Here is a 44499-nt window from a genome sequence, read left to right as displayed (position 1 = left end):
GCGCGGCATATGCTCTCCCCTTGGTGAAGGTGGGGGGCACAGTGGTGCTTTACCGGGGTCAATGGTCAGCGGCGGAAGCGGAGCAGTTAGAACGGGCCAGTGCCCTCTTAGGCGGCAAAGTCAGTGCCACGGTGGCAGTTGTTACCCCCTGGAGCGGTGCCCAACGACACTTCATCTATCTAACCAAGGAAAAGCCTACCCCCAATGATTTTCCCCGGGCGATCGGCGTGCCCCGTCAACATCCCCTCGGCGTCGTGGATTGATATCGGCTTTCCGTTGAACCAAATTATTGTAAATTGTTGACAAAAAACTTTTCCCACAGACAAACACCGTTGGGGCTAAAATTTGCTTTAGCCGTATAAGATATAAATCATCTTACTCAGACGATCCCCCGACCCGTTTTTTGGACTAAAGTTAACGCTTACTAAGTTCGCTGTTTTATTTTAGTCTGTGGGCGGTATGCTAAGGGGATGGCCATCCAAATTTGAGGGTACGACCTTGGATCAGCAGAAAATCCTCGGCTATTTTATCGAAGAAGCTCAGGAACATTTGGAAACCCTGGAACGGGGCATCCTTGACCTGGGTAAGGTGGTGCGGGACTCGGAACAGGTCAACGAGATGTTTCGGGCGGCCCATTCCGTTAAGGGGGGAGCGGCCATGTTGGGCTACACCAGCATCCAAAAGACGGCCCACCGCCTAGAAGATGCATTCAAGGTGTTGAAGGAGCATCAATTACCCGTAGACCAAAAGTTGGAATCCCTATTCCTCAACGGCTACGATGTCTTGCAGGACTTGGTGGAAAAGCTCCAAAGTCCCAGCGGGCTCCAACCAGAGGAGGCAGATTCCATTGTGGATGGGGCTTCCCACCAGTTTGAAGAGTTACAGAATTATCTCAATTATCTCCTCACCCAAGGTAGTGCCACGGCCACCTCAACCCAGACCATGGCGGCTAAGTCTACCAATGCGGGTACGTTCAATGAGAGCGATGTGCCGGAAGAAATTAAAGCCCTGTTGCACAAAATGTTGCAGTTGTTTAAGCAGGAGCCCTCGGCCACTTCCCGGGAGAAGCTGCAAGAATATTGCACCCGTTTGGGTCGCTTAGCCCCCAAGCAGGAAAATTGGCAGCATTTACTCTCCCTCAGTAAACAGGCGATCGCCAATCCGTTGCATTCCTACCGCACTTTGGCCCCGGTGGTGTTGAAGGATCTGAAACAGGGCTATGACTGTTTTACGTTGGCCAAACCAGAAAACATCCGGGTCAGCGATGGTCTTAAACAATTGGCATCTAGTCATGTGGCCCAGGTTCTCATTCCAGCGGAACCGACGGCGGCGGCCAACATTCTGATGAAGGTATTTAACGAAAGTCAACTGCGCCAACTGATTAAAAATCTTTCCGCCTCCCATTAGTCCGGGGCTTTAGACTCGATCAAATAGCCACAGGTGTGTTCCCCGTCATTGAGCCAATGGGTTCTTTCGATGGCACAGTCCGGCAGAATGGCGGCAAACATTTCCAACTCATGACCACAAACAGTGGGATAGGATTCGGCCACGTCGGCGATTGCACAGTGGTGCTCAGACAAAATGAATTTCTCCGACTGTTCCAGCGACAGGGGATGGAGTTCTGCCATATAACCTTCTTGACGCCGTAGTTCCACTAGTTTATGTACCCTTTTGGCCAAGGAACCCTGGCCAATTTGTTGGCGGTAGGCTTCCGCTTTCCGTTGCCATTGTTTTTTCAGCACTGCCCCCAACTGTTCCTCCCCCACTGTTTCTACCAGGGAATCGATGAAAGAAAGGGCAAATTCTCCGTAACGTTGGGGAAACTGTTCCCTGCCCTGTTTGCTCAGTTGGTAGAGAAATTGGGGTCTGCCCATGCCCTGTCTTTCCTGTTGATGCTCAATTAAGCCATCATTTTCCAAATCCTTGAGGTGCTTGCGCATGGCCTGGGGACTAATGCCCAACTCCTCAGCCATGGCGATCGCCGATCCTTGCCCTTCTTTGAGGAGATAGCGCAGAATATCTTCTTTGGTGGAGTGGGAAGAACTGGTGGTCATGGTCAACAACAGGAGAGGGAAATTTTGGAACCGATGCGGTGGCAGTCCAGTAAACTGAAGGGACAACCCCCATGCTAAGCATGATTGCTTAAATTAATTGTCGGGTAATTATCAATTGGTTAACCCTGGCCCATGGGCTAAGGGACTTCCCGCAGGATCACCGACCTTGGTCTTGGTACTTTGACAACAATTGGGTTGCTAATCTATTCTAGAATAGACTAAAACAACAAATAAGTTGTTTAAGGTTCATTCCTTGAGATTTATTCCGTTCCACTGCCAATCTACCTTGCCCTAGGCAGTTACCTATCTGAATTCCCCGGAGAACACTGCATTCGATGAGTTCCACCACCGTTAAAAACCTGGTCAACCAACCCTACAAATATGGCTTTATCACCGACATTGAAGCGGATGCTATCCCCCGTGGTCTGAGTGAAGACGTGGTGCGACTCATTTCTGCTAAAAAGAATGAGCCAGAATTCATGTTAGATTTTCGCCTGCGGGCCTACCGTCATTGGTTGACCATGACGGAACCCACTTGGCCAGCGGTGAGCTATCCCTCCATTGATTACCAAAATATTATTTACTATTCCGCCCCTAAGCAAAGTAAGAAAAAACTAGAAAGCTTAGACGAGGTGGACCCCGCTTTGTTGGAAACTTTCGAGAAGCTGGGCATTCCTCTGTCGGAGCAAAAACGTTTGAGTAATGTGGCGGTGGATGCCATTTTTGACAGTGTTTCCATTGGCACCACTTTTAAGGAAAAGCTGGCGGAGGACGGAGTAATTTTTTGTTCCATTTCTGAAGCTTTACAGGAACATCCCGAGCTGGTGCAAAAATATTTGGGCAGTGTGGTGCCCACCGCTGACAATTTCTTTGCCGCCTTAAATTCCGCCGTATTCAGTGACGGTTCCTTCGTCTTTATTCCCAAAGGGGTGAAATGTCCCATGGAATTGTCCACCTATTTCCGTATTAATAATGGAGATACGGGGCAGTTTGAGCGGACATTAATTATTGCCGAAGAAGGGGCCTCCGTTAGCTATTTGGAAGGTTGTACAGCGCCCATGTACGATAGCAACCAACTCCATGCTGCAGTAGTAGAGTTAGTGGCCCTAGATAATGCTGATATTAAGTATTCCACGGTGCAAAACTGGTATGCCGGCGATGAAAACGGCAAAGGGGGAATTTACAACTTTGTGACTAAGCGGGGTCTATGCAAAGGCGTTAATTCAAAGATTTCCTGGACCCAGGTGGAAACTGGTTCTGCGATCACCTGGAAATATCCCAGTTGTGTACTGGTGGGTGATAATTCAGTGGGAGAATTTTATTCCATTGCTTTAACCAATAATAAACAGCAGGCCGATACGGGAACCAAGATGATTCACATCGGCAAAAATACCCGTAGCACCATTATTTCCAAAGGTATTTCTGCTGGTAACTCTGCCAATAGCTATCGGGGTTTGGTGAAAATGGGACCCAAAGCCCAGGGCGCTCGCAATTACTCCCAATGCGATTCCATGCTCATTGGCGATCGGGCGGCGGCTAACACTTTCCCCTACATTCAGGTGGATAATAATACCGCCAAGGTAGAACACGAAGCCTCCACCTCCAAGATTGGCGAGGATCAACTCTTTTACTTTGCCCAACGGGGAATTTCAGAAGAGGATGCAGTGTCCATGCTAGTCAGCGGCTTTTGTAAGGATGTGCTCAACGAATTGCCGATGGAATTTGCGGCGGAAGCTGACAAATTATTGAGCCTCAAACTAGAAGGTACTGTGGGTTAAGCAAGTCTATTCGTTAGGGGCGGTTAATGCCAAACTGCCCTGGCCAAGACCCCTGATTCTGACCCACTGTTTTATTAAAAAACAAGCTTTCTCTTCACATAATCTATTTTTACCACTCAACTACTTAACTAAATTAATTCATGAGCCAGACTGTTCTATCCATTAAAAATTTGGCCGCCTCCGTTGATGGAAATCAAATTCTCAAGGGGGTTAACTTAGAAATCAAAGCAGGGGAAGTCCATGCCATTATGGGGCGCAACGGTTCCGGCAAAAGTACCCTGTCCAAGGTAATTACTGGGCACCCCGACTATGAAATTACCGACGGTGAAATTATTTACCAGGGGCAAGATTTATCAGCTCTAGAACCGCACGAAAGGGCTTTAGCAGGTATTTTTCTCGCCTTTCAATATCCCTTAGAAATTCCCGGCGTCAGTAATTTAGATTTTCTCCGCATTGCTTATAACGCCAAACGCAAACATTTAGACTTGGAAGAATTAGATACCTTTGACTTTGAAGACTTAATTCAAGAAAAATTGGATGTGGTGAAAATGAATCCTGCTTTTCTGGAACGCAGTTTGAATGAAGGGTTTTCCGGGGGAGAAAAGAAGCGCAACGAAATTTTGCAGATGGCTATCCTAGAGCCGACCCTATCCATTTTGGACGAAATTGATTCCGGTCTAGATATTGACGCACTCCGCATTGTTTCTGAGGGGGTCAATTTTCTAAAAAATCCCGACAATGCCACCTTGGTGATTACCCATTATCAACGCTTGCTAAATTACATTGTTCCCGATCATATCCATGTCATGTATGATGGCAAAATTGTCATGAGCGGTGGTAAGGAATTAGCTCTGGAACTAGAAGAAAAAGGCTATGACTTCTTAGATGAAAAAGCATTGGCTGCTGTCTAATTCTTTTTCAGAGTTCAACTAAAGTTAGCAATAAAATTACTAATTTAATTGCTGACTTAGACTTAATTTAACCGTTAACTAATCCGAACCACCATCGCCAAGGATATTTGCTATGACTGCCGCTGTTCTGACTAATGCTTTAAGAAAAAATATTCACCATGCTGAAGTAGACAAACAGTTGCAGAGTCTTAAGGAGCGGGCAATGTCAGGGGAAGGTGGAGAGCCAACCTTGCTCGCCAAAAGACAACGGGCAGAGAAATTGTTAGACGGACTAAGATTACCCAATAAAAATGATGAAGAATGGCAGTTCACTAATTTAACTGAGCTCAAGGAAATTGACTTTGCCACTGCAAAAAAAATCAGCCTAGATGCTGCTAGTGCAGAAAACTTTTATTTACCGGAAGCAAAGCAAAGCCGTTTGGTTTTTGTTAATGGTTTCTTCTCGGCGGAATTATCCAATACCAGCGATTTGCCTGAAAATATCGTCTGCGGATCTTGGAATCTTTTGCCCCCCAATAAACAGGAAAACTTAGCTGATTATTTAGCTCAACGGGAAGATGGAGAGGATGTTTTTAGCACCCTCAACACGGCGGGGCTAAAGGATAGTGCCATAGTCTGGATTCCCGCCAATATTGAGCTGGCGACCCCCATCCATTGTCTGTTTTTAACGGTGGTTGATCCCACTCCGGTACTGGTTCAACCCCGACTGTTGATTGTAGCCGGAGCTAATGCCAAGGTAACCATTGCCGAGTCCTATGGAGCCATCAGCACCAACTGCACCGATCGCCCGCAGCAACAGCCCTACTTTAACAACATTGTCAGCGAAATTTACCTAGGGGAAAATGCCCAGGTCACCCATATTCGTAACCAGCGGGATTCCGGTGATAGCTTCCACATTGCCACCACGGCGATCGCCCAGGCCAAGCAGAGTCATTACAAACTCATTGATATTAATTTGGGTGCTAAATTATCCCGCCACAATTTGGCCATGACCCAACAGGGGGAAGCAACGGAGACCGAATTTTTGGCCTTGACTACCCTGGCCGGCCGGCAGGTAAGCGACACCCACAGCAGTATTGCCTTAAATCACCCCCATGGGGTGACTAATCAACTCCATAAATGCATTGTGGATGAATATTCCCAGGCAGTTTTTAGCGGCAAAGTTTTAGTGCCCCAGGCGGCCCAACTAACCAATGCCCAACAATTAAATCGGAACTTAGTACTGTCCTCCAAAGCTCGCATCAATACCAAACCAGAGCTACAAATCACCGCCGATAACGTGAAATGCTCCCACGGTGCCACCATCAGTCAGTTAGAAGCCGATGAAGTTTTTTATCTCCGCAGTCGGGGCTTAAATGATTACGATGCCCGCCATTTGTTAATTGATGCCTTTGCCGGAGAAATTTTGGATCAAATTCCCCTACCCTCTTTGCAAGGACGTCTGCGGCAATGTATTTCCTGTCGGACTATTTAGTCAGTCAGAAAATTGATATTTTAGTTGATTTTTAATTAGTCTTAGTATTGTTTGATTGTTAAACCATGCTTGCCCTACAAACCCCCAGCCTTGCCGCCACTGTCCGCCAGGATTTCCCCATTTTAAATCAGGAAATTAATGGTCATCCTCTGGTGTATTTGGACAATGCCGCTACGTCCCAAAAACCCCGGGTAGTGTTGGAAAAATTAAGGCACTATTACGAAAACGATAATGCTAATGTCCACCGGGGAGCCCATCAGCTAAGTGTGCGGGCCACTGATGCCTATGAAGCAGTACGGGGTAAGATCGCTAAATTTATCAATGCCCGATCGCCAAAGGAAATTGTTTATACCCGTAATGCCACGGAAGCGATTAATTTAGTGGCCTATAGTTGGGGCATGAATAATCTTCAGCCAGGGGATGAAATTATCACCACTGTGATGGAACACCACAGCAATTTAGTACCTTGGCAAATGGTGGCGGCCAAGACTGGGGCGGTGCTGAAATTTGTCCAATTAAACGAGCAGGAAAGCTTTAATTTAGAGCAATTTAAAACCCTACTTTCTGAAAAAACCAAGCTAGTCACTGTTGTTCACATTTCTAATACCTTGGGTTGCATTAACCCAGTGGAAGAAATTACCCGATTAGCCCACCAAGTTGGGGCCAAAGTATTAATTGATGCTTGTCAGAGTGCGCCCCATTATCCCCTGGACGTGCAACTGATTGATTGTGATTGGCTAGTGGCCAGTGGCCACAAAATGTGCGCCCCCACCGGCATTGGTTTCCTCTACGGCAAAGAGGAAATTTTAACAGCCATGCCGCCCTTTTTTGGGGGTGGAGAAATGATTGCTGAGGTCTTTTTCGACCATTTCACCACTGGGGAATTACCCCATAAATTTGAAGCGGGTACTCCGGCCATTGCCGAAGCGATCGCCTTGGGGGCTGCAGTGGATTATCTAACTGATTTAGGTATGGAAAATATCCACAACTACGAAGTGGAATTAACCCATTACCTCTGGCAAGGCTTGGCGGAAATTCCCCAACTGCGGCTTTATGGGCCTAGTCCTCAACATGGCGATCGGGCTGCCCTGGCTTCCTTTAACGTGGCTGGACTCCACGCCAGTGATGTGGCCACCATGATGGACCAAGACGGCATTGCTATCCGTTCTGGTCACCATTGCACCCAACCATTGCACCGGCTATTTGACGCTTCTGGCAGTGCCAGGGCCAGTTTGTATTTTTACAACACCAAAGAAGAAATTGATTTATTTTTGCAATCTTTGCAAGCCACCATTCGCTTCTTTAGTGACGATAACTTTAACGTTTAACGGCTTCAGCAAACCTGATTTTGAGGTAATCATCCTCCATTTTTGCTCCAGCAGGGGTCAAGCCAGCCAAGGCCTGGGGCAGCACTAGGTTACGGCGATGGTTGCCAATGCGGACATTTAACTCATCCCCGGTTTTATTGAGTTGGATTTGTTCCTTATGAATGCCAGGTAAGTAAAGCTCTAGACTGTAGTCGTTATTGTCACCCTGGACAATGTTAATGGTGTTTTCTTTGTAATAAACCTGGGAAGGATCCTCATCTTTATACAAAGTTTCTTTCAGTCTTTCCAGAGCAGCTAGACCACACATCTCTTCGGAAAATAAGGGCGCTTCCTTCACCGGCAGAGGATAGAAATTGTCGTAGATTTCCTGTTTATAGACCTGTTGGTTACTTTTCCAACGTTGAAAGAAGGGATCATCAATGGTGTCCGGCAAAATCCGGTTAGCAATGACCAAATCTGTGGCCACATTGTACAAACTCAGATAGGCATGGGCCCGCAATGACTCCTTCAGCACCATTTTTTCTGGATTAGTCACTAGGCGCACGGAAGTTTGAGTATTATCCGTCAGCACTTTTTCCAGAGCCTCAATTTGCTCATAGAATTCGTAGGGGGCATCCATCACTTCTTTATCGGGCAAAGAAAAACCGGCGATCGGTCTAAATAGGGGTTCCACCAACGGTCTGAGGGCCACGGACATCCCTTGCAAAGGCTTATAAAAACGCCGCATATACCAGCCTCCCACTTCCGGCAAACTGAGCAGACGCAAGGCCGTGCCCGTGGGGGCAGAGTCGATAATCAGTACGTCATAATCAGCTTCGTCGTAGTGGCGCTTCATCCGCACCAGACCAAAAATTTCATCCATGCCAGGCAGAATGGCCAGTTCCTCCGCTTGTACCCCGTCTAGCCCCCGGGCCTGTAGCACCTGGGTAATGTAACGCTTCACTGCGCCCCAGTTACCCTCCAACTCCATCAAGGCATCCAATTCCGCTCCCCAGAGATTTTCCTTCACAAGGCGAGGCTCATGACCCAACTCCATATCAAAACTGTCAGCGAGGGAATGGGCCGGGTCGGTACTCAGGACCAGGGTCTTATGGCCTAATTCCGCGCAACGAAGGCCGGTGGCCGCCGCAACGGAGGTTTTGCCAACCCCCCCCTTACCTGTCATCAGAATTACGCGCATGGATGGATCTGCCTAGAAATATGAAAAATCGGAGACGGAATGTTACATATTGTTAACTTCCATGCTTCCATTATGCCGGGAAAGCCAGACTTCTTGCAGGGTTTTAGCGTAATTTTCCAGGCTGTGGTGTTGACGGTAGGCCTGGGCCATGGCGGCTAACCGCTGATGAATGATGGGGTCGGCCAACTTTTGAGCAATTTCTGCCCACCCCTGGGATGGGGTTTGCCAATCCATTACTAAACTATTGAGGTCGTACTGGTTTAGTTCCCTGGCCATCCAGGTACCGGGGGATACTAACGGTATCCTTTCTGCAATGATGGCTTCAGTGAAAATGCCGGAAGTCCTTTCTGCGTAAGCCTCTGGGTCGTAGGGTAAGAGAATGATTTGGGCTTTGTTTAACCAATCAGTGTATTCTTCCCTGGTCAGGCGATCGCCAATTAAATGAACTTCAATGCCTTCACTGTTACTTTTTAACCCGGAAGCGGCCGCCGCAATTATCTTCAGCTTGGGGGAGTTATGCCAAGGTGATGAAACCAAACCTCGCATCACCGACCAACCCTTTTCTTCCCTGGGGGCACCGGGCCACCAACAGAGTATGGGATCAGCTTGTAGGGATAGGGGCACAACTTCAGCAAAATCCGTGTGGGGAATGGGCATCACCATAAAGGGTTGGCGAAAATAATTCTGGAGCGATCGCCCGAGGGGTTCACTATCGGTTAAAAATTGGCACTGGGGCGGGGGCAATAATTTTCCTAAGCGTTGGTGGAGCCCATGGTAAAGAGGGCGGGTTTGGTCTAAATGCACATCTCGGCGGTAGAGAATCCAAAAATGCAATCTTTTGCGGTTTGAAGCAGACAATTGCCGCAGTCCCCACCAGACAGCAAAGAGTTGGAGATGGATAAAGCGTTCTAAAAAGAGGATGACTGGTCTGTTTTCTCCATTGTTCAGCAACGGTTGCAATTGTTGGGCCAAGACATTGCCGCATTCCATGGCCTGGGGAAGACGGGTTAATTTTGCTACCATACTGCCCTCTGCTTCCAAATCCTCCGGCAGAAGAACTCGATGGAGGCGATCGCCAATTTCCTCCAAATTCTGATCTGCATTCTGGGGAACCCAAGCTTGATACTGCCAACCCAAATACTCCACCGATCGCCGCACTGCCCCGTGGTAAGGCAAAATATGGCCTTCCCCTCCCATTAGATGGGGAATGAGAGAAATAAAGAGGGGTTGATCCTTGGAATCGTCAGAGTTCATTCGCTTGAGGGGGAAGCCAGCAGACTAACAGTTTCCCCCAGATTGGCAAAGACGGGAATCGGCTCTGCTAATTGCGCCGCAAATTTATCCAACTTCTGGCAGGTTTCCTGGCCCCGACCTGTTAGTAGCACCACTGGTTGGCAACCAGCGGCAATGGCCGCTCCAACGTCACTGGGGGCATCACCAATAAAGTAGGATTCTTGGAGAGAAATTTGGTACTGCTCTGCCGCCCGCAACAGCATTTCGGGGGCAGGTTTGCGGCAATCACAGCCTTCCTCTGGATGGTGGGGGCAAAGGAAAAAATCGGTGAACTTTACTCCCTCTTTGCCATACTCCCGTTGAATTTTGTCATGCACCGCCGCCACGTCACCATGGTCAAAATAACCCCGGCCAATGCCCGCCTGGTTGGTGATCACAATTAATAAATAACCGGCTTTTTGCCACTGGATTAAAGCTGGTCCGGCACCCCGGGGTAACTGCACTTGTTCTGGCTTACCAAGGTAGGGAATATAGTCAATGATGACGCCGTCACGGTCGAGGAACAGAGCTTTGCGGAGGGCACTCAAGGTTATCGGTGTGGATTTTGGCTAGGTTAAAAAGGGCCTTAGCATTTTACCAGGCAGGGAAATAGTCTGATTCTCGGTGGAACTAATTTTGGTTCCTTTTTCAGCTATACCTTAACGCCAACGGACTTTTGGGCGAAGAGACGGGATTCCACCTGTTCACAGATGTGGTGGTAGGTCATCAAATGCACTTCTTGGATGCAGGGGGTATTTTTATCGGCAATGAAGAGGGGATAGTCGGCAAATTCCTGGAACAAACCGCCGTTATTACCAGCCATGCCAATGGTGTGCAAACCCCTATCCTTGGCACATTTCAGTGCATGGAGCACATTGGTGGATTTGCCAGAGGTGGATAAACCCCAAAGAACGTCCCCCGGTTGCCCTAAAGCTTCCACCTGGCGGGAAAAAACAATGTCGTAGGTATAGTCGTTGCTGACAGAAGTGAGGATGGAACTGTTGGCAGTTAAGGCGATCGCCGGTAGGGCTTGGCGGTTGAAATGAAAACGGCCGACAAACTCAGCGGCCAGATGTTGGGCATCGGCGGCGGATCCCCCGTTACCGCAGATGAGCAATTTGTTGCCTGCCTGGAATCTTTGGCAAATCAGGTCCACCACGGCCTCAATGGCTGTGCAATAGGATTGGTCAAAAGCCTTGGCAAGGGACTGTAATCGCTGTTCAACCCATTCAGACATAGTAAATCCTCATTTTCAAAGCCTGAAGCAACAAGCAAAATCTAGCTTCGACTTTTAGGGACTCCCATTACCGCAAAAAAGTGGCAGGGGCCAAAATATAGTTCCTCATCTTAATCGAGGGAGGCAAAAATTGGCTAATGTTAAAGGGGTTGGCGTTTGGTCACTGGGGACGGTTTTCCCTCATCCTAGGGTGAGCAGACAGTGATTTGAGATTTTTATGTGGATTATTTATAAGGAATTTTCCTTTGAGGCGGCCCACCAATTGCCCCACCATGAAGGAAAATGTCGGCGTTTACATGGCCACAGTTTTCGGGGACGGGTTTACGTGGCCAGCGATCGCCTCAAAACCACTGGTTCAGAAACGGGTATGGTGATGGATTTTAGTGTGCTCAAAGCCCATTTGGACCCCTTGGTGAAAAACTACCTCGACCATTATTACCTCAACGAAAGTCTCGGCTTGGAAAGCCCCACCAGTGAGGCGATCGCCGCTTGGATCTTTGCCAAGTTAGAAGAAGCTGGGGTACCGGGGTTACATTCGGTGGAAGTGCTGGAAACCTGTACCTCCGCCGCCCGTTACTTCTCGCCCCGCCTGTCCACATTTCTCTGATTTTGGTAATCCCTGTCATCGGGGGGGGGACAGCGCCTAGGGCTCTGGATGGCACAACAAAACCCTTACATAGTTGAGCTTTACGAGTGTTTTATGCATATCAAGCCGCTGTAGAGTTCGCTGTAAGTGCCTATTATGCTTGGTTAATCAACACTGGTAAACCCGAGAAAAAGACCAAGCTCCAGCTTGCCGAACTGGAGGGAGCAATTACAAAGAAAAATTTTATACTTTTGGGATATTTCCCCATTTTCTTGGTGGAAGAAAAACCAAATATCTAGGGCAAAAAATTTAGGGTAAAAATAAACTTCATTGTCGATTTGCAGGAAAACTGCCCATGCAATTAGATTGAAATCGATATAAATTGACCCCGGTTAGCCAACCATTGCTTAAACTAGGGGAAAGTACTAAGTTGAGTGAAAAAAATTGTCAGCCTTAGGCATTTAGCGGAATTTTGATAGGATTTCGCTCCTTTGAGGCATGCTGAAACTAGCACTAGTCACCACTGTTGTTGTTTGTTGAACCGTTATCTCCGCCGCCCCCGCCATGGTCTTACCCTCCGATTCCCCCGAATTTAGCCTTTCCCCCTTTGAACAAGCCCTCATTGAAGCGGGTTATCTTTCCCTTTCTCAAATTCATCAGGCTTTAATGGAGGCTCGCCGCACCGGCATTGCTCTGCCGACGTTGGTGGAAACAATGTTGGGGGAATCTTTGCCCGACGAACTACATCGTCAGTACCAAGCTCAACAACAGTTTGCCCTCTCGGTGATCCATGGGGTGAAATTTTTTGACCAACATCAGTTGATGACCCTGGCCAACACCGAGGAGATCGCCAGTTTACTGAACCGTTACTTTCCTTTGCCCGTCTGCCGTCAGTATGGTTTTTTGCCTCTACATTATCGGGAAGATCCCGGTGCATTGTTGGTGGTGATGGTGGACCCTAGCAGTAAGGAAGCAGGTCAATTTTTGCAACGGCAATTGTCCCCCCATAGTCTTACCCTGCGGCGGCGGGGGGTAACTAGGGAAGATTTTGACAATTTAATTGACCAGCTTTACCACGATCCGGAAGTGCAGGCTGCCCTCAGCGCCCACGACCAAACGGCGATCGCCGAAAATCCCTACGATGGCAAGGCAACGGTGGTGGAAGTGACGGAAATAATTGAGGATTTGCCCCAACAAATCGCCGCTCTACAGAATACTCCCCCGGTTGCTCCCCCCACTGCTCCGCCGGTCAGTGCCATAGGGGAGAATGTATCTGTTCCAACCTCAGATACCAAAGCCGAAGGGCCAGAAGTTAAATTAGCCAATAAGATTCTTATTCTGGGCTTACGGGAAGGGGCCAGCGAAATTCACATTGATCCCCAGGATAATCAGGTGCTAGTGCGGATTCGCAAGGGCGGTAATTTGTGTATGTTGCTCGAACCCTTGCCCAGGGAATTAGGACCCAAACTGGTCACTAGGCTGAAAACCATGACCCATTTGGACACCAGCCAGACCAATGTGCCCCAAAAGGCCCGCATCCGCAAAAGTTATAACGGCCAGTCGGTATTTTTCTACGTCAATATTCTCCCCAGTTTTTACGGCGAAAAAGTACTGGTGCGGGTGGTGCCTTCCCTAGAAAAATTGCCCGATTTTACCCAACTTTGTGGCGATCGCCAGGGCCAGGAAAGTTTGCAAAAATTAGCTGAGCAATCCCAGGGTTTAGTGGTGGTGATCGGGGCGGCTTATGGCGGCAAAACCACCACCATGGAAGCTTTTTTGGGAAAACAGTTGGAACAGGATCGTGCCGTCGCCCTGGTGTCCGATCCCCTGGTTCATATCTATAAAGACATTAATCAGTTAGAGATTAACCTCCAAAAGGACTTTACCGGCGAGAAGGCAGTGCAGTCCCTCCAGGAGCAGTTCCCCCCAGTGGTGGCGGTGGACCCCTTGGAAGATCAAGAAACCGCCCAGGCTTTGACCCAGGCCCTCAACCAAGGACGTTTAGTTTTCACCTCCGTTATTGCCAAAGATGTGCCCTCGGCGATCGTCCAGCTGCAGGAATGGTTTGAACCGGCAGTACTCGGACAACACCTCAAGGGCATTGTTTCCCAGCGACTAGTGCGGCGGGTGTGTCCTGCCTGTCGTTTGAAGGGGGAGGTGACACTGGAAGAGCAACAGCGTTTTGGTTTGCCTGCGGGGCCCATTTATCGGGCTAACAGTTTGAGTGTGGAGCTAATGGCCCAACCCATGATCAAAAGTCGCCTCTGTCGTCAGTGCCATGGCCTGGGTTACGCTGGCATGACAGGGGTATTTGAGGTGGTGTCGGTCACTCCTGAACTCCAACAGTTGGTCAGTGGCCCCTGCTCCCATGAAGAAATTATCAACGGTCTTAATCAAGCCGGTATTGCCAGTCCCGCTCGGACGGCGATCGCCTTAGTGAGTCAGGGAGTTACCACCCTCGAAGAAGTAAACCGACTTTTTCCCCAACTGCCCCAGCAACTATCGCCCCAAACCTCCCCCACTGCGGCTAGTATTACGGCTCCCCCTCCAGTTGCCACCCCCGCAAGTCAACCTCACCCAGGAGAAAGTGTGCCCCCCAACGACCAATGGTGGCAACGTCTGCAACAACTGGAAAAATCTGTGCAAGAGCTTAACCGTACCCTGGCGGATTTGAAAAAAATGGCGGGCGATCGCCCTTCTGCCCCCCGACCCCATATCGCTCCCCCCCATCCCCCATCTGCTTCTGGCCCCAACTTAGACCTGATGGCGGAATTGCAAGCCCTAGAGGATTTATCCGCCCACAAAAAGCCCAAGGTGAGGGATAGGCATGACCAGAACATCACCGTCATGGAAGGCTTTGATAAAATTGAAGAATTATTAATCGACGAATTGGAGCCATCGTCCGCCGCTCCCCCCAATGCCGGGGAAGAAACCTTCATTGCGGAAGAAGAAACCAATTCCCCAGAACAGGGTAAACTCAATCCGTTCAAGTCCGTGATTGACCCTTGGTAATCCAGGCACTATTTCTTCGCAGATGGCAAAGGCTGGAAAAAAATTCTGCCCATCCAAAGCAAACACACCAGGAAATAACCGGTGCTGATCAGACCATTCAGGTACATCAGTCTAAATCCTGCCAATTCCCCCGTCCCCTGGCCAGTCCCCCAGAGCAGTAAATACAGACAGAGCCAGCCCAGGGTTAACTGCAATGACCGACGGCTCAAGCGGCGACGTTGACGATGATACTCATGGTCGGCCCAACCAGGTTGGTCTGGTTGGCGCAACTGCCAGAGGGACGGTAATATGCCCACTACGGGAAGCAGATATAAACAAAGTTGTAGGCGCATCAGTTTCGTGTCGGCAAAACGATCTTCGTTCACTCTGATTTTCCATCCTGCTTGCGAGCCCAGCTTGACCGGCGCTGACTTTTCCATTAACCCTAACCTTGCTGAATTTGTCCATGGCCTCCACCCCAAACTCCGTAACCCTCTACACCGATGGCGCTTGTTCCATGAATCCTGGCCCCGGTGGCTATGGCGCAGTAATTCTCTACGATGATGGTCGCCGGGAGGAACTATCCGCCGGTTATAAAATGACCACCAACAACCGCATGGAAATTATGGGGGCGATCGCCGCCTTGAGTCACTTACCGGAACCGTCCCAGGTATTGCTCTACACCGATTCCCGCTATCTGGTCGATGCCATGAGCAAGGGTTGGGCCAAGAAATGGAAGGCCAAGGGATGGCAAAGAAATGCCAAGGAAAAGGCCAAAAATCCCGATCTCTGGGAAACGATGTTAGCGCTGTGCGAAAAACACCAGGTTACGTTTCAGTGGGTCAAAGCCCACGCTGGCAACAAAGAAAATGAGCGGTGCGATCGCCTAGCGGTGGCCGCCTATCAGAATAAGCCAAGCTTAGTCGATGAGGGCTTCGGTAAATTCTAGGGGCCAAAACTAAATCAAGTCCCATTCCACACCTAGGTTTTATAAATCCAATGATTTCCCTTTAATGGCAAAGGAGGGAAATTTCTCCATGGACAATTTTCAGGACTAGGGGAGGTTTGCTTCCTTCCCCATGTCATTATTCTGCCAAAAAAGTTTGCTGTTAACATCAATCTTGTGTGTTATATGTTGGTTAAACAACATCTAGTAGGTTTCCCAATGGCAACGCTAGAAGCCCCCCCCCATAGTCTCCAACACCAGGAAATTCCCCCCAGCCATCGTATTTTGGTTGTTGAAGACGAAGTTTCCATCCGTGAAACCATTGTCCTCTCACTGCAGGAAGAAGGTTATGAAGTCTATGCAGTGGACGATGGCCGCGACGCTTTAGCCCTGTTGCAAGAATTTAGCGAAGACCCAGGCCAGGCCGCCGTTGACCTGATCATTCTCGACATCATGCTTCCCCAGGTAAACGGTTTAGATGTGTGTCGTAGTTTGCGCTTTGGTGGCGATAACACTCCGATTTTAATTGTCAGTGCCAAGGGCAGTGAAATGGAAAAGGTCACTGGCTTAGAAGTGGGGGCTGATGACTACATCACTAAGCCCTTTAGCCTGAAAGAATTGGTTGCCCGTTGCCGGGCCATGATCCGTCGCCAAGGCCTGGCCGGTAACAACATTGCCCCATTCCGTAAATTTCGAGACTTGGTGCTCTATCCCCAGGAATGCCGGGTGTTAATGCGGGGAGAAGAAGTCAATCTAGCCCCGAAGGAATTCCGCCTGTTGGAATTGTTCATGAGCTATCCCCGTCGGGTCTGGTCCAGGGAACAGTTAATTGAACATATTTGGGGCATTGATTTTATGGGAGATAGCAAAACGGTGGATGTCCATATCCGCTGGCTGCGGGAAAAGCTAGAACAAGACCCTAGTCAGCCGGAATACTTAGTTACAGTGCGGGGTTTCGGCTATCGTTTTGGTTGATCTTAGGGCGTAATTTTCCGGTATCTAACACCGTGGCCCCATGGCGATCGCCCTAGTTTTGGGGTCAATGTCAGCAAATGTATAACATTACACCAAACGACTTCAGGTTTTCTGGTGTAAATCTGTTACAATGTCTTTACAAATAAAAAGGGTCTGACCACCGTTCCCCATCTGCAGGCTGTGTTTACAGAATTTGCTGATCATTGCCTGGTTTAGTCCCTACCCTACATCCTTTGGACTCGAACTCAGTCAATAGTCAGTTAATCCCTAGTAATTAATTTATGGGCCAAACGCCAACGATCGCCATTAACCACTTAGGTTGCGAAAAAAACCGGATCGATTCGGAACATATGCTGGGACTGCTGGTGGAAGCCGGCTACCAGGTGGATGCCAACGAAGAATTGGCCGACTACGTCATTGTTAATACTTGTAGTTTTATCCAAGATGCCCGCCAGGAATCGGTGCGGACCTTGGTGGAATTGGCTGAAGCGAAGAAGAAAATTGTTATTTCCGGTTGCCTGGCCCAACATTTCCAAGAGCAACTGTTAGAAGAAATCCCCGAAGCAGTGGCTGTGGTGGGCACAGGGGATTACCAAAACATTGTTGATATTATCCGGCAAACGGAACAGGGCCAAAGGGTCAAAGCAGTTTCTGCTAATCCTAGTTTCATTGCCGACGAACATTTACCCCGTTATCGCACCACCAACGAGGCGATCGCCTATCTACGGGTGGCGGAAGGTTGTGATTATCGCTGTGCCTTTTGCATTATTCCCCAACTGCGGGGTAAGCAACGCTCCCGTCCCATCGAATCCATTGTGGCCGAAGCTCAGCAATTGGCCAGCCAGGGAGTAAAGGAATTAATTCTCATCTCCCAGATCACCACCAACTACGGTTTGGATTTGTATGGGGAGCCAAAATTGGCGGAACTATTACAGGCCCTCGGCAAAGTCGATATTCCCTGGATTCGCATTCACTACGCCTATCCCACTGGATTGACCCCGAAAGTGATCGAGGCGATCGCCACTACGCCCAACGTCCTACCCTATTTGGATTTGCCCCTGCAACACTCCCACCCGGACATTCTCAAAGCCATGCATCGTCCCTGGCAAGGTCAGGTCAATGACGACATTATCACCAAGCTCAAAACCGCCCTTCCCGACGCTGTCTTGCGCACCACCTTCATTGTTGGTTTTCCGGGGGAAACGGAGGCACATTTTCAGCATTTGTTAGACTTTGTCCAGCGCCACCAATTTGACCATGTGGGAGTCTTTACCTTTTCCCCAGAGGAAGGCACCGCCGCCTTTGACCTGCCTAACGCTGTGCCGGAAGAGGTAATGGGCGATCGGCGGGATCGGTTAATGGCCCTGCAGCAACCCATTTCTGCCCAGAAAAATGCCGCCTGCTTGGGACAAACCTTGGATGTGCTAATCGAACAGGAAAATCCCAGCACCGAGGAGTTCATTGGCCGAGCATCCAGATTTGCCCCGGAAGTGGACGGTCTGGTCTACGTCAAAGGGACCGCTAACTTGAACGAAATTATGCCTGTGACCATCACCGCCACCGACGACTATGACCTCTATGGTCTAACCGCCGAGGAGGCTAGGGTTTTTTAGCTAATTGAACTAAGGGGATGGACTGGCTGTGTTATTGACGGTTGGTTCCCAGCCATTCCCGCAAAATTTTTAACTTTTAATTATTTGCCCACTAAACCGTCTTTTGTTACCTGAAATTATTGAATTTTTCCATGACTAATACCTTGACTAGTACTTTTGCCGACCTTGGTCTTTCTGAAAAACGTTGTCAACTCTTGGCCGACATTGGCTTTGAGTCCCCCACCCAGATTCAAACCGAAGCGATTCCCCTCTTGCTCAGCGGCCGGGATATGTTGGCCCAGTCCCAAACGGGTACCGGTAAAACCGCCGCCTTTGCCTTGCCGTTGATGGACCGCATTGATCCCGAGGGGGATTTGCAAGCCTTAATTTTGACCCCCACCCGGGAGTTGGCCCAACAGGTGGCGGAAGCGATGAAGGACTTTTCCCACGAGCGCCGTCTGTTTATTTTGAATGTGTACGGTGGCCAATCCATCGAACGACAAATTCGCAGCCTAGAGCGGGGGGTGCAGATTGTGGTGGGTACCCCAGGGCGAGTTATTGATTTAATTGAGCGCAAAAAACTGAAATTGGAAACCATCCAATGGGTGGTGCTCGATGAAGCGGACGAAATGCTAAGCATGGGCTTCATTGACGATGTGAAGACTATCCTGCGTAAAACTCCTCCTACCCGTCAGACGGCTTGTTTTTCCGCCACCATGCCCCGGGAAATTAAAGAGTTGGTCAACCAATTTTTGAACGATCCCTCCCTAGTGACCGTCAAACAGACCCAATCCACCCCCACCCGCATTGAGCAACAGCTTTACCATGTGCCCCGGGGTTGGTCTAAGGCCAAAGCGTTGCAACCGATTTTGGAAATGGAAGATCCGGAATCCGCCATTATCTTTGTGCGCACCAAACAGACCGCCGCTGACCTGACCAGTCGTTTGCAAGAAGCGGGCCATAGCGTGGATGAGTACCACGGCAACCTGAGCCAGTCCCAACGGGAGCGCTTGGTGCATCGTTTCCGGGATGGCAAAATTAAGCTGGTGGTGGCCACGGACATCGCGGCCCGGGGCTTAGATGTGAATAACCTCAGCCATGTGGTTAACTTTGATTTGCCCGATAACGCTGAAACCTATATTCACCGCATTGGCCGCACCGGTCGGGCTGGTAAAACCGGCAAGGCGATCGCCCTAGTGGAACCCATTGACCGTCGTTTACTGCGCTCCATCGAAAACCGTCTCAAACAACAGATCGAGGTTTGTGCGATCCCCAACCGTTCCCAGGTGGAAGCCAAACGCATTGAAAAACTCCAAGAACAACTCAAGGAAGCCCTCGCCGGTGAACGGATGGCCTCGTTCTTACCCCTGGTGCGGGAACTGAGCGATGAGTATGATGCCCAGGCGATCGCCGCTGCGGCTCTGCAAATGATTTATGACCAGAGTTGTCCCCATTGGATGAAAACCGATTGGGAAGTACCTGAAGTCGACTTCAACAAGCCCGTCCTGCGTCGTAACCGTGGTGGTGGCGGTGGTCAAAATAAAGGTGGGGGCTACCAAGGTAAACCGGGTAAACCCCGTCGCTCCAGTGGTGGCCGTCGCCCTGCCTACAGCGATCGCCAACAGTAAACAATGGTCAGATCGGCTGGTTGAAAAAACGAAGCTGGGTTAATGACTCGCTAAAAAAATCACTCCTCCAGAATGTGAATCCTGGGGGAGTTTTACTGTGACCAATGATTGACTCCCAGGGGAGAAATTGACTAACCCATGACTAGGGATAAAAAGCGAGTTGGGGTAAGCCCAAGGATTCTTCCCAACCCATCATTAGGTTTAGGCATTGCACCGCCTGCCCTGCCTGGCCTTTGACCAAATTATCAATGGCGGAAAGGACAATGACCCGCCCAGTGCGGGGATCCACTTCAATGCCGATGTAGCAAAGGTTAGTGCCCCAGGCCCATTTGGTTTGGGGGTAAACCCCGTGGGGCAGAATTTTCACAAAGGGGGAAGCCCGGTAAAAAGCGCTGTAAATAGTGATCAGATCATCCCGCACTAACCCCGGATCACGCAGGGTGGCATAAACGGTGGCTAAAATACCCCGCACCATGGGGATCAAGTGGGGGGTGAACTGGACTTGCAATTCCGTACCGGCTAAATCACTGGCAATCTGCTCAATTTCAGGGGTGTGGCGGTGTTTAGCAACCCCATAGGCCCCCAAAGAACCCTCCGCTTCCGCTAGGAGCATATTAACTTTTGCTTCTCTACCTCCCCCGGAAGTGCCGGATTTGGCGTCAATGATGGCGGTTTCAGGCACAATGAAACCCTGTTTGAGCAACGGGGAAAGGGCCAGCAAACTAGCGGTGGGGTAACATCCGGGGCAACCAATTAGTTGGGCATCCTTAATGGCATCCCGATACAATTCCGGCAGGCCGTAAACAGCTTGGTTATTGGTGGCTTGGTCCTGGCGATCTTTTTTGTACCATTCCGTATAGGTGTTGAGGTTACGGAAACGGTAGTCCGCCGACAGGTCCAAAACTTTACAACCTTTGGCCAATAATACCGGGGCCATGTCACAGGCCAAACCGTTGGGCAAACCAAGGAATACCGCATCACAACGGTCGGCGATCGCCTCTAGGTCAATGGGTTCAATGGTGAGATTTACCCGGTGGGTTAAATGGGGATAAAGGTCACTGTAGGGCTTCCCTGCGCTACTGTGCCCCGCTAGGTAGGTTAATTCCACCTGGGGATGTTCTAAAAGTAAACGTACTAACTGAATGCCGCCATAGCCCGATGCGCCAATGATACCGACTCTAGTTTTTTCATTCCCCATGGTTCTCAAGTCTCAAATAATGCCAATAGATTGGTGAAATTGGTGTGTTGGCTGAATTCTAATATCAAAATTGCCCAATGGCGAACTTGATCCCTGGTTTCGCCAAGATTTTTTCTGGGATCTCCCTGCCTGGATAAATTGCTGGACTCCCTTGGGGAACGGTCAACTTTGCGTACAATGGCTAGACGGGGGTTAAGCCCGACCATTAAAGGGTTTAACTCTGTCCTACTTTGCGTCTTTTCTCCCATGGGTTACATCGCCGTCGTTGACTATGATATGGGCAATCTCCACTCCGTCTGTAAGGGTTTGGAGAAAGTGGGGGGGAATCCCCTCGTCACGGACCAGACCCACGTTATTGATGGTGCCACGGCCATTGTTCTGCCGGGGGTAGGTTCCTTTGATCCGGCGGTGCAACATTTACGGGAAAGGGGCTTGGAAGATGTGCTCAAAACGGCGATCGCCAAGGGGACTCCTTTTTTGGGGATTTGTTTAGGTTCCCAACTGCTATTTGACAGTTCCGAAGAGGGCCAGGAAAAAGGGCTGGGCATTATCCCTGGACAAGTCAAACATTTCCGTTCTGAGCCGGGACTGACCATTCCCCACATGGGCTGGAATGGGCTGGAATTAAATCAACCGGATTTATGCCTCTGGCAAGCTTTGCCCCCGGACCCCCAGGTGTATTTTGTCCACTCCTACTACATGGCTCCCCTTGATCCCCAGGTAGTTGCCGCTAGCACTACCCACGGCAGTCAGACCATCGCGGCGGCGATCGCCAAAGATAATGTGATGGCAGTGCAATTCCACCCGGAAAAGTCCTCTACCCTGGGACTAAAAATTTTGGCTAACTTCGTTCAGAAGGTGCTTTGAGCATATTTAGCCCTACCAAGTGTCGTGGTTGGTCACAGTTGCCTGTAATTTTTCCAACACCTCCGTTACAGGAATTTCTCCCAATTCCCCCGAAGCTCTGGTGCGGATATTGAGGACATTGGCTTCCACTTCTTTGGCTCCCACCACTGCCATAACTGGGATTTTTTGCTTTTCTGCATTGCGAATCATTTTCCCTAGGCGATCGCCACTGGTATCCACTTCGGCCCGCAAACCAAGGGCTTGCATTTGTTTGACCACTGACTGGGCAAAGGGTAAAAACTCATCACTCACCGCCAGCAAACGCACCTGAATAGGAGCTAACCAGAGGGGAAAATCCCCGGCATACTCTTCAATTAAAATGCCAATTAACCGTTCCAGGGAACCAAAGGGGGCCCGGTGAATCATCACAGGTCGTTGGCGGGAACCATCGGCGGCAATGTATTCCAAATCAAACCGCTCTGGCAAATTGTAATCCACCTGTACGGTACCCAGTTGCCATTCCCGTTCCAGGGCATCTTGGAAAATGAAATCCAGTTTAGGGCCGTAGAAAGCCGCTTCCCCTGGAGCTTCAAAATAATCCATCTCCAATTCCTGCACCGCCCGACGGATGGCTCCCTGGGCTTTGTCCCAAGCATCATCAGAACCAATGTATTTATCGGATTCTGGATCCCGGAAGGAGAGACGGGCTTTAAAATTCTTCAGTTGCAAACTTTTGAACACAGTCAGAATCAAATCCACCACGCTCAAAAATTCCGCATCCAACTGATCCGGGGTGACAAATAAATGGGAATCGTCCACCGTAAACCCCCGCACCCTGGTTAAGCCTCCCAGTTCCCCCGATTGCTCGTAGCGATAGACGGTGCCAAATTCCGCTAACCGTTGGGGCAAATCCCGATAGGAACGCAGTTCACTCTTATAAATCTGGATATGGAAAGGACAGTTCATTGGTTTGAGCACAAAGCCCATTTCCTGGGCCGCTTCCTCCGCTGATTCCGCCATCATGGGGAACATGTCTTCGTGGTATTTTTGCCAGTGCCCCGATTGTTTGAACAAATCTACCCGGGCAATGTGGGGGGTAACCACGGGCAAATAGCCCCGCTTAATTTGCTCCTGTTTAAGAAAATCCTCCAAAACGGTGCGAATAATTGTGCCTTTGGGAGTCCAGAGGGGTAAACCGGGGCCTACGGGGTCAGAAAAGATAAATAGTCCTAATTCTTTACCCAGTTTGCGGTGATCCCGTTTGAGGGCTTCTTCCTTGCGCCGTTGATATTCTGCCAATTGTTCTGGGGTTTCCCAAGCAGTGCCATAAATTCTTTGCAGTTGGGCGTTGTTGGCATCTCCCCGCCAGTAAGCTCCCGCCACACTTTCAAGGGCGATCGCCTTGGGGTTAATCTCCGCTGTGTTTTCTAAATGGGGCCCGGCACAGAGGTCCCACCATTGATCCCCCAGATGGTAAAGGGTGATGGGTTCATGGATGCTGGCGAGGATTTCCAGTTTGTACGGTTCTTGGATTGCCTCAATCTTTTGTTTGGCCTCTTCTCGACTGAGTTCTTCCCGAATCACCGGCAATTTTTTATTAATTATCTTCACCATCTCCTTCTTGATGGCCTTTAAATCCGCCTCGGTGAAGGGTTCTTCCACGTCAAAATCGTAGTAAAAGCCCGTCTCTGTCCAGGGGCCAATGGTTACCTGGGCTTTAGGAAAGAGTTTCTGTACCGCCATGGCCATGATGTGGGAAGTGGTGTGGCGGATTTTTTTGAGATTTTCCGACTCACTGGTGCGGGGTAAGGCGATGGTATCGGAGGAAACGGGGGGTTTGGCCATGGATAATGTTTACAAAAAATGTTCAAACGAAGGAGTTCAGCCCCCTCCCATGATACTTGATCTGCTCCCGCCCCCCATCGCTCTGGGCATTGTGGCTGGATGGAGATGGCTATGGCGCCCATGGGAACAGGTTATAATCCAAAACGTTTTCCTTCATGTCTGGTTTTGCCGTGTCCTACGCCATTGATTTTGGTACAACCAATACCGTCATTGCCCGCTGGAATGAAGTAACCCGTCAAGGAGAGTTAATTGACCTGCCTTCTCTGAGCCGTCCCCTGGGGGATAGTGGCCCCTTGGTTCCCAGTTTGCTCTACGTGGAAAATGCGGCCCTTGGCCAGGTGGCGATCGCCAGGGAAGTGATGGATCAAGGCAGGGATATTCCCAGTGATGCCAGGTTTTTTCGCAACTTTAAGCGGGGCATTGGGGCGGCGGTGCAGGGATTTTTACCCCAATTGGATGGCTGTACGTTGTCCTTGGAAACATTGGGGCAGTGGTATTTAAATAAATTAATCCGAACCTTAACGGAGCAAGAAGGCAAAGGGCCCGATTGTTTGGCCTTAACAGTGCCGGTGGACAGCTTTGAATCCTATCGCCATTGGCTGAGCCACACCTGTCGCAGTTGGGGAGTGGAGGAAGTGCGCCTGGTGGATGAACCTACGGCCGCCGCGTTGGGCTACGGGGTGGGGGATGCCAACCAAATCTTGGTACTGGATTTTGGTGGGGGCACAGTGGACTTTTCCTGGGTGCAGTTGGGAGAGAAGACATCAAAAAACCGTGCAGGATTTCTGCTCAAATGGGGGGATGTGCTTGGGAGCGGAAAAACAGCGGAAAAGTCTGCTCTAGCTAAGGTGTTGGCCAAAGCAGGAGCCAATTTAGGCGGTAGTGACATTGACTATTGGATTAGTGAATATTTCACCCAGGCCCAAGGTTTACAGGTTTCCCCCTGGATTAAACGTCTAGCGGAGCGGCTCAAAATTGCCCTGGCCCAAACAGAAGAAGCCACAGAAGTTTACTTTGATGACCAGGCTCTAGAATCCTACGAATTTCAACTGCGGCGATCGGACTTAACAGCAATCCTCCAGCAACGACAATTTTTTGACCGGCTAACGGCTCTGTGGGAACAGGTTCAGCAAACTGCCCAACGACGAGGTTCCACTCCCGCTGACCTAGATGCAGTGTTGGTGGTGGGGGGAACCAGTCAGTTGCCCATGGTGCAAGATTGGATTAACGCTCAATTTCCTGCCGATAAAATTCGCAATCAACAACCCTTTGGGGCGATCGCCTTGGGAGCGTTGCAAATTTACCAGGGCCGTGGGGTGCAGGATTATCTCTACCATAGCTACGGAGTTAGGTATTGGAATCGTCGTAAAAATAGCCATAATTGGCACCCGATTATCAAAAATGGGCAAACTTACCCCATGGCCGAGCCGATTGAACTGACCCTAGGCGCTTCCTTGGATAATCAGCCCAGCATTGAACTAATTGTCGGGGAATTGGGGTCCAGCATTGGGGCCACGGAAGTGTACTTTGACGGCAATCAGTTAATCACTAGGGTTTTAGAAAACCAAGAGTTCACAGTCCAACCCCTCAACGACCGCAATGGGGCCAGGCAAATTGCCCAACTGTCTCCCCCTGGGGTCCCCGGTGGCGATCGCATTAAGGTCAAATTTTGGGTGGATGACCAGCGCTATCTACGGCTTACCGTGGAAGATTTGTTACAGCAAAAACTGTTACTGGAAAATCAAGTGGTGGCCCAGTTGCGTTAAATTTCCTAGCCAAAGTCAGGATTCACTTGGGTGTATTTATTGGCGTTAATCGTTGGGGATCAATGCATCACTGTGTTGATCAATACCATGCCAAGACAAAAATCGATTCCAGGCGATCGCCAAGATCAGGGTAAAATGTTCTACCCAAAGTCGAGGCCAAGTTTTTATGATCACCACCGATGTCGTCATTATTGGGGCGGGGCATAACGGCCTAGTCTGTGCCGCCTATCTGCTCCAACGGGGCTTGGGGGTGACGTTACTAGAAAAGCGGGAAGTGCCGGGGGGGGCGGCCACCACAGAAGCTCTCATGCCGGAGCTATCCCCCCAGTTTCGCTTTAATCGCTGTGCCATTGACCACGAATTTATCTTTCTGGGGCCAGTGTTGCAGGAATTAAATTTGTCCCAGTACGGTTTGGAATATTTATTTTGTGACCCCAGTGTTTTTTGTCCTGGGTTGGACGGTGAAGCTTTCATGGCCTACCGTTCCTTAGCTCAAACCTGCGCCCACATTGCCACCTATAGCCCCAGGGATGCGGAAAAATATCGGCAATTTGTCAATTACTGGACAGATTTGCTCAACGCTGTCCAGCCTGCTTTTAATGCTCCTCCCCAGGCGTTACTAGATCTAGCCCTCAACTACGGTTGGGAAAATTTAAAATCTGTGTTGGCGATCGCCGGGTCGAAAACCAAAGCGCTGGATTTTATTCGCACCATGATTGGCTCCCCGGAAGATGTGCTTAATGAATGGTTCGACAGTGAACGGGTGAAGGCTCCCCTGGCCAGACTATGTTCAGAAATTGGCGCTCCCCCATCCCAAAAAGGCAGTAGCTCCGGCATGATGATGGTGGCCATGCGCCATGGGGAAGGCATTGCTAGGCCCAAAGGGGGCACGGGGTCTTTAACAGATGCGTTGGTGAAATTAGTGCAAGCCCAAGGGGGAAAAATCCTCACCGATCAAACCGTCAAACGGGTATTGGTAGAAAATAACCAGGCGATCGGGGTGGAAGTGGCCAGTGGCGAACAGTACCGGGCCAGAAAAGGCGTGATTTCCAACATTGATGCCCGCCGTTTATTTTTGCAATTGGTGGAACCGGGGGCCCTAGCCAAGGTGGATCAAACCCTAGGGGAACGGCTGGAACGGCGGACGGTAAACAATAATGAAGCGATTTTAAAAATTGACTGCGCCCTCTCTGGTTTACCCCACTTCACCGCCATGGCCGGAGAACAGGATTTGACAGGAACCATTTTAATCGCCGACTCGGCACGCCATGTGGAAGAGTCCCACGCTCTTATTGCCCTGGGGCAAGTTCCCGACGCTAACCCTTCCCTATACTTAGACATCCCCACCGTGTTGGACCCCACCATGGCCCCCCCAGGCAAGCACACTTTGTGGATTGAATTTTTTGCTCCCTACCGCATCGCCGGATTGGAAGGAACGGGGTTAATGGGCACAGGTTGGACTGATGAGTTGAAGGAAAAAGTGGCGGATCGGGTGATTAATAAATTGACTGACTATGCCCCTAACCTAAAATCCTTAATTATTGGTCGCCAGGTGGAAAGTCCGGCGGAATTAGCCCAACGGCTGGGCAGTTACAACGGCAATGTCTACCATTTGGATATGACCCTAGACCAGATGATGTTCCTGCGACCCCTACCGGAAATCGCTAACTACCAAACCCCCATCAAAAACCTTTACTTGACAGGGGCCGGCACCCATCCCGGTGGCTCCATCTCCGGTATGCCTGGTAGAAATTGCGCTCGGGCTTTTTTAAAGCAACAACGACGTTTTTGGTAAAGCTCACAATGATAAATGGTTTACCATGTTAGGCCTAAGCTTGCCCCTCGAAGGTCAGCCTTGAATCCTATTGTTATTTTCCTTTCCATACCATGGCCAGCACCACCACTGCCAGTGCAGACCTCTACGCAAAAATTAAGGACTTTTACGACGACTCCACCGGTCTCTGGGAAGATGTCTGGGGTGAGCACATGCACCACGGCTACTACGGGCCCCACGGCACCTATCGGATCGATCGCTGTCAGGCCCAAATTGATCTGATTAAAGAACTATTGGCCTGGGCAGTGCCCCAAGATAGTGGCAAGCCAGGAAAAATTCTCGATTTAGGCTGTGGCATTGGCGGCAGCAGTTTGTATTTAGCCCAGCAATACCAAGCAGAAGTGATGGGGGTAAGTCTCTCCCCCGTACAGGTGGAACGGGCAGGGGAAAGGGCCAAGGCCCTGGCATTGGGCTCAAGCTGTCAGTTCCAAGTGGCCAATGCCTTAGCTTTACCCTTTGCTTCCGACTCTTTTGACTGGGTTTGGTCTCTGGAAAGTGGGGAGCACATGCCCAACAAAGCTCAGTTTTTGCAAGAGGCTTGGCGGGTACTTAAACCCGGTGGCTGTCTGATTTTAGCTACCTGGTGTCACCGTCCCATTGATCCCGGCAATGGCCCCCTAACCGCCGATGAACGTCGCCATCTCCAAGCCATTTATGACGTGTACTGTTTACCCTATGTGGTTTCCTTACCAGATTACGGGGCGATCGCCGGAGAATGCGGCTTTGGGGAAATTAAAACCGCCGATTGGTCTGTGGCTGTGGCCCCCTTTTGGGACAGGGTAATGGAATCTGCCCTTGATCCCAAAGTGTTATGGGCCCTAGGACAAACGGGGCCAAAAATTATCAATGCCGCCCTGTGTTTGCGGTTAATGAAATGGGGCTATGAACGGGGATTGGTGCGTTTTGGCTTATTAACGGGGATAAAGCCTTTAGTTTGAAGTCCACAATGTCCTAGGTAATTATGGAATTCGACTATCTTCATTTATACGTTGACGATTATCAGTCAGCCCATCATTGCTATCAGCGCCAATGGGGTTTCATTTGCTTAGATAAAATCAACAATCAGGAGGGGATTACTGGCATTTATCAACAAGGGCAAATTCTGCTACTAATTTCTGCCCCTGCCCCTAGATCTGATTTCAGTAGATATGGTGATTACCTACAAAAACATCCCCCTGGCATTGGTGAGGTGGCATGGCAAATAGCAACAGAAAATTGGTCTACCTTTACCGCTCACCTAGAGCAAAAAAAAATTAAAACTAGCCCTATTAGGCATCTCCTGACTGGGGTAGAGGGATTGACTTTTGTGGCCTGGGGAGACGTGGCCCATAGCGTTTATCCCGCTCGTCCTTCCTTGAAAAGCCAAAAGTTCCATGGCTCTAACTTAACCACCATTGATCATGTGGTACTAAACATTGGAGCTGATCAATTTACCCAGGCCTCTCAATGGTATCAACAGGTGTTTAGTTGGTCAGTACAGCAACGCTTTACTATTAATACTTGCGATTCTGGGTTATACAGTGAAGCATTAATCAATGCTAATGGAAAAGTTCAGTTTAATCTCAACTGTCCGACTACAAATACTTCTCAAATAGAAACTTTTTTAGCTAATAATGGTGGAGCAGGCATTCAACACGTGGCCTTTGCCACCGATAATATTATTGAAACTGTCACCCATCTGCGCGGTCTGGGAGTGGAATTTCTTTCTGTACCTCCTAGCTATTACAAACAACAACAGCAGTGCAATCACTTCCACAATAATTGTTTAAATTTGGATTGGAATAGCCTACGACGTCTACAGATTCTCCTCGATGATCAGGAGAATACAGGTCAGCAGTTACTACTACAAATTTTTAGCCTGCCTTGTTACGGAGATGGTAGTTTATTTTGGGAAATTATTGAGCGCCGTCATCGAGCTAGAGGGTTTGGAGAAGGCAACTTTCAAGCTCTCTACGAAGCAGTGGAAGCCTTGGAAAAAAGCTTGGAAGTTTGACAATAGATAGTCTGAAAAGATTTACTAATGCTTAGTTTTTGATTATTCTAATCATTATTTTACTTTTATCATAAAATTAATTACCCTAGATATGCTTAAAACCATTGTTGCGGAGCAAAGACGGTTCTTTCACCTTGGTAAAACTCAATCAGTGGGAAAAAGATTAAGCTTACTAAGCAAACTAAAAGCACAAATCCAAGCCCAGGAAGCAGAAATTACTGCTGCCCTTAAGCAGGATTTTGGTAAGCCTCCCTTTGAAAGTTATGTGAACGAAATTTTGGGGGTAATTAGGGAAATCAATTATTATCAAAAACATCTCCAGCAATGGTCTAAGCCTCAACGGGTGGGCGTTAATTTACTGGTATTTCCTGCCACAGCCCAGCTAAGACCAGAGCCCCTTGGTGTAGTCCTAATTATTAGTCCCTGGAATTATCCTTTTTATCTTTGTTTAATGCCCTTAATTGGGGCGATCGCCGCTGGTAATTCTGTGGTAGTAAAGCCGTCCGAATATACCCCAGCCATCAGTGGAGTAATTGCCCAATTAATTCAAAGCGTATTTCCCCCAGCTTGGGCCACGGTGGTGGAAGGGGATGAAACCGTTAGCCAACAATTGCTACAGGAAAAATTTGACCATATTTTCTTCACCGGTAGCCCGAGGGTGGGTCGGTTAATTATGGCGGCGGCAGCGGGCCAATTAACCCCGGTTACGTTGGAATTGGGGGGGAAATCTCCCTGTGTGGTGGATAGGGAAATTGATGTAAGGGAAACGGCAAAACGCATTATATGGGGCAAACTGGTCAATGGGGGGCAAACCTGTGTGGCGCCGGATTATCTATTAGTGGAGCAATCCTGTCTAGATCAACTTTTGCCAGCTTTACAACAAGCCATTAAGACACTGTTCGGGGAAAATCCGGCCCATAGTCCTAACTACACTCGCATTGTTAACCGACGACAATGGTCACGGTTAGTGGATTTATTAAGCCATGGCAAAGTAATTACGGGGGGAGATTATAACGAAGGCGATCACTATATGGCGCCGACTTTAGTTGTTGATCCGGATCTAAATTCCCTCTTAATGCAAGAAGAAATATTTGGACCCATCCTGCCAATTTTGACCTATGAAAACTTAGAGGAAGCAATAGATTTTATTAACGCTAAACCTAAACCGCTGGCGTTATATTTTTTCAGTAATAATCGACAAAAACAAGAGCAAATACTGCAATCTACCAGCTCTGGCAGTGTTTGTTTGAACGATATTCTCATACATTTGACTGTGGCAGAATTACCCTTTGGCGGAGTGGGGGAAAGTGGCATGGGGCGCTACCATGGCAAAGCCAGTTTTAATACTTTTAGCAACCATAAAAGTATTTTACGTCGTCCCTTTTGGGGGGAAACTAATCTCCGTTATCCTCCCTATGGTAAAAAAATGAACTTGATTAAAAGATTTTTTTCCTAGGTTAAGCCATGGCTGTTCTTCCCCAGCTGAGTATTATTATTCCTGTCTTTAATGAAGCAAAAATTTTACAAAAATCCTCAGGCGATAATAGCAAGGAATATTTGGGACAATTTACCCAGGATCAACGAATAGAAATCTTAATGATTGATGGGGGGAGTGGCGATCGCACAGTGGAATTATGCCAAAATTATGCTGATCGTTTGCCTTTACAGGTTTTTTCTAGCCCTCAACCAGGGCGAGCAAACCAAATGAATTACGGTGCCAGTTTGGCCCGGGGGGAATGGCTGTTATTTTTACATTTGGACTGTATTTTACCTAGGGATTTTTTTGCCCAAATAGCTCAAATATTAAGCAATTCGGATTACATAGCCGGAGCTTTTGGGTTGACTATTGATCTGCCTGGTAGACCCTATCGCTGGCTAGAAAAATTAATTCTTTGGCGCTCCATTTACGCTCAACGGCCCTATGGCGACCAAGGTTTGTTTATTCGGCAACGGGATTTCCAGCGGCTGGGGGGCTTTGCCGATTTAGCGATTATGGAAGATTACCAATTTATGCAAAAACTGGGAAAACAGCAGGGCAAGGTGGCGATCGCCGAAGGCAAAGTGATTACGTCTGGACGACGGTGGCAAAAGCTAGGACTGGTGCGGACTACGGTCATTAACCAAGCGGTGGTGGCGGGCTACCATCTGGGTGTTTCCCCTCACACTTTGGCCCATTGGTACCGGGGGGCAAAACCGAATCGGGGGAACCGGTCAAACTCCGACGGGACTTCTTGTTAGAGTAAGTTAGTTAGGGGTAAAGCTGGGGCGGTTTGATCAACTCCATGGCAAGTCCGGGAAAATTTTTCCAGGCTTTGCTCCAGGGCGGCAGTTTCAGGTCACAGGAGGGACACTTGTATGGCATCAACGGATTTCAAGGACTATTACCAGATTTTAGGGGTGGGCAAAACCGCTTCAGAAGCTGACATTAAAAAACAGTTCCGTAAATTGGCACTGAAATATCATCCTGACAAAAATCCTGGGGACAAGGCAGCGGAGGAAAAGTTTAAGGAAATTAGCGAAGCCTATGAGGTGCTTTCCGACCCGGAAAAACGCAAAAAATATGATCAATTTGGTCGCTATTGGCAACAGGCCGGAGCCGCGGGGCAACCCGGTGGGGGTTACGGCCCAGGGAATGCCGGCGTGGGAGTTGATTTTGGTGGCTTTGACTTTAGCCAGTACGGTAATTTTGACGAATTTATCAATGAGCTATTAGGGCGTTTCAATACCCCCGGTGGCGGTCCCAGAACTTCCTATGGTTATTCCACCGGCGGCCCTGGTTTTAATGATTTTGGTGGTTTTGGCAATGCCCAGGCCCCCGCAGGCGATCGGGAAGCAACCCTACAGTTAAACCTAGCGGAAGCTTTTCGGGGGGTGGAAAAACGCCTCAACCTGGGGGAAGAAATGGTCACAGTGCGCATTCCTGCCGGGGCCAAAAATGGTAGTCGAGTGCGGGTCAAGGGTAAGGGCATGGCTAACCCCTACGGCCAACGGGGGGACTTATACCTTAATTTGCAACTGACCTCCCATCCCTTTTTCCAATTTGAAGGGGATAACTTGGTCTGTGAATTGGCGATCGCCCCTGATGAAGCGGTGTTGGGAGCCGACATTGATGTGCCCACCCCCGATGGCATGGTGCGGATGAAAGTACCGGCCGGGGTTAAATCTGGCCAATCCCTACGGTTAAAGGGCAAAGGTTGGCCCAACCCCAAACAGGGCCGGGGCGATCAGTTGGTGCGTCTAGTCATTACTGCTCCGAAAAATCCCAGCGCCGTTGAACGGGAATGCTACGAAAAAATCCGGGCGCAACGGACCGAAAATCCCCGCCAAGCGGTGGAAAAATACGCCAACCTATTTGGGTAAAATTCGGCTAAAAATGCCATGGGCCAAGGTATCACTGGTTTTGATCCTAGTCTTTACGTCTATCTGCAAAGCATTAGTGCAGAGGAGTCGGTGTATCTAGCCCAATTGCGGCGGGAAACAGCCCATTTACCCGGTTCCCCTATGCAAATTAGCCCAGAGCAAGCCCAATTCCTTGGTTTGTTGATCAGTTTAACCGGAGCAAAACAGGTACTGGAGATTGGTGTTTTTCGGGGTTACAGTACCTTGGCTATGGCCTTACAACTTCCCTCCGATGGTCAAATTATTGCCTGTGACCAAGACCCCAACGCCACGGCGATCGCCAAGGAATATTGGCAGAGGGCGGGGATGGCAGAAAAAATTGATTTAAGATTGGGGCCCGCCTTGGCAACGTTGGAACAGTTGGCTGGGATCAAGCCGTTGCCTCAATTTGACCTGATTTTTATTGATGCCGATAAACGTAACTATCCCCACTATTACGAAGCTGGCTTGAAACTACTGCGGCCAGGGGGATTGGTAGTTATTGATAATGTACTCTGGCACGGAAAAGTAGCCGAGGTTGCTCCCCAAGAACCCCAAACCCGGGTTTTGCAAGAATTTAATCGTGACCTGGCCCGAGATGCACGAGTACAAATCGGTGTGATTCCCCTGGGGGATGGTATGACGTTGGCTGTTAAAAAATAGTAGGCCTCTTCCTGTCCGGAAATGCTGATGGTTGCGGGTTCCAGATTTATAACCCTGGTCTATGCTGACGATTAGCAATCTTGATGCAATTCCCCTTCCTTTTCCATGGCTACTACCCTCCCTTCCCCTGCCCGTTTTGTCCATGGGCTCCGTTTTGATAATCTCCGGGGGGACATTTTTGGCGGTATCACAGCGGCGATCGTTGCCCTTCCCCTAGCCTTAGCCTTTGGGGTTGCTTCGGGGGCTGGCCCCATTGCGGGACTATATGGCGCCATTTGTACGGGATTTTTTGCCGCCCTTTGTGGGGGAACCCCAGCTCAGATTAGTGGCCCCACGGGACCCATGACAGTGGTAATGGCCTCCACCTTTGCCAATTTAACTGCCAGCAATCCAGAAAATGGTTGGGCCATGGCCCTGACAGTGGTGATGTTCGGCGGCATTTTCCAGGTGCTTTTGGGGCTATTTGGTTTGGGGAAATATATTACCTTTATGCCCTACACTGTCATTTCCGGTTTTATGTCCGGCATCGGGGTAATTATCATCATTTTGCAAATTGCCCCCTTATTGGGACACCAAACGGCTCCTGGGGTAGTGCGCTCCCTGGAAGCTCTTCCCACCTATATCAATGATGTTAATTTTGCCGCCGTTAGTTTGGGCTTAATTGCCCTGGCGATCGTCTTTTTTTCTCCGCCCCGTGTTAACCGGATTTTGCCCGCCCCCTTAATCGCTCTGGTGGTGGGGACAATAATTTCGCTCATTTTTTTCGGAAATGTATCCCTGCCTCGTATTGGGGAAATTCCCTCCGGTTTGCCCAGCCTTCATCTGCCCTATCTCAGTTGGGGGAGCTTAAAACAAATGTTGCTCTATAGCATCATGTTGGCGGTGTTGGGTTCCCTAGACTCTCTCCTGACTTCCCTCGTGGCAGATAACATCAGCCGCAGTCACCACGACTCTGATCGGGAATTAGTCGGCCAGGGCATTGGCAATCTTGTTTCGGGCCTATGCGGTGGTTTACCGGGAGCCGGGGCCACCATGCGGACAGTAATTAATATCAATTCCGGTGGCAAAACCCCCATTGCGGGCATGATCCATGCGCTGATTTTGTTAATAATTGTCCTCAAAGCGGGACAGTTAACGGAACCCATTCCCCATGCCGTCTTAGCGGGCATCCTGATCAAAGTGGGCATCGATATTGTTGATTGGAGTTTCCTCAAACGGGCCCACCAACTTTCCACGAAGGGGGCGGGGTTAATGTATCTGGTGTTGGGATTGACCGTGTTTGTGGATTTGATTACGGCGGTAGCGGTGGGGGTGTTTGTGGCCAATCTGTTCACAGTGAAAAATTTGACCGATATCCAACTCCAGTCGATTAAAAGTGTTACCCGGGGAGACGGGGAAGACTGGTTAGAAGAGGAGGAACAACAAATTTTGCGAGAAGCCAATGGCCGCATTTTTATGTTTCACCTCAGTGGTCCCATGAGCTTTGGGGCAGCCAAGTCCATTGCCCGCAGGCTAACCATTGTGGAAAATTACGATGTGCTGATCCTCGATTTGGCCACAGTACCCCGCCTTGGCATCACTGCCCTACTGGCGATCGAAACTATGCTCAAAGATGCATTAGCTAAGCAACGGGAAGTTTTTTTGGTGGGGGCTAAGGGTCAAGTCCAAGCTCGCTTGCAGAGGTTGCCGGTGTTGGCCCAACTATCTCCCCATCATCGTTTGGAAAGTCGTTTGCTCGCTTTACAAATGGCCGCCGCCTGTATCAATGTTGATTAGGCGTTTAATGGCTTTTGGGCTGGGGATTTATGTTTGGCAAATATCGACCAAAAAATCTTGATAACTGGCATTACCGTAATCTTTTTTGGTCAATTGTTTCATTACTGCTTTTTGCCATGTTTGTGAAAACGCAAATAGGAGGAGTTATTACTTCCGTCTTGTTTACGGTGACCATTCTGGTAATGGTAAAAAATATGGCCATTAGCTCTCTCTGGAAAACTTTTCTACGGGGACTGGTGGCGATCGCCCTGGGCTGTGATTTATTAACTTTGTTGATTAGTAACCCAACCATTTCCCAAAGACTATTTACTTGGGCAGATATAGTCTATGCGGTGTTCTTCGGAGCGGCGGTGATTACCATTAGCCAACAATTGAACAAGGCCCAAAAAGTAGACCAAAATATTTTACTGGGGGCTATCAGTGTTTATTTACTGATTGGAGTCTTTTGGTTTTTACTTTACCGGATCTCCTATATTATCTCCCCTACCAATTTTAATGAATTACAAAGTGATGGAATTAACAATTTCGTCTTGCTCTATTTTAGCTTTACGACTTTGACCACCCTGGGTTACGGCGATATTCTCCCCACAGATTCCATTGCCATGGGATTGTCCAATATGGAGGCGGTTATTGGTCAAATGTATTCAGTAATTTTCGTTGCCCGCCTGGTTAGTCTCTACACTAACGATCTTAATCGTCACAACCAAACCCAGGAGAAAAAAGAATCCGACTAGGCACCCATGCGAGAAAATTCATCCCTTGGCACAATGGTAGAAGCGAAACCTAGCCCAAACAGTATCACTTAGCTCATTTCATGGTAGTCTCCGCCACTGATCATTCAGATAGAACCACATCCCAAACTGGCGATCGCCAAGACTCATCTCCCCCCCCGTCGGAGTCAGAACCAATCCTTTGTCCCCATTGTCGCCGCACGGCCAGCAATGGCATTAAGTGCAAGGGAATTTGCGTTGCCGATAGCGATTATTAAGCATTTTCCAGATTTTCTTCATCATCAACCTGAGCTTCTGGCGTTTCCTGGGGCGATTCCGTCACAATTTCTTCGTCCACCACTTCACTGGTAATCAGATTTAAAAACACATCTTCCAAGGTGGGGCGTAGCCGTTGCATTTCGTACAAATCCCAACCCTGGGTAACGATCGCCTGGGCTAATTGTTGCCCCAGTTCCTTCAGTTGATTACTCCGCACCAAAATTTGCTGACGTTCCTGCTGTTGGGGATGGCTTTTAATCTCCACCTCTTCCACACCGGGCAAGGACTGTAAACAACGGGCGATCGCCGTTCCCTCTGCCCCAGCTACCTCCAACTGATAACTGAGATTACCTCTTAAATCTGCTAGTAAATTTTCCGGGGTATTGGTGGCCACCACCCGCCCTTGGTTGATGATGGTTACCCGGTCACAGGTCATGCTCACCTCCGGCAAAATGTGGGTGGAAAGGATGATGGTGTGCTCCTCTGCCAAACTTTTAATTAAGTTACGCACTTCGATAATTTGCTTTGGGTCCAGTCCCACCGTGGGTTCATCCAAAATAATCACCGCCGGATCATGGACAATGGCCTGGGCAATGCCCACCCGTTGCTTAAATCCCTTGGACAGCTTGCGAATCAGGACTTTTCGTTTTTCCGTCAACTGGCACCGTTCCATGGCCCAGGTCACCCGCTGGCGGCGATCGCCTGGTTTAACTCCCTTAATGCTAGCCACAAAGCCCAAAAAGCTTTCCACTGTCATATCCCCATAGAGAGGGGGATTTTCCGGTAGATAACCAATGCGTTTCCGCACCGCTAGGGATTGTTCATGGACATCAAACCCTGCCACCCGCACTGTCCCGGTAGTGGCCGGAATGTAGCCAGCCAAAATCCGCATGGTAGTGGTTTTCCCTGCGCCGTTGGGGCCCAAAAAACCGAGAATTTCGCCTTTTTGTACCGAAAAGTCCACATCCTGGATCGCAGTGGTGGAACCGTAAACTTTGCTGAGATGTTCAACCTCAATCATGGCGGGGGAAATTAGTGAGTAAATAACCTGGGCATATTATCCCCTTTTCTTGGCCGGGCCCCAAGTGAGGTGGGTCAACCCGAAACTACTCTAGATTTATCTGCGTTCCCAATGGCTGGTTGGCAAGGTCTTGATTAACCCACTAAAGCAATCAAAATTCTGGGGGACTTTTCTCTAGCTTCCCTTCAAACTGTTGCAGAGAGAGAGAGCTTTTTAAACACTCTCTAACTTCTGACAATCTTCTCTTTACCTTTAAAATGGATTAAGGCTGTTCTAAAAAAAGCCATTGCCACTCAACTTCACCCATATTTTCCCCATGCCGGAGTCATCCACCCCTTCCCTGCTGGTCCCCAACTTTTCCCCGCGTGCGGCGGCGGTACATCGAGTCACTAAAGAAACGGATGTGCGAGTGAGTTTGAATTTGATGGGCAGTGGTTTATGTCATGTGGCCACCGGAGTGCCTTTTTTGGATCATATGTTGCACCAGATTGCTTCCCACGGTTTGATTGACCTGGAAGTGAACGCCACTGGGGACATTGAAATTGATGACCACCACACCAACGAAGATGTGGGTATTACCCTTGGTCAGGCTTTAGCTGAAGCCCTTGGCGATCGCCGGGGCATTAATCGGTTTGGCCATTTCATTGCTCCCTTGGATGAAGCCTTAGTACAGGTAACGTTGGATTTTTCTGGGCGGCCCCACCTCAGCTATGGCCTACAAATTCCGACGGAAAGGGTGGGCACCTACGACACTCAACTGGTGCGGGAATTTTTTGTTGCGGTGGTTAACCACAGTCAAATGACCCTCCACATCCGCCAGCTTGATGGCATTAACTCCCACCACATTATCGAGGCCACCTTCAAGGCGTTTGCCCGGGCCATGCGCATGGCGATCGAAGTTGACCCCCGCCGGGCCGATACTATTCCCAGTTCCAAAGGAGTTTTGTAAGGCTGATTTTAATCCCATTAACTAGGGAAAATTCTTTGCAGAGATAGGGTAAATCCTGGCAAAACAGTTTCCCCTGATAGGGTGCTGGGATTTTCCAGAACTTCCACCGCTTGACCAGAACGATAAATTTCCACCCGCTGATTTTTGGGGTCAATCAACCAACCTAACTTAGCCCCGTTTTCCATATACTCCTGCATTTTTTCCTGCAGTTTTTTCAGCGAATCGGTTGGAGACCGTAATTCCACCACAAAATCAGGACACAGGGGGATAAATCCCTGTCTTTGTTTGGGAGTAAGTGTTTGCCAGCGTTCCCTTGCTAGCCAAGACGCATCCGGCGATCGGTTAGCGCCATTGGGCAATTCAAATCCCGTGGAGGAGTCAAACGCTATGCCTAAAGTGTCGTTAGCTTCACCCCATACCCCAAGTTGAGTAATGATTTTGGCGTTACGATTACCTGTTTCGCCACCAGTGGGAGGATTCACAATTAATACCCCTGTTGCTGTGCGTTCAAGTCTTAAATCACGATTTTCCGCCGCTAAAACAGCAAATTGTGCTGGCGTAACCTGCAAGGCTAGTTCTTCAGGAATATTCAAAGCCAGTGACTTGCGATGATCAACTGACTGAACCATAGCAATTTCCTCTGTGCAACCAGGGGGACTTTTCAATTTTAGTCCCTAGCCCCCGTCTGCGAATTTCAGAGTATCGGTAATCATTAAAACAGATCCTAGGATTTGCTGAGGGTCAGTATTTGCCTAGTTTGTAGGCTCCGCACCAATGCCAAATTGATGGATTGATCGCCTAGGTTAGCCAGGATTGTTGCCACATTGGCTTGACTGTCAGTGCAATTTTCCACCTCTTGAAGAAACTTAAATTCAGCCTCTGTTAATTCCAACGGTTGATAGTTGTAGTCAAATAAACTGCGGCTGGGCCAACCGGTAACACAGGGATGAAGCCCTGGTTTGGCTTGTAAAAGTTCCCCATCGTCAGCCCAATCACTAATTTGTACAGGGGGTTTAGCCAAGAAAAATTCGTAGTGGGTAATTTCTGGATCTAACAATTCGATCAGACGATACCGTTCCTTTTCGCCCAAATTTTTGGCCCGTTCCATCAAGTCCGGCGCTTTACCCAACAGGCGATCGAGTTGCCAATAGTCGGGGTTGGAAAAGCCTAAAAATTCTAGTCCGGCCGAGTCGATTAATTCAAATAATGTATTGATGTTGTAGTCTGTTTCCTGGGGATGGACATACATATCTGCAAAGGATTCGTCCCGGTGATTTTCCAGGGACCAACGCTCTTTTTCCCTTTTCACTAAACGGTTATATTCCGGCAAACTAGCAAAAATTTGTCGACCTACCGCTACTCCATCCTGGTAATCACCCCGTTTTTCCCCCTGTAAAATGGCGATCGCCCTTTGCATGAGCTGGATTTCCCAACGGCCGATTTCAGCGTAAACAAAAATGTGGAATAAACCACCGGGGGCTAATTTTTCCGCTAGAGCTTGGATGCCTGCAATGGGGTCGGGGAGATGGTGCAACACCCCCACGGAGTTAATGTAGTCAAATTGTCCTGGTATGCTGGCGGCATTTTCGAGGGGTAACTGCTGAAAACTCACTCGGTCACACCACACGCCGGATTTTTGTAATCTTTCCTGGGCAACCTGCAACGCCCCTTCGCTAATGTCAATGGCGTGGATTGTCGCTTCGGGGTTAAGGTGAACTAAATATTCCGTTCCCACCCCAGTACCACAGCCGGCATCGAGAATACGAATTTTTTGGTTAGATGGCCGTCGCCCCAAACAGAAATTGTGCACCGCAGTCCATTGCCAGCGCCAGTTATAACCCGGGGGTGGTTCCTGTAACAGGGGTTCCGGGGGAAAAGGATAGGTATTGTAGAGAGCCTGAACAGCTTGGCGTTGATGGGAATTGGGCAACATGGAGGGGTAGATCAGGGAAAAAACTTGAGCTTTGGCGATCGCCAGAGAAATGTAAGAGGCAAAATTCTCGCCCTAGTTTTTAATCATCACCTAATATCGTCCCACCGCCTAGGGGATAGCTGTCAATCCTCCGGGAAATGAACCTGCAAACCTTCGGGCACAATGTCTAGCCCCAGCAAAACTTTTTCCGTATTGGACATATCACCGATAATCCGTTGCAGAGGAGGGGGCAATTGTTTGATCAGGGTGGGGGTGACCATAATTTTTTCCTCTTCCGCCCGTTGGGGTTGCTCCAATACATCGATGATTTCAACGTTGTACTGATCACCTAAATCTTCTTGACAAATGCGGTAAATATTGGCGATCGCCTGCTGAGAACGCACCGAATTACCCGTAATATAAAGTCTTAAGACAATCCTATTCATATCTATCGTTGATAGTAAATAAGGCCACTGCTCAAATCTAACTCAATAAACTTAGGATAAATAACCTCAATCAAAAGGAATCTAAAGAAAAAACAACAATAAACTAACAGATTGGTAATCTCGTTAAAGTAAGATATGATCAGTTGATCAAAGAATAGATTACTCAACAAAACATTAACACGTCAAGAACTATCTTTGGAAGGTAGTCGTGGTGAAATGCGGGAGGAAATATTCAAATTATTTAAGCTGACATAGTACTTGCGATAAAAGCCAGCTAAATACCCCATTAATTCTAATACTATCAATCTGCCTTCGACGGCATAGGCTTGGGATTTAACCACATTAATATTGTGATTTTTTTCCTTGAGGGTCGTGGTGTGGATTTCGATAATATCCCTGGGGCTGGCTTTCATAAAACCTAGGCGATCAGCTAAATTTCTCAAGCGACCAGATAGATTGTGGTCTATCCTAAAGGCCCGTTGATCCAACGCTAACTCTAACAACTCTCCATAGGATTGTTTCAACTCTTCAAACAATTCTGGAAAGGAGTCTTTGATGGTATCGGAGCCAAACATCCGGGCGGTGACGCTGGTGGTGGAGCTAATTAGGGTTTCCAGGTCGTGGTATTCCTTCTGTTGGCTGGCTAAGTTCCGTTGATTTTCACTCTTGCGACGATAAATATTTCTTTCTAAAACCGATAGCAATTCATAATAAAGCAAATAGCTGTCTAGGTTTTTTAGTCGTAAATAGCCATCGGCCCCGTGCTGAAAAGCTTGAATAACTAAATGCTCATCTTCACTTTGGCTATAGGCAATGATGGATTGGTCGGGAAAAATTGTACGGGCTTTAATTAGAGTATCAATTCCTTGAATTTCCGATAAAAATAGATCTAATAAAACAATGGCAAATTCCCGGTCTTGGCAAACTTCCACCGCCTCAGCCAAATTCGACACCGCTGTGGTTTGCACTGGCAGACGGGCCGCCAAAGGGGACATAGTCGACGAACCCAGATAATTCTCAACCATTGTCGCCGTGGCCGAATCGTCTTCAATCAGTAGAATTTGGTAGGGATCCTGGGTCATGCAATCACTGCTAAGTTCCAAGGCGAGGGGTTCATTGGTGAGTTCAGTTTAATTATCTTGTTTTGCCTCCCCAGGTTTTGCCTGGTAACGTCTCTGTGCCTAAAGTTTTGAGGAAAATTAAAGCAAAATTAAAACCTGGTAAATAGGCATTTACCAATCCTAAATACAGCGGTTGGGGTGTCTGAGTGGCACAGCAAACTCTTTATAGAATGAGCGTTACTGCTGCTTTATGTGTGTCACGCCAATTCGGAATTTACTGTATCTCTATGATTTGATTTGAGTATTTAGCTGTGTTCATTATATTGAGCTTCTAGCTGAGTTTTTAGGGTTGGTTAATTAATCTTCACTCCCCCGTATCAGCACAAAGTTGCCCATCTTCGAGTTGAATAATCCGATCCGCCACGTCCAAAATGCGGTTGTCGTGGGTAACAATCAAAATAGTAGACCCCTGCTCCCGGGCTAGTTTTCTCATTAACTCCACCACGTCATGGCCCGACTTACTGTCCAAGGCCGCCGTTGGTTCGTCGGCCAAGATCATTTTGGGATGGGAAACCAGAGCCCTGGCGATCGCCACCCGTTGTTTTTGTCCACCAGAAAGACTATGGGGACTATAGTTGATGTGGTCCCCTAGACCCACCGCCTCCAGCATAGCAATGGACAATTCCTTAGCCTGATGGTCATTGTATTGGGAGTGTAGTTCGATGGCCATCTGCACATTTTGCCTGGCCGTGAGGGATTCCAGCAAATTATGGGCCTGGAAAATATAACCAATGTGACGGCGGATCTGGACTAACTCGTGTTTTTTGGCACCATTTAATTCTTGGCCAAACACCCGCAAACTACCGCTTTGGGCTGACCGCAATCCCCCCATGAGGGTCAACAATGTGGTTTTTCCCGAACCGGAAGGCCCTTTGAGAATAACCACTTCCCCTTCCTCCAATCGGAGATTGATATCAAATAAAATCTGTTTACGCAGGTTGCCAGTGCCGTAGAAGTGACTGAGATTCTCCATAGCCACCACTGGTTCCATTGGCGCCGTTTTCACTGGATCGCTGGAGGGAGAGGAAAGGAGCATTGCCATGGGCACAATCGTAGTGGGGGAAAAATCTTTATCTATCATGACCGTTCCTTGGGGGGAAAACCACCGCTAAACTTAAAGACCCGCCCCCAGACGGTCATATCCTAATTGTTACAAGTTTTCACAAATTTTTACGAAATTTATGCACAAAATCCCCGTTACCGTAGTCACTGGCTTCCTCGGCTCTGGCAAAACCACCCTGGTTAGGAACCTATTGCAAAATAACCAAGGACGACGCATTGCCGTATTGGTCAACGAGTTTGGGGAAGTGGGCATTGATGGGGACATACTCCGCAGTTGCCAAATGTGTGACGAAGACGGTAATCAGATCTCTAATGAAGCCCCTAAAATTGTCGAATTGGCCAATGGCTGCCTCTGTTGCACTGTGCAGGAGGAATTTTTGCCCACCATGCAGGCTTTATTGGAGCGGCGGGAGGAAATTGATTGCATTGTGGTGGAAACTTCTGGTTTAGCCCTACCCAAACCCCTAATTCAAGCTTTTCGTTGGCCAGAAATTCGCACCGGCGCCACCGTAGATGGGGTGATTACCGTGGTGGATGGGGATGCCCTGGCTAGGGGAGCCATGGTGGGAGACTTGGATGCGTTGGAAGCGCAACGGCAGGCCGATGATAGCCTCGACCATGAAACCCCCATCGAAGAATTATTTGAAGACCAGTTGGCCTGTGCGGATATGGTGCTGTTAACCAAAACCGATTTGTTGGCGGATGCGGATCAACAACGGCTGGAAAGCTGGTTGGGCGACCAGTTACCCACGGGGGTGAAAGTGGTGCCCTGTCACCAAGGGCAAATTAGCCCAGCAGTTCTCCTCGGCTTTAATGCAGCGGTGGAAGACAATCTCCATAGTCGCCCCAGTCACCATGACCACGAGGAAGACCACAACCACGATGAGGATATTAATGCAGTCTATGTGGCCCTGGACCGAGAGTTTGATCCCAAGCAGTTGGTCAAAGGTCTAGCCAATTTAGTGGAAAACCATGAGATTTATCGCATTAAGGGTTTTGTCGCCGTGCCCCAAAAGGCTATGCGTCTGGTGCTGCAAGGGGTGGGGCCACGGTTTGATTATTTCTACGATCGCCTCTGGACAGAGGTAGATAGCCGGCAAACCCGCTTAGTGGTAATTGGCCAGGCTTTGGAACCGGAAAAGATCAAAATGGCGATCGCCAACATCTAGGCCCCTTCGGCCATTAACAGAATCAGCTACCATGGAGCAGAGAAACATCAGCTTTCAGGGTAATGGTAAATTTCGGGCTCAATTCAGCTAGCATCCTTGGTATTTTTCTCGCAGTGGCCGGGGCGGGGCTCTATTTCCTGCGCTCGGTGCGGCCGGAGGTGTCCCGGGACTATGACATCTTTTTCTCCGCTGTGGGCCTACTGTGCGGATTAATTTTACTGTTCCAAGGTTGGCGGCTAGACCCGATTTTACAGTTTGGGCAATTATTACTCAGTGGCTCCACTGTGTTTTTTGCCACTGAAACCATCCGTTTGCGGGGCATCACCACCGAACAGGCTAGGCGCAGTGCCCCCTACGCAGACGATCGCCGGGTGAGTAAAACTAGGGTATATACCGAAGCCGAATTGGACCAATTGGAACCGGAAGATGAGCCGGTGGCCCGTAACAATCGCCGCCTGAGGGGTTATGACGATGATGCCCGCAGTGGTCGTCCCGATGGCTATGGAGAAGCGGAAGCTAGGACCAGGCCCCGTCCCTCTAGTGGTCGCAGTGCTCCCCCCCCCAATGCCAAGCCAACCC

41 protein-coding genes and 1 pseudogene are annotated in these 44499 nt (G+C 49.0%); 27 read left to right on the top strand and 15 right to left on the bottom strand.

The annotated features are described in order from the left end of the window. Together IQ217_RS12380 and IQ217_RS12375 are read left to right on the top strand one after the other, a co-directional pair. Nucleotides 1-263 (top strand): annotated as a pseudogene (locus tag IQ217_RS12380) (class I SAM-dependent methyltransferase); the annotation flags it as partial. 235 nt (nt 264-498) lie between these two features. Then, complete coding sequence (locus IQ217_RS12375; protein WP_199309625.1) at nt 499-1407, top strand: Hpt domain-containing protein; 909 nt, start codon at nt 499-501, stop codon at nt 1405-1407. On the opposite strand, the gene sufR is transcribed toward IQ217_RS12375, so the two are convergent. After that, the gene (gene sufR, locus IQ217_RS12370) at nt 1404-2054 is read right to left on the bottom strand and encodes an iron-sulfur cluster biosynthesis transcriptional regulator SufR (protein WP_190597816.1); all 651 of its coding nucleotides are present in this window, start codon (nt 2052-2054) and stop codon (nt 1404-1406) included. The two genes, IQ217_RS12375 and sufR, sit on opposite strands and share 4 nt — an antisense overlap. Before the next feature lie 335 nt (nt 2055-2389). Between sufR and sufB the strand changes: the two genes are divergently transcribed. The 4 genes from sufB (at nt 2390) to IQ217_RS12350 (ending at nt 7545) form a co-directional block, all read left to right on the top strand. Continuing rightward, a complete protein-coding gene (gene sufB, locus IQ217_RS12365; protein WP_194020174.1) occupies nt 2390-3832 on the top strand; it encodes a Fe-S cluster assembly protein SufB in 1443 nt (480 codons plus the stop codon). A 140-nt stretch (nt 3833-3972) separates the two neighbouring features. Further along, on the top strand, nt 3973-4743 hold the full coding sequence (gene sufC / locus IQ217_RS12360; protein ID WP_194020173.1) for a Fe-S cluster assembly ATPase SufC: 771 nt from the start codon (nt 3973-3975) through the stop codon (nt 4741-4743). A gap of 112 nt (nt 4744-4855) precedes the next feature. Continuing rightward, complete coding sequence (sufD, locus tag IQ217_RS12355) at nt 4856-6217, top strand: Fe-S cluster assembly protein SufD (protein WP_194020172.1); 1362 nt, start codon at nt 4856-4858, stop codon at nt 6215-6217. 65 nt (nt 6218-6282) lie between these two features. Next, the gene (locus tag IQ217_RS12350; RefSeq protein WP_194020171.1) at nt 6283-7545 is read left to right on the top strand and encodes a SufS family cysteine desulfurase; all 1263 of its coding nucleotides are present in this window, start codon (nt 6283-6285) and stop codon (nt 7543-7545) included. On the opposite strand, the gene IQ217_RS12345 is transcribed toward IQ217_RS12350, so the two are convergent. The 4 genes from IQ217_RS12345 to gmhA all read right to left on the bottom strand — a co-directional run bounded on the left by IQ217_RS12345 (nt 7535) and on the right by gmhA (nt 11234). Beyond that, complete coding sequence (locus IQ217_RS12345; RefSeq protein ID WP_190597811.1) at nt 7535-8725, bottom strand: TRC40/GET3/ArsA family transport-energizing ATPase; 1191 nt, start codon at nt 8723-8725, stop codon at nt 7535-7537. The two genes, IQ217_RS12350 and IQ217_RS12345, sit on opposite strands and share 11 nt — an antisense overlap. 42 nt (nt 8726-8767) lie before the next feature. Further along, nucleotides 8768-9979 (bottom strand): glycosyltransferase, encoded by a 1212-nt coding sequence (locus IQ217_RS12340; protein ID WP_194020170.1) that lies wholly within the window; start codon nt 9977-9979, stop codon nt 8768-8770. Beyond that, nucleotides 9976-10545, bottom strand: coding sequence for a D-glycero-alpha-D-manno-heptose-1,7-bisphosphate 7-phosphatase (locus IQ217_RS12335; protein ID WP_194020169.1), 570 nt, complete (start codon nt 10543-10545; stop codon nt 9976-9978). Before IQ217_RS12335 ends, IQ217_RS12340 begins: the two co-directional genes overlap by 4 nt. Before the next feature lie 104 nt (nt 10546-10649). Beyond that, entirely contained in the window at nt 10650-11234 is a 585-nt protein-coding gene (gmhA, locus tag IQ217_RS12330; protein WP_190597805.1) for a D-sedoheptulose 7-phosphate isomerase, read from the bottom strand. Nucleotides 11235-11451: 217 nt separating this feature from the next. On the opposite strand from gmhA, the gene queD reads away from it, so the two are divergent. The 3 genes from queD to IQ217_RS12315 all read left to right on the top strand — a co-directional run bounded on the left by queD (nt 11452) and on the right by IQ217_RS12315 (nt 14832). Continuing rightward, nucleotides 11452-11841, top strand: coding sequence for a 6-carboxytetrahydropterin synthase QueD (gene queD, locus IQ217_RS12325; RefSeq protein WP_194020168.1), 390 nt, complete (start codon nt 11452-11454; stop codon nt 11839-11841). Between the two features lie 86 nt (nt 11842-11927). Beyond that, nucleotides 11928-12119, top strand: coding sequence for a hypothetical protein (locus IQ217_RS12320; RefSeq protein WP_194020167.1), 192 nt, complete (start codon nt 11928-11930; stop codon nt 12117-12119). Between the two features lie 265 nt (nt 12120-12384). After that, complete coding sequence (locus IQ217_RS12315) at nt 12385-14832, top strand: GspE/PulE family protein (protein WP_194020166.1); 2448 nt, start codon at nt 12385-12387, stop codon at nt 14830-14832. Nucleotides 14833-14840: 8 nt separating this feature from the next. Here IQ217_RS12315 and IQ217_RS12310 read toward each other — a convergent pair whose 3' ends face one another. Then, a complete protein-coding gene (locus IQ217_RS12310) occupies nt 14841-15197 on the bottom strand; it encodes a hypothetical protein (protein ID WP_190597801.1) in 357 nt (118 codons plus the stop codon). Nucleotides 15198-15277: 80 nt separating this feature from the next. Here IQ217_RS12310 and rnhA point away from each other — a divergent pair, with 80 nt between their 5' ends. The 4 genes from rnhA to IQ217_RS12290 all read left to right on the top strand — a co-directional run bounded on the left by rnhA (nt 15278) and on the right by IQ217_RS12290 (nt 19952). Continuing rightward, nucleotides 15278-15760: a ribonuclease HI gene (gene rnhA / locus IQ217_RS12305; protein WP_194020165.1), complete on the top strand. Its 483-nt coding sequence runs from the start codon at nt 15278-15280 to the stop codon at nt 15758-15760. A gap of 183 nt (nt 15761-15943) precedes the next feature. After that, nucleotides 15944-16732 (top strand): response regulator transcription factor, encoded by a 789-nt coding sequence (locus IQ217_RS12300; RefSeq protein ID WP_228024159.1) that lies wholly within the window; start codon nt 15944-15946, stop codon nt 16730-16732. Nucleotides 16733-17013: 281 nt separating this feature from the next. Next, entirely contained in the window at nt 17014-18345 is a 1332-nt protein-coding gene (gene rimO, locus IQ217_RS12295) for a 30S ribosomal protein S12 methylthiotransferase RimO (RefSeq protein WP_194020163.1), read from the top strand. A 131-nt stretch (nt 18346-18476) separates the two neighbouring features. After that, nucleotides 18477-19952 (top strand): DEAD/DEAH box helicase, encoded by a 1476-nt coding sequence (locus IQ217_RS12290; protein ID WP_228024158.1) that lies wholly within the window; start codon nt 18477-18479, stop codon nt 19950-19952. A gap of 142 nt (nt 19953-20094) precedes the next feature. Here the strand turns inward: IQ217_RS12290 and argC are convergent, their stop codons facing one another. Next, on the bottom strand, nt 20095-21150 hold the full coding sequence (gene argC / locus IQ217_RS12285; RefSeq protein WP_194020162.1) for an N-acetyl-gamma-glutamyl-phosphate reductase: 1056 nt from the start codon (nt 21148-21150) through the stop codon (nt 20095-20097). Between the two features lie 246 nt (nt 21151-21396). Here argC and hisH point away from each other — a divergent pair, with 246 nt between their 5' ends. After that, the gene (hisH, locus tag IQ217_RS12280; protein ID WP_194020161.1) at nt 21397-22017 is read left to right on the top strand and encodes an imidazole glycerol phosphate synthase subunit HisH; all 621 of its coding nucleotides are present in this window, start codon (nt 21397-21399) and stop codon (nt 22015-22017) included. A 12-nt stretch (nt 22018-22029) separates the two neighbouring features. On the opposite strand, the gene thrS is transcribed toward hisH, so the two are convergent. After that, the gene (gene thrS / locus IQ217_RS12275; protein WP_194020160.1) at nt 22030-23841 is read right to left on the bottom strand and encodes a threonine--tRNA ligase; all 1812 of its coding nucleotides are present in this window, start codon (nt 23839-23841) and stop codon (nt 22030-22032) included. Nucleotides 23842-24011: 170 nt separating this feature from the next. Here thrS and IQ217_RS12270 point away from each other — a divergent pair, with 170 nt between their 5' ends. Beyond that, nucleotides 24012-25607: an Hsp70 family protein gene (locus IQ217_RS12270; RefSeq protein WP_194020177.1), complete on the top strand. Its 1596-nt coding sequence runs from the start codon at nt 24012-24014 to the stop codon at nt 25605-25607. Between the two features lie 45 nt (nt 25608-25652). Here IQ217_RS12270 and IQ217_RS19265 read toward each other — a convergent pair whose 3' ends face one another. Beyond that, on the bottom strand, nt 25653-25784 hold the full coding sequence (locus IQ217_RS19265) for a hypothetical protein (protein ID WP_265583636.1): 132 nt from the start codon (nt 25782-25784) through the stop codon (nt 25653-25655). Between IQ217_RS19265 and IQ217_RS12260 the strand changes: the two genes are divergently transcribed. The 9 genes from IQ217_RS12260 to IQ217_RS12220 all read left to right on the top strand — a co-directional run bounded on the left by IQ217_RS12260 (nt 25774) and on the right by IQ217_RS12220 (nt 35985). Further along, a complete protein-coding gene (locus tag IQ217_RS12260) occupies nt 25774-27402 on the top strand; it encodes a phytoene desaturase family protein (protein WP_194020158.1) in 1629 nt (542 codons plus the stop codon). The genes IQ217_RS19265 and IQ217_RS12260 overlap by 11 nt on opposite strands. A gap of 92 nt (nt 27403-27494) precedes the next feature. After that, complete coding sequence (locus IQ217_RS12255; protein ID WP_194020157.1) at nt 27495-28379, top strand: methyltransferase domain-containing protein; 885 nt, start codon at nt 27495-27497, stop codon at nt 28377-28379. Between the two features lie 23 nt (nt 28380-28402). Next, nucleotides 28403-29434 carry a 4-hydroxyphenylpyruvate dioxygenase gene (gene hppD / locus IQ217_RS12250; protein ID WP_194020156.1) on the top strand — a complete coding sequence of 344 codons (1032 nt, stop codon included), beginning with the start codon at nt 28403-28405 and terminating at the stop codon, nt 29432-29434. Between the two features lie 91 nt (nt 29435-29525). Beyond that, entirely contained in the window at nt 29526-30890 is a 1365-nt protein-coding gene (locus tag IQ217_RS12245) for an aldehyde dehydrogenase family protein (protein ID WP_194020155.1), read from the top strand. Nucleotides 30891-30898: 8 nt separating this feature from the next. After that, nucleotides 30899-31672: a TIGR04283 family arsenosugar biosynthesis glycosyltransferase gene (locus IQ217_RS12240; protein WP_194020154.1), complete on the top strand. Its 774-nt coding sequence runs from the start codon at nt 30899-30901 to the stop codon at nt 31670-31672. 117 nt (nt 31673-31789) lie between these two features. Continuing rightward, on the top strand, nt 31790-32794 hold the full coding sequence (locus tag IQ217_RS12235) for a DnaJ C-terminal domain-containing protein (protein WP_194020153.1): 1005 nt from the start codon (nt 31790-31792) through the stop codon (nt 32792-32794). An 18-nt stretch (nt 32795-32812) separates the two neighbouring features. Next, the gene (locus IQ217_RS12230; RefSeq protein ID WP_194020152.1) at nt 32813-33475 is read left to right on the top strand and encodes a class I SAM-dependent methyltransferase; all 663 of its coding nucleotides are present in this window, start codon (nt 32813-32815) and stop codon (nt 33473-33475) included. A 105-nt stretch (nt 33476-33580) separates the two neighbouring features. After that, the gene (locus IQ217_RS12225) at nt 33581-35251 is read left to right on the top strand and encodes a SulP family inorganic anion transporter (RefSeq protein WP_194020151.1); all 1671 of its coding nucleotides are present in this window, start codon (nt 33581-33583) and stop codon (nt 35249-35251) included. A gap of 116 nt (nt 35252-35367) precedes the next feature. Further along, a complete protein-coding gene (locus IQ217_RS12220) occupies nt 35368-35985 on the top strand; it encodes a potassium channel family protein (protein ID WP_228017012.1) in 618 nt (205 codons plus the stop codon). A 250-nt stretch (nt 35986-36235) separates the two neighbouring features. Here IQ217_RS12220 and IQ217_RS12215 read toward each other — a convergent pair whose 3' ends face one another. After that, complete coding sequence (locus tag IQ217_RS12215; protein ID WP_194020150.1) at nt 36236-37261, bottom strand: ABC transporter ATP-binding protein; 1026 nt, start codon at nt 37259-37261, stop codon at nt 36236-36238. Between the two features lie 316 nt (nt 37262-37577). Between IQ217_RS12215 and hisB the strand changes: the two genes are divergently transcribed. Then, nucleotides 37578-38210, top strand: coding sequence for an imidazoleglycerol-phosphate dehydratase HisB (gene hisB / locus IQ217_RS12210; RefSeq protein WP_194015693.1), 633 nt, complete (start codon nt 37578-37580; stop codon nt 38208-38210). 17 nt (nt 38211-38227) lie between these two features. Here the strand turns inward: hisB and IQ217_RS12205 are convergent, their stop codons facing one another. The 5 genes from IQ217_RS12205 to IQ217_RS12185 form a co-directional block, all read right to left on the bottom strand. After that, the gene (locus tag IQ217_RS12205) at nt 38228-38839 is read right to left on the bottom strand and encodes a Uma2 family endonuclease (RefSeq protein ID WP_194020149.1); all 612 of its coding nucleotides are present in this window, start codon (nt 38837-38839) and stop codon (nt 38228-38230) included. Between the two features lie 95 nt (nt 38840-38934). Then, a complete protein-coding gene (locus tag IQ217_RS12200; RefSeq protein ID WP_194020148.1) occupies nt 38935-40143 on the bottom strand; it encodes a class I SAM-dependent methyltransferase in 1209 nt (402 codons plus the stop codon). A 122-nt stretch (nt 40144-40265) separates the two neighbouring features. Further along, entirely contained in the window at nt 40266-40568 is a 303-nt protein-coding gene (locus IQ217_RS12195) for a circadian clock KaiB family protein (protein ID WP_199309621.1), read from the bottom strand. Nucleotides 40569-40750: 182 nt separating this feature from the next. Continuing rightward, complete coding sequence (locus IQ217_RS12190) at nt 40751-41650, bottom strand: response regulator (RefSeq protein WP_194020176.1); 900 nt, start codon at nt 41648-41650, stop codon at nt 40751-40753. A 343-nt stretch (nt 41651-41993) separates the two neighbouring features. Beyond that, on the bottom strand, nt 41994-42731 hold the full coding sequence (locus IQ217_RS12185; RefSeq protein ID WP_190597943.1) for a DevA family ABC transporter ATP-binding protein: 738 nt from the start codon (nt 42729-42731) through the stop codon (nt 41994-41996). A 139-nt stretch (nt 42732-42870) separates the two neighbouring features. Between IQ217_RS12185 and cobW the strand changes: the two genes are divergently transcribed. Together cobW and IQ217_RS12175 are read left to right on the top strand one after the other, a co-directional pair. Continuing rightward, on the top strand, nt 42871-43920 hold the full coding sequence (gene cobW, locus IQ217_RS12180) for a cobalamin biosynthesis protein CobW (protein WP_194020147.1): 1050 nt from the start codon (nt 42871-42873) through the stop codon (nt 43918-43920). A gap of 62 nt (nt 43921-43982) precedes the next feature. Continuing rightward, on the top strand, nt 43983-44499 hold a 517-nt coding region (locus tag IQ217_RS12175; RefSeq protein WP_194020146.1), incomplete at its 3' end, for a Ycf66 family protein.

Origin of the sequence: Synechocystis salina LEGE 00031 (assembly GCF_015207985.1) — a bacterium.
In the GTDB taxonomy this organism is placed as follows: Bacteria; Cyanobacteriota; Cyanobacteriia; order Cyanobacteriales; family Microcystaceae; genus Synechocystis; species Synechocystis salina.
This window is presented reverse-complemented; position numbering and strand designations above follow the sequence as displayed.

Bases quoted from the DNA above. Each gene is read 5' to 3' on its own strand.
- IQ217_RS12315 (WP_194020166.1), top strand. From the start codon at position 12,385: ATGGTCTTACCCTCCGATTCCCCCGAATTTAGCCTTTCCCCCTTTGAA.
- IQ217_RS12235 (WP_194020153.1), top strand. From the start codon at position 31,790: ATGGCATCAACGGATTTCAAGGACTATTACCAGATTTTAGGGGTGGGC.
- rnhA (WP_194020165.1), top strand. From the start codon at position 15,278: ATGGCCTCCACCCCAAACTCCGTAACCCTCTACACCGATGGCGCTTGT.
- cobW (WP_194020147.1), top strand. From the start codon at position 42,871: ATGCACAAAATCCCCGTTACCGTAGTCACTGGCTTCCTCGGCTCTGGC.
- IQ217_RS12190 (WP_194020176.1), bottom strand. From the start codon at position 41,650: ATGACCCAGGATCCCTACCAAATTCTACTGATTGAAGACGATTCGGCC.
- rimO (WP_194020163.1), top strand. From the start codon at position 17,014: ATGGGCCAAACGCCAACGATCGCCATTAACCACTTAGGTTGCGAAAAA.
- IQ217_RS12350 (WP_194020171.1), top strand. From the start codon at position 6,283: ATGCTTGCCCTACAAACCCCCAGCCTTGCCGCCACTGTCCGCCAGGAT.
- IQ217_RS12215 (WP_194020150.1), bottom strand. From the start codon at position 37,261: ATGATTGAGGTTGAACATCTCAGCAAAGTTTACGGTTCCACCACTGCG.
- IQ217_RS12255 (WP_194020157.1), top strand. From the start codon at position 27,495: ATGGCCAGCACCACCACTGCCAGTGCAGACCTCTACGCAAAAATTAAG.
- IQ217_RS12230 (WP_194020152.1), top strand. From the start codon at position 32,813: ATGGGCCAAGGTATCACTGGTTTTGATCCTAGTCTTTACGTCTATCTG.
- IQ217_RS12345 (WP_190597811.1), bottom strand. From the start codon at position 8,725: ATGCGCGTAATTCTGATGACAGGTAAGGGGGGGGTTGGCAAAACCTCC.
- IQ217_RS12260 (WP_194020158.1), top strand. From the start codon at position 25,774: ATGATCACCACCGATGTCGTCATTATTGGGGCGGGGCATAACGGCCTA.
- sufC (WP_194020173.1), top strand. From the start codon at position 3,973: ATGAGCCAGACTGTTCTATCCATTAAAAATTTGGCCGCCTCCGTTGAT.
- IQ217_RS12300 (WP_228024159.1), top strand. From the start codon at position 15,944: ATGTTGGTTAAACAACATCTAGTAGGTTTCCCAATGGCAACGCTAGAA.
- IQ217_RS12200 (WP_194020148.1), bottom strand. From the start codon at position 40,143: ATGTTGCCCAATTCCCATCAACGCCAAGCTGTTCAGGCTCTCTACAAT.
- sufR (WP_190597816.1), bottom strand. From the start codon at position 2,054: ATGACCACCAGTTCTTCCCACTCCACCAAAGAAGATATTCTGCGCTAT.
- IQ217_RS12290 (WP_228024158.1), top strand. From the start codon at position 18,477: ATGACTAATACCTTGACTAGTACTTTTGCCGACCTTGGTCTTTCTGAA.
- thrS (WP_194020160.1), bottom strand. From the start codon at position 23,841: ATGGCCAAACCCCCCGTTTCCTCCGATACCATCGCCTTACCCCGCACC.
- IQ217_RS12185 (WP_190597943.1), bottom strand. From the start codon at position 42,731: ATGGCAATGCTCCTTTCCTCTCCCTCCAGCGATCCAGTGAAAACGGCG.
- sufB (WP_194020174.1), top strand. From the start codon at position 2,390: ATGAGTTCCACCACCGTTAAAAACCTGGTCAACCAACCCTACAAATAT.
- gmhA (WP_190597805.1), bottom strand. From the start codon at position 11,234: ATGTCTGAATGGGTTGAACAGCGATTACAGTCCCTTGCCAAGGCTTTT.
- IQ217_RS12245 (WP_194020155.1), top strand. From the start codon at position 29,526: ATGCTTAAAACCATTGTTGCGGAGCAAAGACGGTTCTTTCACCTTGGT.
- IQ217_RS12220 (WP_228017012.1), top strand. From the start codon at position 35,368: ATGTTTGTGAAAACGCAAATAGGAGGAGTTATTACTTCCGTCTTGTTT.
- queD (WP_194020168.1), top strand. From the start codon at position 11,452: ATGTGGATTATTTATAAGGAATTTTCCTTTGAGGCGGCCCACCAATTG.
- IQ217_RS12340 (WP_194020170.1), bottom strand. From the start codon at position 9,979: ATGAACTCTGACGATTCCAAGGATCAACCCCTCTTTATTTCTCTCATT.
- IQ217_RS12240 (WP_194020154.1), top strand. From the start codon at position 30,899: ATGGCTGTTCTTCCCCAGCTGAGTATTATTATTCCTGTCTTTAATGAA.
- IQ217_RS12195 (WP_199309621.1), bottom strand. From the start codon at position 40,568: ATGAATAGGATTGTCTTAAGACTTTATATTACGGGTAATTCGGTGCGT.
- argC (WP_194020162.1), bottom strand. From the start codon at position 21,150: ATGGGGAATGAAAAAACTAGAGTCGGTATCATTGGCGCATCGGGCTAT.
- hppD (WP_194020156.1), top strand. From the start codon at position 28,403: ATGGAATTCGACTATCTTCATTTATACGTTGACGATTATCAGTCAGCC.
- IQ217_RS12225 (WP_194020151.1), top strand. From the start codon at position 33,581: ATGGCTACTACCCTCCCTTCCCCTGCCCGTTTTGTCCATGGGCTCCGT.
- sufD (WP_194020172.1), top strand. From the start codon at position 4,856: ATGACTGCCGCTGTTCTGACTAATGCTTTAAGAAAAAATATTCACCAT.
- hisH (WP_194020161.1), top strand. From the start codon at position 21,397: ATGGGTTACATCGCCGTCGTTGACTATGATATGGGCAATCTCCACTCC.
- hisB (WP_194015693.1), top strand. From the start codon at position 37,578: ATGCCGGAGTCATCCACCCCTTCCCTGCTGGTCCCCAACTTTTCCCCG.
- IQ217_RS12205 (WP_194020149.1), bottom strand. From the start codon at position 38,839: ATGGTTCAGTCAGTTGATCATCGCAAGTCACTGGCTTTGAATATTCCT.